At 29.2% G+C, this 57,671-nt stretch carries 56 protein-coding genes (2 of these 56 only partly in view); 30 read left to right on the forward strand and 26 right to left on the reverse strand.

The features are described 5' to 3' along the window. From ACTT9L_RS06335 to atpC, 13 genes are all read left to right on the forward strand, one after another. On the forward strand, window positions 1–1,187 hold the 3' portion of the coding sequence (locus tag ACTT9L_RS06335; RefSeq protein WP_440928463.1) for a CoA-acylating methylmalonate-semialdehyde dehydrogenase. It extends 307 nt beyond the left edge of the window; 1,187 of the gene's 1,494 nt are visible here — the last part of the coding sequence; the start codon falls outside the window, past its left edge; it ends in the stop codon at window positions 1,185–1,187. A 9-nt stretch (window positions 1,188–1,196) separates the two neighbouring features. Further along, complete coding sequence (mdh, locus tag ACTT9L_RS06340) at window positions 1,197–2,159, forward strand: malate dehydrogenase (RefSeq protein WP_440928464.1); 963 nt, start codon at window positions 1,197–1,199, stop codon at window positions 2,157–2,159. A 2-nt stretch (window positions 2,160–2,161) separates the two neighbouring features. Then, window positions 2,162–3,322, forward strand: coding sequence for an ADP-forming succinate--CoA ligase subunit beta (gene sucC / locus ACTT9L_RS06345; RefSeq protein ID WP_440928465.1), 1,161 nt, complete (start codon window positions 2,162–2,164; stop codon window positions 3,320–3,322). 1 nt (window position 3,323) lies between these two features. After that, window positions 3,324–4,199: a succinate--CoA ligase subunit alpha gene (gene sucD, locus ACTT9L_RS06350; protein ID WP_440928466.1), complete on the forward strand. Its 876-nt coding sequence runs from the start codon at window positions 3,324–3,326 to the stop codon at window positions 4,197–4,199. 34 nt (window positions 4,200–4,233) lie between these two features. Then, a complete protein-coding gene (locus ACTT9L_RS06355) occupies window positions 4,234–7,152 on the forward strand; it encodes a 2-oxoglutarate dehydrogenase E1 component (RefSeq protein WP_440928467.1) in 2,919 nt (972 codons plus the stop codon). Between the two features lie 5 nt (window positions 7,153–7,157). Continuing rightward, the gene (gene odhB, locus ACTT9L_RS06360) at window positions 7,158–8,456 is read left to right on the forward strand and encodes a 2-oxoglutarate dehydrogenase complex dihydrolipoyllysine-residue succinyltransferase (RefSeq protein ID WP_440928468.1); all 1,299 of its coding nucleotides are present in this window, start codon (window positions 7,158–7,160) and stop codon (window positions 8,454–8,456) included. Next, on the forward strand, window positions 8,457–9,857 hold the full coding sequence (gene lpdA / locus ACTT9L_RS06365) for a dihydrolipoyl dehydrogenase (protein WP_440928469.1): 1,401 nt from the start codon (window positions 8,457–8,459) through the stop codon (window positions 9,855–9,857). A gap of 22 nt (window positions 9,858–9,879) precedes the next feature. Beyond that, window positions 9,880–11,835 (forward strand): replication restart helicase PriA, encoded by a 1,956-nt coding sequence (gene priA, locus ACTT9L_RS06370; protein WP_440928470.1) that lies wholly within the window; start codon window positions 9,880–9,882, stop codon window positions 11,833–11,835. 108 nt (window positions 11,836–11,943) lie between these two features. Next, entirely contained in the window at window positions 11,944–12,501 is a 558-nt protein-coding gene (gene atpH, locus ACTT9L_RS06375) for an ATP synthase F1 subunit delta (RefSeq protein ID WP_440928471.1), read from the forward strand. Continuing rightward, window positions 12,502–14,037 carry a F0F1 ATP synthase subunit alpha gene (atpA, locus tag ACTT9L_RS06380; RefSeq protein WP_440928472.1) on the forward strand — a complete coding sequence of 512 codons (1,536 nt, stop codon included), beginning with the start codon at window positions 12,502–12,504 and terminating at the stop codon, window positions 14,035–14,037. 6 nt (window positions 14,038–14,043) lie between these two features. Beyond that, the gene (locus tag ACTT9L_RS06385) at window positions 14,044–14,916 is read left to right on the forward strand and encodes a F0F1 ATP synthase subunit gamma (protein WP_440928473.1); all 873 of its coding nucleotides are present in this window, start codon (window positions 14,044–14,046) and stop codon (window positions 14,914–14,916) included. Window positions 14,917–14,918: 2 nt separating this feature from the next. Then, entirely contained in the window at window positions 14,919–16,337 is a 1,419-nt protein-coding gene (gene atpD, locus ACTT9L_RS06390; RefSeq protein ID WP_440928474.1) for a F0F1 ATP synthase subunit beta, read from the forward strand. After that, window positions 16,337–16,729 (forward strand): ATP synthase F1 subunit epsilon, encoded by a 393-nt coding sequence (gene atpC, locus ACTT9L_RS06395; protein WP_440928475.1) that lies wholly within the window; start codon window positions 16,337–16,339, stop codon window positions 16,727–16,729. Before atpD ends, atpC begins: the two co-directional genes overlap by 1 nt. Here atpC and ACTT9L_RS06400 read toward each other — a convergent pair. The 12 genes from ACTT9L_RS06400 to metX all read right to left on the reverse strand — a co-directional run bounded on the left by ACTT9L_RS06400 (window position 16,721) and on the right by metX (window position 25,752). Continuing rightward, complete coding sequence (locus ACTT9L_RS06400) at window positions 16,721–17,194, reverse strand: RNA pyrophosphohydrolase (RefSeq protein ID WP_075502547.1); 474 nt, start codon at window positions 17,192–17,194, stop codon at window positions 16,721–16,723. The genes atpC and ACTT9L_RS06400 overlap by 9 nt on opposite strands. Window position 17,195: 1 nt before the next feature. Continuing rightward, on the reverse strand, window positions 17,196–18,335 hold the full coding sequence (locus tag ACTT9L_RS06405; protein WP_440928476.1) for a S41 family peptidase: 1,140 nt from the start codon (window positions 18,333–18,335) through the stop codon (window positions 17,196–17,198). After that, window positions 18,332–18,682 (reverse strand): ribosome silencing factor, encoded by a 351-nt coding sequence (gene rsfS, locus ACTT9L_RS06410; RefSeq protein WP_075484663.1) that lies wholly within the window; start codon window positions 18,680–18,682, stop codon window positions 18,332–18,334. The genes ACTT9L_RS06405 and rsfS overlap by 4 nt, the downstream gene beginning before the upstream one ends. A 17-nt stretch (window positions 18,683–18,699) precedes the next feature. Next, a complete protein-coding gene (gene nadD, locus ACTT9L_RS06415) occupies window positions 18,700–19,227 on the reverse strand; it encodes a nicotinate (nicotinamide) nucleotide adenylyltransferase (protein ID WP_440928663.1) in 528 nt (175 codons plus the stop codon). Next, a complete protein-coding gene (locus ACTT9L_RS06420) occupies window positions 19,223–20,473 on the reverse strand; it encodes a glutamate-5-semialdehyde dehydrogenase (protein WP_440928477.1) in 1,251 nt (416 codons plus the stop codon). Before ACTT9L_RS06420 ends, nadD begins: the two co-directional genes overlap by 5 nt. Beyond that, window positions 20,474–21,580 carry a glutamate 5-kinase gene (proB, locus tag ACTT9L_RS06425; RefSeq protein WP_440928478.1) on the reverse strand — a complete coding sequence of 369 codons (1,107 nt, stop codon included), beginning with the start codon at window positions 21,578–21,580 and terminating at the stop codon, window positions 20,474–20,476. Next, window positions 21,570–22,553, reverse strand: coding sequence for an Obg family GTPase CgtA (gene cgtA / locus ACTT9L_RS06430; RefSeq protein ID WP_440928479.1), 984 nt, complete (start codon window positions 22,551–22,553; stop codon window positions 21,570–21,572). The genes proB and cgtA overlap by 11 nt, the downstream gene beginning before the upstream one ends. A 31-nt stretch (window positions 22,554–22,584) precedes the next feature. Beyond that, entirely contained in the window at window positions 22,585–22,839 is a 255-nt protein-coding gene (gene rpmA, locus ACTT9L_RS06435) for a 50S ribosomal protein L27 (protein ID WP_023854670.1), read from the reverse strand. A 14-nt stretch (window positions 22,840–22,853) separates the two neighbouring features. Beyond that, a complete protein-coding gene (gene rplU, locus ACTT9L_RS06440; protein ID WP_440928480.1) occupies window positions 22,854–23,252 on the reverse strand; it encodes a 50S ribosomal protein L21 in 399 nt (132 codons plus the stop codon). A 64-nt stretch (window positions 23,253–23,316) separates the two neighbouring features. Next, a complete protein-coding gene (gene gloB / locus ACTT9L_RS06445) occupies window positions 23,317–24,036 on the reverse strand; it encodes a hydroxyacylglutathione hydrolase (protein ID WP_440928481.1) in 720 nt (239 codons plus the stop codon). A gap of 1 nt (window position 24,037) precedes the next feature. Beyond that, window positions 24,038–24,634 carry a methionine biosynthesis protein MetW gene (gene metW / locus ACTT9L_RS06450; RefSeq protein ID WP_440928482.1) on the reverse strand — a complete coding sequence of 199 codons (597 nt, stop codon included), beginning with the start codon at window positions 24,632–24,634 and terminating at the stop codon, window positions 24,038–24,040. Between the two features lie 2 nt (window positions 24,635–24,636). Beyond that, a complete protein-coding gene (gene metX, locus ACTT9L_RS06455; RefSeq protein WP_440928483.1) occupies window positions 24,637–25,752 on the reverse strand; it encodes a homoserine O-acetyltransferase MetX in 1,116 nt (371 codons plus the stop codon). A 191-nt stretch (window positions 25,753–25,943) separates the two neighbouring features. Here metX and hisC point away from each other — a divergent pair, with 191 nt between their 5' ends. Both hisC and ACTT9L_RS06465 read left to right on the forward strand, forming a co-directional pair. After that, the gene (gene hisC, locus ACTT9L_RS06460) at window positions 25,944–27,029 is read left to right on the forward strand and encodes a histidinol-phosphate transaminase (protein WP_440928484.1); all 1,086 of its coding nucleotides are present in this window, start codon (window positions 25,944–25,946) and stop codon (window positions 27,027–27,029) included. Beyond that, window positions 27,026–27,922, forward strand: coding sequence for a prephenate dehydrogenase (locus ACTT9L_RS06465; RefSeq protein WP_440928485.1), 897 nt, complete (start codon window positions 27,026–27,028; stop codon window positions 27,920–27,922). Before hisC ends, ACTT9L_RS06465 begins: the two co-directional genes overlap by 4 nt. On the opposite strand, the gene ACTT9L_RS06470 is transcribed toward ACTT9L_RS06465, so the two are convergent. From ACTT9L_RS06470 to ACTT9L_RS06480, 3 genes are read right to left on the reverse strand one after another with little or no spacing between them, the layout of a single operon-like run. After that, on the reverse strand, window positions 27,919–28,665 hold the full coding sequence (locus ACTT9L_RS06470) for a C40 family peptidase (protein WP_440928486.1): 747 nt from the start codon (window positions 28,663–28,665) through the stop codon (window positions 27,919–27,921). The genes ACTT9L_RS06465 and ACTT9L_RS06470 overlap by 4 nt on opposite strands. After that, the gene (locus ACTT9L_RS06475; RefSeq protein WP_440928487.1) at window positions 28,655–30,031 is read right to left on the reverse strand and encodes an AmpG family muropeptide MFS transporter; all 1,377 of its coding nucleotides are present in this window, start codon (window positions 30,029–30,031) and stop codon (window positions 28,655–28,657) included. Before ACTT9L_RS06475 ends, ACTT9L_RS06470 begins: the two co-directional genes overlap by 11 nt. Window positions 30,032–30,033: 2 nt before the next feature. Continuing rightward, window positions 30,034–31,473, reverse strand: coding sequence for a TrkH family potassium uptake protein (locus tag ACTT9L_RS06480; protein ID WP_440928488.1), 1,440 nt, complete (start codon window positions 31,471–31,473; stop codon window positions 30,034–30,036). 91 nt (window positions 31,474–31,564) lie between these two features. On the opposite strand from ACTT9L_RS06480, the gene ACTT9L_RS06485 reads away from it, so the two are divergent. The 4 genes from ACTT9L_RS06485 to ACTT9L_RS06500 are packed head-to-tail and all read left to right on the forward strand — an operon-like array spanning window position 31,565 to window position 35,097. Then, window positions 31,565–33,127, forward strand: coding sequence for a lysine--tRNA ligase (locus ACTT9L_RS06485; RefSeq protein ID WP_440928489.1), 1,563 nt, complete (start codon window positions 31,565–31,567; stop codon window positions 33,125–33,127). Beyond that, window positions 33,127–34,179, forward strand: a complete 1,053-nt coding sequence (locus ACTT9L_RS06490; protein ID WP_440928490.1) for a quinone-dependent dihydroorotate dehydrogenase — start codon at window positions 33,127–33,129, stop codon at window positions 34,177–34,179. Before ACTT9L_RS06485 ends, ACTT9L_RS06490 begins: the two co-directional genes overlap by 1 nt. A 52-nt stretch (window positions 34,180–34,231) precedes the next feature. Further along, entirely contained in the window at window positions 34,232–34,543 is a 312-nt protein-coding gene (rpmB, locus tag ACTT9L_RS06495) for a 50S ribosomal protein L28 (protein ID WP_440928491.1), read from the forward strand. Then, entirely contained in the window at window positions 34,543–35,097 is a 555-nt protein-coding gene (locus tag ACTT9L_RS06500; RefSeq protein ID WP_440928492.1) for a queuosine precursor transporter, read from the forward strand. The genes rpmB and ACTT9L_RS06500 overlap by 1 nt, the downstream gene beginning before the upstream one ends. Here ACTT9L_RS06500 and speB read toward each other — a convergent pair. Genes speB through ACTT9L_RS06515 form a run of 3 tightly spaced genes read right to left on the reverse strand, consistent with a single transcriptional unit; the run spans window position 35,094 to window position 38,199 of the window. Beyond that, on the reverse strand, window positions 35,094–35,969 hold the full coding sequence (gene speB, locus ACTT9L_RS06505) for an agmatinase (RefSeq protein ID WP_440928493.1): 876 nt from the start codon (window positions 35,967–35,969) through the stop codon (window positions 35,094–35,096). The genes ACTT9L_RS06500 and speB overlap by 4 nt on opposite strands. A 2-nt stretch (window positions 35,970–35,971) precedes the next feature. Beyond that, a complete protein-coding gene (locus tag ACTT9L_RS06510; RefSeq protein WP_440928494.1) occupies window positions 35,972–37,015 on the reverse strand; it encodes a 1,9-bis(guanidino)-5-aza-nonane synthase in 1,044 nt (347 codons plus the stop codon). Next, complete coding sequence (locus tag ACTT9L_RS06515) at window positions 37,015–38,199, reverse strand: type III PLP-dependent enzyme (RefSeq protein ID WP_440928495.1); 1,185 nt, start codon at window positions 38,197–38,199, stop codon at window positions 37,015–37,017. Before ACTT9L_RS06515 ends, ACTT9L_RS06510 begins: the two co-directional genes overlap by 1 nt. A 168-nt stretch (window positions 38,200–38,367) precedes the next feature. On the opposite strand from ACTT9L_RS06515, the gene ACTT9L_RS06520 reads away from it, so the two are divergent. Continuing rightward, window positions 38,368–38,931 carry an ActR/PrrA/RegA family redox response regulator transcription factor gene (locus ACTT9L_RS06520; protein WP_440928496.1) on the forward strand — a complete coding sequence of 188 codons (564 nt, stop codon included), beginning with the start codon at window positions 38,368–38,370 and terminating at the stop codon, window positions 38,929–38,931. On the opposite strand, the gene ACTT9L_RS06525 is transcribed toward ACTT9L_RS06520, so the two are convergent. Continuing rightward, the gene (locus ACTT9L_RS06525) at window positions 38,924–39,475 is read right to left on the reverse strand and encodes a biotin transporter BioY (protein ID WP_440928497.1); all 552 of its coding nucleotides are present in this window, start codon (window positions 39,473–39,475) and stop codon (window positions 38,924–38,926) included. The two genes, ACTT9L_RS06520 and ACTT9L_RS06525, sit on opposite strands and share 8 nt — an antisense overlap. Before the next feature lie 114 nt (window positions 39,476–39,589). Here ACTT9L_RS06525 and polA point away from each other — a divergent pair, with 114 nt between their 5' ends. Genes polA through ACTT9L_RS06560 form a run of 7 tightly spaced genes read left to right on the forward strand, consistent with a single transcriptional unit; the run spans window position 39,590 to window position 48,080 of the window. Continuing rightward, a complete protein-coding gene (gene polA / locus ACTT9L_RS06530; protein WP_440928498.1) occupies window positions 39,590–42,364 on the forward strand; it encodes a DNA polymerase I in 2,775 nt (924 codons plus the stop codon). A gap of 50 nt (window positions 42,365–42,414) precedes the next feature. Then, entirely contained in the window at window positions 42,415–43,122 is a 708-nt protein-coding gene (locus ACTT9L_RS06535; RefSeq protein WP_075506477.1) for a response regulator transcription factor, read from the forward strand. Further along, the gene (locus tag ACTT9L_RS06540; protein ID WP_440928499.1) at window positions 43,122–44,663 is read left to right on the forward strand and encodes an ATP-binding protein; all 1,542 of its coding nucleotides are present in this window, start codon (window positions 43,122–43,124) and stop codon (window positions 44,661–44,663) included. Before ACTT9L_RS06535 ends, ACTT9L_RS06540 begins: the two co-directional genes overlap by 1 nt. Before the next feature lie 42 nt (window positions 44,664–44,705). Then, window positions 44,706–45,992 (forward strand): adenosylhomocysteinase, encoded by a 1,287-nt coding sequence (gene ahcY / locus ACTT9L_RS06545; protein WP_440928500.1) that lies wholly within the window; start codon window positions 44,706–44,708, stop codon window positions 45,990–45,992. Further along, on the forward strand, window positions 45,976–46,425 hold the full coding sequence (tsaE, locus tag ACTT9L_RS06550; protein WP_440928501.1) for a tRNA (adenosine(37)-N6)-threonylcarbamoyltransferase complex ATPase subunit type 1 TsaE: 450 nt from the start codon (window positions 45,976–45,978) through the stop codon (window positions 46,423–46,425). The genes ahcY and tsaE overlap by 17 nt, the downstream gene beginning before the upstream one ends. 16 nt (window positions 46,426–46,441) lie before the next feature. Then, on the forward strand, window positions 46,442–47,386 hold the full coding sequence (locus ACTT9L_RS06555; RefSeq protein ID WP_440928502.1) for a phosphotransferase: 945 nt from the start codon (window positions 46,442–46,444) through the stop codon (window positions 47,384–47,386). Between the two features lie 4 nt (window positions 47,387–47,390). Beyond that, window positions 47,391–48,080 (forward strand): sugar phosphate nucleotidyltransferase, encoded by a 690-nt coding sequence (locus ACTT9L_RS06560; protein WP_440928503.1) that lies wholly within the window; start codon window positions 47,391–47,393, stop codon window positions 48,078–48,080. Here the strand turns inward: ACTT9L_RS06560 and ACTT9L_RS06565 are convergent. Beyond that, a complete protein-coding gene (locus tag ACTT9L_RS06565) occupies window positions 48,058–48,765 on the reverse strand; it encodes a 2,3-bisphosphoglycerate-dependent phosphoglycerate mutase (RefSeq protein WP_440928504.1) in 708 nt (235 codons plus the stop codon). The genes ACTT9L_RS06560 and ACTT9L_RS06565 overlap by 23 nt on opposite strands. 434 nt (window positions 48,766–49,199) lie before the next feature. Between ACTT9L_RS06565 and ACTT9L_RS06570 the strand changes: the two genes are divergently transcribed. Next, window positions 49,200–49,799, forward strand: a complete 600-nt coding sequence (locus tag ACTT9L_RS06570; RefSeq protein ID WP_440928505.1) for a transglycosylase SLT domain-containing protein — start codon at window positions 49,200–49,202, stop codon at window positions 49,797–49,799. Here ACTT9L_RS06570 and ACTT9L_RS06575 read toward each other — a convergent pair. The 4 genes from ACTT9L_RS06575 to msrA are packed head-to-tail and all read right to left on the reverse strand — an operon-like array spanning window position 49,796 to window position 55,179. After that, entirely contained in the window at window positions 49,796–52,918 is a 3,123-nt protein-coding gene (locus tag ACTT9L_RS06575) for an efflux RND transporter permease subunit (protein WP_440928506.1), read from the reverse strand. The two genes, ACTT9L_RS06570 and ACTT9L_RS06575, sit on opposite strands and share 4 nt — an antisense overlap. A 4-nt stretch (window positions 52,919–52,922) precedes the next feature. Further along, window positions 52,923–53,918 (reverse strand): efflux RND transporter periplasmic adaptor subunit, encoded by a 996-nt coding sequence (locus tag ACTT9L_RS06580; RefSeq protein ID WP_440928507.1) that lies wholly within the window; start codon window positions 53,916–53,918, stop codon window positions 52,923–52,925. Between the two features lie 3 nt (window positions 53,919–53,921). Then, window positions 53,922–54,734, reverse strand: a complete 813-nt coding sequence (locus ACTT9L_RS06585) for a sulfurtransferase (protein WP_440928508.1) — start codon at window positions 54,732–54,734, stop codon at window positions 53,922–53,924. A 1-nt stretch (window position 54,735) separates the two neighbouring features. After that, a complete protein-coding gene (msrA, locus tag ACTT9L_RS06590; RefSeq protein WP_440928509.1) occupies window positions 54,736–55,179 on the reverse strand; it encodes a peptide-methionine (S)-S-oxide reductase MsrA in 444 nt (147 codons plus the stop codon). A 34-nt stretch (window positions 55,180–55,213) separates the two neighbouring features. On the opposite strand from msrA, the gene ACTT9L_RS06595 reads away from it, so the two are divergent. Together ACTT9L_RS06595 and ACTT9L_RS06600 are read left to right on the forward strand one after the other, a co-directional pair. Beyond that, window positions 55,214–56,095 carry a DMT family transporter gene (locus tag ACTT9L_RS06595; RefSeq protein ID WP_440928510.1) on the forward strand — a complete coding sequence of 294 codons (882 nt, stop codon included), beginning with the start codon at window positions 55,214–55,216 and terminating at the stop codon, window positions 56,093–56,095. Beyond that, window positions 56,088–56,723, forward strand: coding sequence for a DNA-3-methyladenine glycosylase family protein (locus ACTT9L_RS06600; protein ID WP_440928511.1), 636 nt, complete (start codon window positions 56,088–56,090; stop codon window positions 56,721–56,723). The genes ACTT9L_RS06595 and ACTT9L_RS06600 overlap by 8 nt, the downstream gene beginning before the upstream one ends. Before the next feature lie 8 nt (window positions 56,724–56,731). Here the strand turns inward: ACTT9L_RS06600 and ACTT9L_RS06605 are convergent, their stop codons facing one another. Together ACTT9L_RS06605 and ACTT9L_RS06610 are read right to left on the reverse strand one after the other, a co-directional pair. Continuing rightward, window positions 56,732–57,619 (reverse strand): hypothetical protein, encoded by an 888-nt coding sequence (locus ACTT9L_RS06605; protein WP_440928512.1) that lies wholly within the window; start codon window positions 57,617–57,619, stop codon window positions 56,732–56,734. A 22-nt stretch (window positions 57,620–57,641) separates the two neighbouring features. Then, a protein-coding gene (locus ACTT9L_RS06610) for a DUF1330 domain-containing protein (protein WP_440928513.1) crosses the window boundary here: on the reverse strand, window positions 57,642–57,671 show its 3' portion. It continues 258 nt past the right edge of the window; 30 of the gene's 288 nt are visible here — the last part of the coding sequence; its start codon lies off the right edge, out of view — the gene reads right to left on this strand; the stop codon is at window positions 57,642–57,644.

A 57,671-nucleotide genomic window follows, 5' to 3' on the forward strand; every position in this document is an offset into this window, starting at 1 on the left:
CCAGAGGACTTGAGGTGGTAGAATTTGCTTGTGGAATACCACATTTATTAAAAGGAGAGTTTTCAGAAAATGTTGGTACCAATGTTGATAGTTGGTCAATTAGACAACCATTAGGAGTTGTTGCAGGTATCACACCTTTCAATTTTCCTGCCATGGTACCAATGTGGATGTTTCCAATAGCAATAGCTTGTGGAAATACTTTTATTCTTAAACCATCAGAAAAAGATCCTTCTTGTGCAATAAGACTAGCAGAGCTTCTTTCTGAGGCTGGTCTTCCAGATGGTGTATTTAACGTAATAAATGGAGACAAAGAAGCTGTTGATGCAATTTTAGAAAATAAAGATATTAAAGCTGTTAGTTTTGTAGGATCTACTCCTATTGCAAAATATATATATGAAAATTCAGCTAAAAACGAAAAAAGAGTTCAAGCTTTAGGTGGAGCAAAAAACCATTTAGTTGTTATGCCAGATTGTGACTTAGATGGTGCAATAAATGGTCTAATGGGTGCTGCTTATGGTTCAGCTGGAGAAAGGTGTATGGCTCAATCAGTTGCGGTTGCGGTTGGAGACATCGGTGATGAGCTTGTATCAAGATTATCAAAAAAAGCTGAAGCTTTAAAAGTTGGTCCTGGAATGGATAAGGCATCAGAAATGGGACCTTTAGTTACAAAAGAACATTTAGAAAAAGTTACAAGTTACGTTGATTTAGGTGTCGAGGAAGGCGCAAAACTAGTGGTTGATGGTAGAGGTTTAAAACTCCAAGGCTATGAAAATGGTTTCTATATAGGTGGATGTTTATTTGATCATGTAAATAAAGATATGAGAATTTACAAAGAAGAAATATTTGGTCCAGTCTTATCAGTTGTTCGAGTAAAAACTTTTGAAGAAGCTGCAAAATTAATTAACGACCATGAGTACGGAAATGGAGTTAGTATTTATACAAGAGACGGTGATGCAGGCAGAACTTTTGCAAGTAAAATTCAAGTAGGTATGGTTGGTATTAACGTGCCGATCCCAGTTCCAATGGCATTTCATAGTTTTGGTGGTTGGAAAAGATCATTATTTGGAGATAGCGGAATGCATGGCATGGAAGGAATAAAATTTTATACTAAACTTAAAACTGTAACATCTAGATGGCCTTCAGGTGTCCGATCAAATCCGGAATTTGTTATGCCAACAATGAAATAAAGGAAATAAATGACAAAAATATCTTTAATTGGTGCAGGCCAAATAGGTGGAACTCTTGCACATTTAATAGGAATAAAAGAATTAGTGAATGAAGTGGTTTTATTTGATGTAGCTAGTGGTATTGCAAAAGGAAAAGCATTAGATATTGCACAATCTTCATCTGTAGATGGTTTCAATGTTAGGTTTTCAGGAACTGATAACTATGAGGACATAAAAGATTCAGATGTAATAATAATTACAGCAGGTGTTCCAAGAAAACCTGGAATGAGCCGAGACGATCTTCTTGGAATTAATTTAAAAATTATTAAACAAGTTGCTGAGGGGGTAAAGAAAAACGCTCCTAACGCTTTTGTGATCTGTATCACCAATCCTTTAGATGTTATGGTTATGGCATTTCAAAAATTTTCAGGTTTGCCATCAAATAAAGTTGTTGGTATGGCAGGTATTTTAGATAGTTCGAGATTTAAATTATTTTTATCATTAGAACTAAATGTGCCAGTAAGAGAAATTGAGGCAATGGTTATGGGTGGTCATGGTGACACCATGGTTCCTATGCCAAGATTTACTAAAATTTCAGGTAAACCATTGCTGGATTTTGTAAAGGATGGAAAGATTTCTTTAGAAAGAGTTGAGGAAATTAATCAAAGAACGCGAGATGGTGGTGCGGAAATAGTTAAATATTTAGAAAAAGGATCAGCCTTTTATGCACCAGCAGCTTCAGGTGTTCAAATGGCAGAAGCATATTTGAATGATCAGAAAAAATTATTACCCTGTGCTGTACAATTAAATGGAGAATATAGTGTGAAAAATGTTTATGCAGGAGTTCCCGTTGTCATTGGAAAAGATGGTGTAGAAAAAATTGAAGAGATTGATTTAGATGAAAATGAAAAAAAAGAATTTATGCATTCAATAGATGCTGTAAAAGCTTTATGGGAAGCTGCATCTAAAATAGATCCTGATTTATCTAAATAATAATGAATATTCACGAGCATCAAGCTAAACAAATATTAAAAAAATATGGAGCAGTAGTTCCCGAAGGAGTATTTGCGCTTAATGTTGATGAACTTATTCAAAAAGCAAAAGCACTCAAAACTGAGAAATATGTGCTTAAAGCACAAATCCATGCCGGAGGTAGAGGAAAAGCTGGTGGTGTAAAAATTTTAAACTCTATTGAGGAACTAACGGTAGCAGCTAAAGAATTACTTGGAAAAACACTAGTTACCCATCAAACTGGCCCTGAAGGTAGAGAGGTAAAAAGATTATACGTAGAAGAGTCATCAAATATAGATAAAGAATTTTACTTATCTTGTCTGGTTGATAGGGCAAGTTCTAAAATTGCATTTATATCAAGCGACCAAGGAGGAATGGACATTGAAGAAGTTGCAAGCAGTTCACCTGAAAAAATTATAACTACAAAAGTTGATATGGGTGATGAAATTTCTGAGTCAGATTGTAAAAAAATAATTAATATTTTTAATTTTAATGAAGACGCAAAAAAACAAGCAATAACATTAATTAAATCAATATATAAAATGTTTGTGAATACTGATGCAAACATGGTTGAAGTAAATCCATTAATTTTGACAAAAGAGAAAAAAATTGTTTGTTTAGATGCAAAAGTTAATTTCGACTCTAACGCTTTATTTAGGCATCCAGAAATTGTTGAATTAAGAGATTTAAATGAGGAAGATCCTACCGAGATAGAAGCTAGCAAGCATGATCTTGCATATATCAAGCTAGATGGAAGTATTGGCTGTATGGTAAATGGAGCAGGATTAGCGATGGCAACAATGGATATAATTAAATTGTATGGTAAAGAGCCAGCAAATTTTTTAGATGTAGGCGGTGGCGCATCCAAAGAAAAAGTATCTGCTGCATTAAAGATAATTCTCTCAGATAAAAATGTTAAAGGTATTTTAATTAATATTTTTGGAGGAATAATGAGATGTGATGTCCTTGCCCAAGGAGTAGTTGATGCAGCTAAAGAAATTAATATTAGTGTACCTTTAGTTGTAAGATTAGCAGGTACAAATTTCAAGGAGGGAAAAGAAATCCTTGATAATTCTGGATTAAAATTAATTTCTGCAGAAAATTTAGATGATGCTGCTAAGAAAATTGTTGAGGCGATAAAATAAAATGTCGGTTTTGGTAAATAAAAATACAAAAGTAATTTGTCAGGGATTTACTGGCTCACACGGAACATTTCATTCAGAGCAGGCTATAAAATATGGAACCAATCTTGTTGGTGGAGTTACGCCAAAGAAAGGTGGACAAAAACATTTAGACAGACCAGTATTTAATAGCGTTTTAGAGGCAAAAAATGAAGTAGGAGCAGATGCAACTATGATTTATGTACCTGCTAAATTTGCAGCAGCAGCGATCATTGAATCTATTGATGCATCAGTTGAACTTATTGTTTGTATAACAGAGGGAATTCCAATTCAGGATATGCTTAAGGTCAGACAAAAATTAAGTGGATCTAGTAGCAGATTAATTGGACCTAATTGTCCAGGAATAATCACACCAGATGAATGTAAAATTGGGATTATGCCGGGAAATATTCACAAAAGAGGTAGTGTTGGAATTGTATCAAGGTCAGGAACATTGACATATGAAGCAGTAGCCCAAACAACTGAAAATGGACTTGGTCAATCAACTTGTATTGGTATTGGTGGTGATCCTATTAATGGAACAAATTTTATAGATTGTTTAGATTTATTTTTAAATGATTCTGAAACAGAATCCATTTTAATGATAGGTGAAATTGGAGGAACAGCCGAAGAAGAAGCAGCTGAATTTATAAAAAAACATAAGATCAAAAAGCCAATTGTTGGATTTATAGCTGGAGTTACTGCTCCTCCAGGAAGGAGAATGGGGCATGCTGGTGCCATTATATCAGGTGGCAAGGGTGGAGCTGAAGATAAAATAAAAAAAATGGAAGAATGTGGTATTACAGTTGCTAAATCACCATCAATTATTGGAAAAACTTTATTTGATAAACTGTCTAATTGAAAAAAAATATTAGAGGGATATATTAAACAAAAAGATGTCTTCATCAAAAAATCTTGATTTCGAAAAAACTTCATTTTTAAACAAATCTAATAGTGCATTTATAGAAGAAATGTATTTAAAGTTTGTAAATAAAGATGCTGATCTTCCAGAAAGTTGGGCAAATTATTTTGAGGGAATTGGTGAAGAATTAAATGTTATAGCAAAAGAAATTAATGGTCCATCATGGGGACCTACTAAAAAAAAGATTGATATTGATGAATTACAAAAAAAAATAGAAGAACAAGATAAAAATGATTTTAATAATGTCAAATTAGACACTTCAGAAAAATTTAATTTTCAATTACTTGCTGACTCAAATAAAGATTCTATTAGTGCTGTAGCATTAATTAGAGCATATAGACTAAGAGGACATTTGTTAGCGGATCTTGATCCTTTAGAAATGAGAGAGTCAGAATATCTAGATGAGCTTCATCCAGATTTTTACGGTTTTAAAAAAGAAAATTACGATAAGAAAATTTTTCTAAACGGTGTAATCAATCGTAAATATGCAAATATAAGAGAAATACTTAAGTTTATGAAGAAAACCTACTGTGGAAAAATAGGTTATGAGTTCATGCATATTTCAAACCCAGATGAAAGAAAGTGGTTTAGGGACAGGATAGAGCAAGATAAAAATGCACTTCAATTTACAAAAAATGGTAAAGAGGCAATTTTAAATAAATTGGTACAGGCAGAAGGATTTGAAAAATTTTTAGCTACAAAGTATGTGGGAACAAAAAGATTTGGTTTAGATGGTGGCGAAAGTTTAATACCTGCTCTTGAACAAATAATAAAAATTGGTGGTCAAAATAATATAAAAGAAGTTAAAATAGGTATGTCTCATAGAGGTAGGCTTAACGTTTTGGCAAACGTTTTACAAAAATCTTACAAAAAAATTTTTAATGAGTTTGCTGGTGAGTTTAGTACTGATGCTGAAGATAGTGCTGGAGATGTAAAATATCATCTTGGAGCGTCGTCTGATAGAGAATTTGATGGAAATTCAGTACATGTCAGTTTAACAGATAATCCTTCTCATTTAGAAGCTGTTAACCCAGTTGTTTTAGGTCAAACAAGAGCCAAACAATTTTTTCATAAAGACCGTGAAAGAAATAAAGTTATACCTATTCTCATTCATGGGGATGCAGCCTTTGCTGGTCAAGGAGTTGTAGCAGAATGTTTTGCAATGTCTGGACTACCAGGACATAACACTGGAGGAACAATTCATATTATTGTTAATAACCAGATAGGATTTACTACTAGTCCAAGATTTGCGAGGTCTTCACCTTATCCATCTGATGTTGCAAAAATGGTAGAGGCTCCAATTCTTCATGTTAATGGTGATGATCCAGAAGCAGTTGTTTATGCAACTAGAATAGCAACTGAATTTCGATTAAAATTTAATAGAGACGTTGTTGTAGATTTAATTTGTTATAGAAGATTTGGACATAATGAGGGAGATGAGCCTTCATTTACTCAACCTTTAATGTATAAAAAAATTAGATCTCACCCCAGTGTTTACAAAATTTATGGAAATAAATTAGTAAACGAAAAATCTATAACTGAAGAATCACTAAATCAAAATGTTAAATCATTTAAAGATTTACTTGATGAACAATACAAAAGTGCAAAAGATTATAAACCTAAAATAGAATGGTTTGAGGGAACATGGTCAAGATATAAACCTGAAAAAGGTAAAGATAAGAGGGGTATAACAGGTTTCGATGAAAATAGATTAAAAATAATCTCAAGTAAAATAAATGATATTCCTGAGGAAAAAAATATTCATAAGACTATCTCTAAAATATTTAATGCCAGAAAAGAAAGTATCGAAAAAGGTACTGGAATTGATTGGTCTTCAGCTGAATCTTTAGCTTTTGGATCTTTGCTAGAGGAGGGATATCCAGTTAGGCTTGTAGGACAAGACTCTGGAAGAGGAACATTCAGTCAACGACATTCTGTTTTAAGAAATCAAATAGACAATTCTAGGTATATTCCATTGAATAATATTTCTAAAAATCAAAAGCAATTTGAAGTAGTAGATAGTTTTTTATCTGAACTTGCGGTTTTAGGTTTTGAATATGGTTATAGTCTAGTAGAGCCAAACACGCTTACTCTTTGGGAAGCACAATTCGGTGACTTTGCTAATGGAGCTCAAGTAGTAATTGATCAATTTATTGCATCTGGTGAGAGAAAATGGAATAGAGCATCTGGTATAGTAATGTTGTTACCCCACGGATATGAAGGACAAGGACCAGAACATTCTTCAGCAAGATTAGAAAGGTTTTTACAACTATGCTCAAACGATAATATGCAAGTAATGAACTGCACAACCCCAGCAAATTATTTTCATGCTTTAAGAAGACAAATGCATAGGAGTTTCAGAAAGCCACTAATAATAATGACACCAAAATCATTATTAAGAAATAAGTATTGTGTTTCAAATTTAGAAGATTTTAACAAAAAAAATACTTTCCATAGAGTATTGTGGGATCATGCTAGAGATCCTAAGTCTAAAGGATTTATTAAACTAAAACAAAGTTCTAAAATAAGAAAAGTAATACTTTGTTCTGGAAAAGTATATTTTGATTTGTTAGACGCCAGAGAAAAGCTTAAAAGAGATGATGTAGTGATGTATAGAATTGAACAATTGTATCCATTTCCAGCAAAAGCTTTGGTTGAGGAGTTAAAACCGTACTCTAAAAATGCTGAATTCTTTTGGTGTCAAGAAGAACCAAAAAATATGGGTGCTTGGTTTTCAGTTAGAGATTATATCCAATGGACATTAGACACTTTAAAGGCTAATAATAATAAAATTTCTTATATAGGAAGAAGCCCAGACGCAACTCCTGCAACAGGATATGCCAAAAGGCATAATTCTCAACAACAAGAAATAATTAACAAGGTATTTGATTAATTTTAATGAATGAAAAAATAGTAGTCCCAGTTCTTGGTGAAAGTATAACAGAAGCGACTGTTTCAAAATGGTTAAAAAACGCAGGTGATACAGTCGAAGCAGATGAGCCAATTGTAGAACTTGAGACAGACAAAGTAAACTTAGAAGTGCCATCTCCAATTTCTGGTGTGTTAACAGAGATAAATTCACAAGATGGATCAGTTGTTGAAGTAGGAGCATTATTAGGTTCTGTATCAGCAGAAAGTGGAAAGGTTAAATCTGCACCAAAAAACCAAAAAGAAATCAAGCAAGAGGAAATAGTTCCTTTAGAGAGCAATGTAATAAAATTAGATGCAAATAAAAAAGAACCAAAAGTATTTGAAGAAAAAGATATAGAAAAACCCAAAGATAAACCATTGGTTTTAACTGAGGAAGTAAAACCAGATGTTGCTCTAAACAGAAATATTAATCCAACCTTGTCTCCAGCAGTGAGAAAAATAGTAACTGAAAATAATATCGATATTAATTCAATTCAAGGTTCAGGAAAAGATGGGAGAGTTTTAAAAGGAGATTTAATAAGTTTGATGGGTGCAAATCCAAAACCATCTGAAAGAAAAATTCAATATGGTGAAGAAGAACGAATTAAGATGACTAGGTTGAGACAAACTATTGCAAAAAGATTAAAGCAAGCTCAAGAGAATGCCGCTCTTTTAACAACATTCAACGAGGTTGATATGAGCAGTGTGATGGAAATGAGGAAAGAAAATCAAGAGGATTTCCAATCTCGTTATGGGATAAAATTAGGATTTATGTCCTTCTTTGTAAAAGCATGTGTAGTTGCTTTAAAAAATTTCCCTGCAGTGAATGCTGAGATAGACGGAGATGAGATTATCTATAAAAACTATTACAATATTAGCTTTGCTGTCGGAACAGATAAAGGTTTGGTTGTTCCAGTTTTGAGAAATGCAGATGAGTTATCCTTTGCAGATATTGAAAAAAATATTAAAGAAATTTCAGAAAAAGCGCGAGATGGAAAGCTAACGATTGAAGATCTTCAGGGGGGAACATTTACAATAAGTAATGGAGGTGTGTATGGGTCTATGCTTTCAACCCCAATACTAAATTTACCTCAATCTGGAGTGTTGGGCATGCATAATATAGTGGAAAGACCTGTTGTTGTAGACGGTGAAATCAGAATAAGACCAATTATGTATTTAGCATTATCATATGATCACAGAATTATTGATGGAAAAGAATCTGTATCTTTCCTTAAAATGATTAAAGAAAACTTAGAAGACCCTAGAAGGTTGTTTTTAGATATTTAAATGTCAGAAAAATTTCAAGCTGTAGTTATTGGAGGTGGACCGGGTGGTTATGTGTGCGCAATCAGACTTGCTCAATTAGGATTAAAAACTGCATGTATAGAGTCTAGAGGGTCTTTGGGAGGTACTTGTTTAAATGTTGGTTGCATCCCATCAAAAAGCTTACTTAATCTGTCTGAAGAATTTCATAAAGTAAAAAGTTTAGCAAACAAAGGTATTGAAGTTGGCGAAGTAAAATTAAATTTAGACAAAATGATGAAAAGTAAAGATAAAGCTGTAACTGTTCTTACAAAAGGTGTTGAATTTCTTTTAAAAAAAAACAAAGTTACTTATTTTAAAGGACACGGAAGTTTTAAATCTAAAAATGAAATTTTAATAAAGGATGATAAAAATAAAGAAACCATCATCCAAACAGAAAAAACAGTTATTGCAACAGGATCAGTACCAGTTTCATTACCAGGAATAGAAATAGATGAGAAAACAATTGTCTCATCAACAGGTGCTCTAAAGTTAGAAAAGGTACCGAAGAGAATGGTTGTAGTAGGAGGAGGCTATATAGGATTGGAGATGGGGTCTGTATGGTCAAGACTTGGAGCAGAGGTACAAGTTGTTGAATTTTTAGATCATATTACACCTGGAATGGATAAAGAAATCTCTTCTGAATTTATGAAAATTTTAAAAAAACAGGGAATGAAATTTAATATGCAAAATAAAGTTGAAACAATTAAAAAAAATGCAGCTGGGGCAGTGATTTCAACAGTAGATAAAGATGGTAATAAAAATAATTTTGAGTGTGATGTTGTTTTGATTTCTGTTGGCAGAAAACCTAACACAGATGGTTTGAATTTAGAGTCTGTAGGAGTAGATCTTGACGAAAGAAATAGAATTAAAACTGATAAAATTTTTAAGACTAACGTTGAAAATATTTATGCAATAGGCGATGTAATTGTTGGTCCAATGCTTGCACATAAAGCTGAGGACGAAGGTATAGCAGTTGCAGAAAACATAGTTGGTCAATCTGGACATGTAAATTACGATACAATCCCAGGAGTAGTTTATACAACACCAGAAGTAGCATCAATCGGTAAAACTGAGGAACAATTAAAAGAATTAAATAAAAAATATAAAGTAGGGAAATTTTCGTTTATGGCTAATTCAAGAGCTAAGGCCATAGATGATGCGGAAGGTTTTGTTAAAATTTTAGCTGATGAGCAAACAGATAAAGTATTAGGTGCACATATAATTGGACCTCATGCAGGAGAATTAATTGCAGAGATCGGTGTTGCAATGGAATTTGGCGCAAGTGCAGAAGATATCGCCCGAACTTGTCATGCTCATCCAACGTTTTCTGAAGCAGTTAAAGAAGCTGCTTTATCAGTAGATAAAAGAGCAATACACTCTTAATTTTTTTTCATATTATAAAAATATGAAATATCCGATTCTTGTACCAAATATTTTTAATCATCCATTCACTTATGAAAGTAGTTTAAAACTTAAAGTTGGTGATTATGTAATGGTACCTTTTGGAAAATCAAAAATTACCGGTGTTGTTTGGGACGAATTTGAAAAAAATAATAATAAAAATTTTAAGACTAAAAATATAATCAAGAAATTAGACGTCACTCCGTTAAAAAAAAATACAATAAATTTTTTAAATTGGTTTGCAGATTATAATCTTATCCCAAAGGGTATGGCTTTAAAGTTAGTACTCTTAACTAGTAATGCGGTAGAGAACAAAGAAACTCAACTTTATCAAATATTTGATAGCGAAATTAAACAAAACTTAATCAAGCTATCTAGTGATCAAAATAAATCTCTAAAAAAAATGAACGCTTCAAATAAAAAATTTAGAGTTCATGTTTTACAAGGTACGACTGGATCAGGAAAAACTTTAGTTTATTTTGAAGCGTTAAAACCAATGATAAAGAAGGGTTTTCAAGGATTAATTTTATTGCCAGAAATAGGTCTAACTAGTCAGTTTGAACAAAAATTTTTAGAATATTTTGGTTTTAAACCTGCAGTTTGGCATTCAGGTATTTCAAAAAAAAAGAAAGAATTAATTTGGAGTGGAGTTTCTAATGGTAAAATAAAAATAATTATTGGTGCAAGATCTTCACTATTTTTACCATTTAAAAAATTAGGAATGATAATTGTTGATGAGGAACATGATCAGTCATTTAAACAAGATGAAGGTATAACCTATAATGCTCGTGATATGGCAATTTCCAGAGCATCTTTCGAAAATATTCCAATCAATTTGATTACCGCTGTCCCATCAATAGAAACTTTTGAAAATATTAAAAAAGGTAAATACGAGGTTTCTAGATTAAATGAAAGATATCAAAACGCAGCATTACCCAATTATGAAATTATTAATTTAAATAATACAAAACTTGAAAAACAATCATGGTTATCAAATAAAATTATTGAAAAAGTTAATTTACATTTGGAAAAAAAAGATCAAGTTTTGTTTTTTTTAAACAGAAGAGGTTTTTCTCCAAATGCTTTATGTAATAAGTGTTTTACAAGTTTTACATGTCCAAATTGTAGTATCAATTTAGTTTATCATAAAAATAAAAATAACCTATTGTGCCATTATTGCGGATATAAATCTGATCTTAAAAGGAACTGTACAAAAGAAGGCAATTGTGAATTTATTTTTAGTGGTCCTGGTGTTGAGAGAATTTCAGAAGAAGTAAAAAGAAAATTTCCTGGTAAAAAAATAGAGATCTTTTCAAGTGACACAATGAATAAAAAAGACTCTAAAGAAAAAATAGATAAAATTATTAAAAATGAAACGCATATTTTAGTTGGAACCCAATTAATTTCAAAAGGTTTTCATTTTCCAAGCTTAAATTGCATTGTAGTTGTTGATATTGATCTTTCATCTCAAGGACATGATTTAAGAGGTGCAGAAAAAAATTTACAGCTTTATCATCAACTTTCAGGACGTGCAGGAAGAACAGGAAAGCCAGCAACCGTATATTTTCAAACCTACGAAAATAATACTAAGATGATTTCAGAAATTACAAGTAAAAATCCAGATATTTTTTTAGAAAGGGAACTGGAGATAAGGAAAAAAAATAAACTACCACCATTTCAAAGATTTATTTCTTTAATATTAACAGGAGACAATGAAATTAAATTAGAGAAAGAAGCAATTAATTTTAAAAATTTTATTGAAAACAAAATAGAAGGAAAAATATTAGGGCCAGTGAATGCTCCATTGTTTAGATTAAAGAGAAAATTTAGGATTAGATTTTTAATTAGAGGCTTAAAATCCATGAAACTACAAAGTTCTCTTACAAAAATTATTCCAAAATATAAATTTTCTTCTGGAATAAAACTTTCAGTTGATGTTGACCCAATTAACTTCAATTAACCGCAAAAAAGAGGCCTTTTTTACGAATCCGCTACTTGAAGACATAAGGGTCATATGCTATTTAGGGCGTGATTTTTAAATAATCTTCAACATTATAGAGGAACCAAGTTGAGTAAAGACACCGGATTTTCAATAACTTCAGCTGAAAGGTACTCTCTTGCGCTTTTTGAACTTTCAGAGGAGAACAATCTTTTAAGTCAGATCGAAGATCAGTCTTCATCAATTCTTAATTTAATTGATCAAAGTGAAGATTTTTCTAATTTGATTAAAGATCCAACTACAAGCCAAGAAGATTTACTGAAAGTAATCAATACAATCTCTGAAAATAATAAATTTGAGTCTTTATTTAAAAATTTTTTAAGTTTTTTAATTCAAAAAAGACGTTTCTTTTTTATCGAGCGTATCCTTAAAAGTTTTATTGAAATTTGTTCAAGAAAAAGAGGTGAACTTAAGGCAGAATTAAAATCAGCAAAAGAATTATCTAATGAAGAAATTGTAAAAATTACAGAGGAGTTAACAAAAAATTTTAGCTCAAAAATAAAATTAAACTACAAACATGATAAAAGTTTAATAGGAGGTCTGGTAGTAAAAGTTGGAAGTACTATGGTCGATACCTCAATTAAAAATAAATTACAACAAATCGAAAATAGAATGGTAGAGGCATAAATGGAAATAAATCCTTCAGAAGTTACAAAAATATTAAAAGAACAAATTAAAAATTTTGGTGATAAAGCAGAAGTCACAGAAGTTGGTCAAGTTTTATCAGTTGGAGATGGTATTGCTAGGATTTATGGTTTGGATAATGTTCAAGCTGGTGAAATGGTAGAGTTTGCAGATGGTTCTAAAGGTATGGCTTTAAACTTAGAAAGTGAAAATGTTGGTGTCGTAATTTTTGGTGATGACAGAAATGTTAAAGAAGGGGATGTAGTAAAAAGAACTGGTAATATTGTTGATACTCCAGTTGGAAAAGAATTATTAGGAAGAGTAGTGGATGGTTTAGGAAATCCTATTGATGGAAAAGGACCATTAGATAAAGGAATTAAAAAAAGCAGGGTTGAAGTAAAAGCTCCTGGTATTATTCCACGACAATCAGTAAGTGAACCAATGCAGACTGGCCTTAAATCAATAGATAGTCTAGTTCCAATTGGAAGAGGTCAAAGGGAATTAATTATTGGTGATAGACAAACTGGTAAAACAGCAGTTGCAGTAGATGCAATCATTAATCAAAAAAAAATCAATGAATCTGGAGATGAAAAACAAAAACTCTATTGTATATACGTTGCAGTTGGACAAAAAAGATCAACAGTAAGACAAATTCAAAAAACATTAGAAGAAGCTGGAGCTATGGAGTACACAACAATCGTTGCTGCTACTGCATCTGACTCTGCTCCTTTACAATTCTTAGCACCATACACAGGTTGTGCTATGGGTGAGTATTTTAGAGATAATGGAATGCATGCGTTAATAATTTATGATGATTTGTCTAAACAAGCAGTTGCTTATAGACAAATGTCATTGCTATTAAGAAGACCCCCAGGACGTGAGGCTTATCCTGGAGATGTGTTTTATCTTCATAGTAGATTGCTTGAAAGAGCAGCAAAATTAAGCGATGAACATGGTGGTGGGTCACTTACTGCACTTCCAATTATTGAAACACAAGGTGGAGACGTATCCGCGTTTATTCCAACTAACGTTATTTCAATTACAGATGGACAAATTTTCCTTGAAACAGAACTATTTAACCAAGGTATAAGACCTGCAATTAACGTAGGATTATCAGTATCTAGGGTTGGTTCATCAGCTCAAACTAAAGCAATGAAAAAAGTTTCTGGTTCAATGAAACTAGAGTTAGCACAATACAGAGAAATGGCAGCTTTTGCTCAATTTGGATCTGATTTAGATGCATCTACCCAGCAACTTTTGAATAGAGGCTCTAAGTTAACTGAACTTTTAAAACAAAAACAATATTCACCAATGACTGTTGCAGAACAAGTTATTTCAGTATTTTGTGGAGTAAAAGGGTATCTGGATGATATTGATTTAAAAGACGTTGCTGAATTTGAGAGCAAGATTATTGAAAAATGTAAATCAGATAAGCCTGAAATTATTGAGTCAATTTTAACTTCAGGAAAACTTGAGGAAGATAAGGAAAAATTACTTGTTGAGGCAATCACTCAATTAAAAGGAAATTTTAAATCTTAATAATTTATGGCAAGTTTAGATGACCTAAAAAAAAGAATAGCTAGCGTAAAGTCTACACAGAAAATTACTAAGGCTATGAAAATGGTTGCAGCAGCTAAATTAAGAAGAGCTCAAGAAAGTGCTGAGAAGGGAAGGCCATATTCTGAAAAAATGAATAATGTTATTTTAAATTTATCAAATGGTATATCTGATAAAGAAAATGCACCAAAGTTATTGTCAGGTACTGGTCAGGAAAAAACTCATCTTTGTGTGGTGATGACTTCTGATAGAGGTTTATGTGGTGGATTTAATTCTAATATTATTAAAAAAGCTAAAAGTTATTTTGCAAAAATTTTAGATGAAGGTAAAGAACTTAAAATTATTACTGTAGGCTCAAAGGGAAATGATCAATTAAAAAGAGTTTATGGTGACAAAATAATTGAAAATATTTCTTTCAAAGAAACTAAAAATGCAAATTATTTCGATGCTGACAAAGTTGGGAAAATGGTAATTGAAAAATTTGAGGCAGGTGAATTTGATGTTTGTACAATTTTTTACAATCAATTTAAAAATGTAATCACTCAAATTCCTCAAGCACAGCAAATTATCCCTTTAAATAATGAGGGAGAAGAAAATAGTTCAGAAGAAAGTTACGAATTTGAACCAGATGAAGATGAAATTTTAAGCAATTTATTGCCAAAGAATATTTCTACGCAAATATTTAAAGCAATGTTAGAGAATTCAGCTAGCGAGCAAGGGTCTAGAATGAGCGCAATGGATAATGCAACCCGAAACGCAGGTGAAATGGTTGACAAACTTACTATCGAATATAATAGAAGTCGTCAGGCAGCAATTACAAAAGAACTAATAGAAATCATATCAGGAGCAGAAAGTTTATAATTATGAGCAAAGGAATAATCACACAAGTTATTGGAGCGGTAGTAGACGTGAAATTTGATGGTGAACTACCAGAAATTTTAACAGCATTGGAATGTAAAAACGGTGATAACAGACTAGTTTTAGAGGTAGCACAACACTTAGGTGAAACTACTGTTAGAACAATTGCTATGGATGCTACTGAAGGACTAAAAAGAGGTGATGAAGTTATTAATACTAATGCTCCTATTCAAGTTCCAGTTGGACCTGAAACACTTGGAAGAATTATAAATGTAATTGGGGAACCAATTGATGAAAGAGGCGAGGTTAAGACTAAAGAAAGTTGGCCAATTCATAGAGCTGCACCTGAATTTAATGACCAATCAACAGAAACTGAAATACTTGTAACAGGTATTAAAGTTATTGATTTGCTTGCACCTTATGCAAAAGGTGGAAAGATTGGATTATTTGGTGGAGCAGGAGTAGGAAAAACAGTTTTAATTATGGAACTAATTAATAACGTTGCAAAAGCTCATGGTGGTTTTTCAGTTTTCGCGGGAGTTGGAGAGAGAACTAGAGAAGGAAATGACCTTTATCATGAAATGATTGAGTCTGGAGTAATTAAAAAAGAGGGTGCTGGTTCAAAAGCGGCTCTAGTTTATGGACAGATGAATGAACCCCCTGGAGCAAGAGCAAGAGTTGCACTTACAGGGTTGACTGTAGCTGAATACTTCAGAGACCAGGAAGGTCAGGACGTACTTTTCTTCGTAGATAATATTTTTAGATTTACTCAAGCAGGATCAGAGGTTTCAGCTTTGTTAGGAAGAATTCCATCTGCTGTTGGATATCAACCGACATTAGCTACTGACATGGGTAACCTACAAGAAAGAATTACTACTACAAACAAAGGTTCAATTACGTCTGTACAAGCAATTTATGTACCTGCTGATGATTTAACTGACCCTGCTCCAGCGACATCATTTGCTCACTTAGATGCAACGACTGTACTTTCAAGACAAATTGCTGAAATTGGTATTTATCCAGCAGTAGATCCACTTGATTCTACATCAAGAATTTTAGATCCAAGAATTGTTGGAGATGAGCATTATAGAGTAGCAAGAGATGTTCAAAGAATTCTACAATCATATAAATCACTACAAGATATTATAGCTATTCTTGGTATGGATGAGTTATCCGAAGAAGATAAATTAGTTGTAGCAAGAGCTAGAAAAATCCAGAGATTTTTATCTCAACCATTCTTTGTTGCAGAAGTATTTACTGGTTCTCCAGGAAAACTTGTTGATCTTGACTCAACTATCAAAGGTTTTGATGCAATCTGTAAAGGTGAGTATGATCACTTACCTGAAGCTGCTTTTTATATGGTTGGAACAATTGAAGAAGCTATAGAAAAAGCTAAGAAAATGGAACAAGAAGCTGCTGCTTAATGAGCGAAGAGTTTAAAGTAGAAATAGTAAATCCTGAAAAATCTTTTTTAGTAAAAGATGATGTTTCAGAAGTTGTGGTTCCTGCTTTTGAAGGAGAGATGGGAATATTGAAGGATCATATTTCTATTATTTCCTTTTTGAAACCTGGGATAATTAAGATTTTATCAAAATCAGGTGATGAAAATTACTATGTTGAAGATGGAATTGTTGAGTTCAAAAATAACAATTTATCAATTTTAACAAGTACAATTTTTAATCTTGCTGATATGGATAAATCAAAGCAACGAGATTTGCTTAATCAGGCAGAAGAAGAGGCTAATAAAACCGATATTAACGATCAATCTAAATATTTAGCAGATCAAAAAGTTGAAGTTTTAAAAACTCTAAATTAGTTTTTTTACTTTTTCTTTAAGTTCTTTGTAAACATGATGTTTAAAATCAACCACAACATCAGTAATTAAATCTAAGTCAATCCACTTCCAATCTAAAAATTCTGGATTAGATGTGTTAATATTTATTTCATTATCATTTCCAATAAATCGCATTAAAAACCATTTTTGCTTCTGACCTTTGTATTTACCTTTCCAAATAATTCCTAGTAATCTATCAGGCAAATCATAGGTTAATGTACCATCTAATTCTTTTATAAGTTCTACACTCTTGATACTTGTTTCTTCCTCTAGTTCTCTAAATGCAGCTTTTAAATTATCCTCTCCCTCATCAACACCACCCTGAGGCATTTGCCAAAAATTTTTAGGATTATCTATTCTTTTTGCTACGAATACTTTATTTTGTTTATTTAGCAACACAATTCCGACCCCACTTCTCAGTGGTAAATCTTTAAAATTTTTATTCATATTATCCGTTAAGTAACTTAATAGCGTAGTTTAATTGGTTATCAGTATCAGTTTTTATTCTAAAATCATCACCTTCTTCATTTACTTCTATATCCGGTCTAACACCTACTTCAGAAATAGATTTTCCAGAAGGAAGATAATATTTTGCGACAGTTAATCTGATAGCTCCACGATTTTTTAAAGGAATAATTGATTGGACAGAACCTTTGCCAAAGCTATTTTCACCAATGATGATTGCTCTTTTGTGATCCTTTAAAGCTCCAGCAACAATTTCAGATGCAGATGCTGAACCATAGTTAATTAAAACCAACAATGTTTTTCCATCAGTAATATCACCTTTTTTTGCAAACCATTTTCTATTTTCAGATTTTTTTCTACTTTTTGTTGAGACTATCTCTCCATTTTCTAGAAAAAAATCTGAAATCTTTATTGCTTGAGATAAAAGACCTCCAGGATTATTTCTTAAATCTAAAATAAATGAATTTAAGTTTTTATCTTTTTTAAGTTTTTTAATTTGTTTTTCTATTTGATCACTACTGTTATCGTTAAATGAAGTAAGCCTGATGTATCCAATATTTTCATCTATAATTTCAGATTTTACAGATTGGACCTGAATAACTTCTCTTATGATATTAAATGTTAACGCTTTTCTTTCACCTCTTCGTCTTACCGTCAACTCTATTCCAGAACCTACAGGTCCTCTCATTAAATCAACAGCTTCACTTAATGATTTTCCTTGAACCTGAACATCATTTATTTTTACTATGTAATCACCAGCTTTTAATCCAGCTCTGGATGCAGGTGTATCATCTATTGGTGAAATTACTTTTACCACACCAGCCTCCATGCTAACTTCAATTCCTAGTCCGCCAAACTCACCGCTGGTTTCTGTTTGCATTTCATCAAAAATTTTAGGAGACATGTATGATGAATAAGGATCTAAGGACTGTAAAAGTCCATTGATAGCAGAATCCATACTTTCAGATTGATTGAACTCATCAACATATTCTTTATTAATTTTTTCTAGAACCTCACCGAAGAGATCAATTTTTTTATAAATATCAATTTCAGCTGAAATAACAGTTTTATTTAAGCAAAAAATAGAGAAAAAAACTAACAATAAAAATTTAATTTTTTTCATATCATCACTTTTTCTTTTGGAATTAGCTCTGACCAAATTTTCTCTAATTCATAAAACTTTCTTTTTTCTGGGTGAAAAATATGAACAATCAAATCAATCCCATCAACAAGTTTCCATTCTCCACTTTCTTTACCCTCAATTTTTGAGTCTTTTACACCGTTATTTTTAAGCTTTTCTAAAACTTGTTCTGATAAAGATTGAATATGTCTAGATGAAGTTCCACTTGCTATGATCATATAATCAGCCATAGAACTTTTATCTTTAAGATCAATAGTTACAATGTCTTGAGCTTTATTGAGATCTAGTGTGTTGATTACAATTTCTTTTAAGTCTGAAATTTTGTCCATTAATTGATTTTAGATTATCAAATTTTTCTTAATTGAGAAGATGAAATGTTGACTTTATTAAACTCAATAAACTCTAAATTGGTCTTGCTAAGTTGATTAAATGTCTTTGATTTTAAAGAATTTTTTTTATACCCATGTCTGTCAAAGACTAGAATATTACATTTTTGTGAAATTAATTTAAATTTATGCCATTTATGAAAATTAATAAGGTTGTCGGCGCCCATTAAAAAATATATTTCAATGCTTTTATCTTTTTTTAAATGATTGATTAAGTTTATAGTTTTATTTGATTTAATAATTTTTTCATAAAATTTAACCTTTATAAATGAATTTGTACCAATTATTTTTTTACAAAATTTAATTCTGTGAGAAACAGATGTCTTGCTCTCTATTTTAAATGGATTTTTTTTTGTAATTGCCCAAATAACTTTTTTGAGTTTAAATCTTTTTTTTGCTTCCTTAGAAATTGCTAAATGTCCTTTGTGAGCAGGATCAAACGATCCACCTAATATACCAATTTTTATTTTTGTGTTATTCAATTTAATTTCTTATTTTACCATTACTGGTGATTTCATATTTATATGAAATCAATTGATTTAAACCTACAGGACCTCTTGGTGGTAGTGTATTAGTAGAAATTCCAACTTCTCCACCAAATCCAAATTCACCGCCATCAGCAAATTGTGTTGAGGTATTATGCATTGCAATTGAGCTTTTAACATTTTTTAGGAAATATTTTGCTGTCTTTTTATTTTTTGTAATAATGGAGTCAGTGTGCATAGTTCCGTATTTGTTTATATGCTTAATTGCCTCTTCAGAATTTTTAACAACTTTAACAGATACAATTGATGATAAATATTCAGTTGACCAATCTTTTTCTTTTGCAGGATATACTTGACCATTGTAATAACTTTTGAAAATCTTATCGCCAATTATTTTACAACCACTATTTTCAAGTTCCTGCAAAATGGGATTACTAAATTTTTTTACTATATTTTTATGAATTAGAATAGTTTCAGTCGCACCACAAATACTTGTATTTCTTAATTTAGCGTTATAGACAACTTCTTTAGCCATTTTTAATTCTGCATCTTTATCTATATAAGTATGACAAAGCCCCTCTAAGTGCCCAATTATAGGTACTTCGGATAAATCTAAAACTTTTTTAACTAAATTTTTTCCACCACGAGGTATGATGACATCGATATATTTTTTCATCTTAGAAAGCATAATATCTACAAGTCTTCTTTGTTTTGAATCAATAAATTGAATAAAGTTTTCATCAACTTTATTTTTTTTAAGTGCTTTTCTAAACAATTTAGCTAAAGCTTTATTTGAATTTATAGCCTCAGAGCCTCCTTTCAAAATCACTACATTTCCAGATTTAAAACAAAGACTAGCAACATCTGAAGTTACATTTGGTCTACTTTCATAAATAACACCAATAACCCCAATTGGTATTGATACTTTTTTTATATTCAAACCATTTGGTCTTTTCCATTTGTCTAAAGTGTTGTCTATAGGGTCTCTTAATTTAGCTATTTTCAAAATAGAATTTATAATTCCATTTAATTTATCTTCATTTAAGTGAAGTCTTTTGATTAAGTTCTCTTTTAACCCTTTTTTTCTTGCGTAATTAATATCTTTTGAATTTTGATTAATAATAAATTTTTTTTCATTCTTAATTAATTTCGCGTAATCATTTAAGACTTTATTTTTTACTTCAGTTGTAACTTTATACTCACTAGCTTTTCGAGCTTTTTTTCCAATTAAATTCATATATTTAATCATTTAAATTTCCACCATATCATCTTTATGAATAACTTCTGATTTTGCAACATAGCCTAATAATTTTTCAATCTCATTAGAGTGATGCCCCATAATTTTAGTCACCTCAACAGAAGTAAAGGAACTTAAACCTCTAGCACATTCATTATTTTTTTTATCTAATACTTTAATATGATCACCTTTGTTAAATTTTCCTGAAACTTTTTTAATTCCTGCTGCCAACAAACTTTTTCCAGATTTTAATGCTTTTTTAGCACCATCATCAATTATTAAAGCTCCTTTAGGCGCTACAGAACTTATTATCCATTTTTTTCTAGCATCTAACTTTGAAATTTTTGGACTGAACCAGGTACAGTTATTTTTTTCAATTATTTTTGAAATAGGATTTGAATATAATCCATTTGCAATAACCATACTAGTACCTGCAAGCTGACATATTTTTGCTGCTTCAATTTTTGTATGCATACCACCACTTCCATATTCATTTACGCCTTTAATATAAATTTTTTTTAGATCTTTTTTTAGGTCATCAATCTTCTTTATTAGTTTAGCATCCTTAAAAATCTTAGGATTTTTTGTATACAAACCATCAACATCAGATAATAAAATTAAGGTATCTGCGTTTGTAATTTGCGCAACCCTAGATGCCAATCTATCATTATCTCCATATTTTATTTCACTCGTTGCAATAGTATCATTTTCATTTACTACAGGAATAAAACCAAGTTCAAAAAGATTATCAAAAGTTCGTTTCGCATTGAGAGATCTTCTTCTTTCCTCAGTATCTTCTAATGTAAGCAAAATCTGAGAAATATTTATTTTATATTTTGCGAAAGTTTGAGAAAATAAATTCATAAGCTCTATTTGACCAATAGACGCAATAGCTTGACTCTTATCTAATTTGATATTTTTTTTGTTATAATTCATTTTCTTGCATCCCAAAGCTATAGCACCAGAGCTAACAATAACTACTTTTTGATTTTTATCTCTTAATTTTTTAATATCTTTTGCAAAACTAGATAACCATTGTCTCCTAATTTTTTTATTTTGATCAACTAGGAGAGATGATCCAATTTTGACAACAATTATTTTGGAGTTTTTAAGATACATAAGACAAAAGTTTTGCTTTAATTTTTGATACAGATTTTTTTTCCAGAGTTGTCATTGTCATAATCTCACAATTTTTACCCTTTGAAAAATGATCTATAACTTCATTCACTGTTTTTTCATCAATCAAATCAATTTTATTGAGCACAATTAGTTCTTTTTTTTCTAATAACTTTGCACTGTAGCTTTTTAATTCATTTTTCACCTGATTATAAGACTCATTCAGATCTAAGTTGGTGACATCGATTAAGTGCAGTAAAGACTTACATCTCTCTATATGTTTTAAAAACTGTATCCCTAAGCCTATACCTTCGTGAGCTCCTTCAACTAAACCTGGAATATCTGCAATGGTAATCTCTTTATCATCGTAAGAAGCCACGCCAAGGTTTGGATTAATAGTTGTAAATTTGTAATTTGCAATTTTTGGATTTGCGTTTGTTAATGCTGCTAACAAACTTGATTTTCCTGCATTTGGCAATCCAATAATACCAATATCAGCAATTGTTTTTAATTGAAGCCATATTGTAAATTCTTCTCCAATAGTGCCTTTAGTAAATTTTCTTGGAGCTCTATTTGTAGAGCTTTTAAATCTTGTGTTTCCTAAACCTCCTTTTCCACCAGCGGCCGCAACATATTCTTCATCTTTTTTATTAAAATCGAAAAGAAGAGTTTTGTTATCTTCTTCAAATACCTGTGTCCCTAGAGGAACTTTTAAAATTAAATCTTCACCACCTTTCCCTGTTCGGTTTTGACCAGAACCATTTTCTCCACGTTCGGCTTTGTGATGTTGTTGATATCGATAATCAATAAGGGTATTTAAATTTTCTTCTGACTTTAAAATAATTGATCCACCTTTTCCACCATCCCCACCATCTGGTCCACCAAACTCAACATATTTCTCTCTTCTAAAACTAGGAGATCCATCTCCACCGTTTCCAGCTTTAATATAAATTTTAACTTGATCGAGAAATTTCATAATACAACATCTATTTTAATTGGTTGTACTATTAATTGGGCTTTACAGAAACGAAAGTTCTATCTGATTTAGATTTTTTGAAAACAACTTTCCCTTTAACAACTGAAAATATTGAATGATCTTTACCCATACCAACATTTTCACCTGGAAAAATCTTAGTTCCTCTTTGTCTAACAATTATGTTTCCAGGAATTACTGTTTCACCACCATACTTTTTTACACCAAGTCTTCTACCGGCACTATCTCGTCCGTTTCGTGATGATCCACCTGCTTTTTTTGTTGCCATAATTTACCTAATAACTATTTGCTTACTGCTTCCTTAACTTCTTCTTTTTTTGAAGTTTTAGAAATTTTTTCAGCTTCTGATAACACTTTACCATCTTTTGAAAAAATTTTGTTAATTCTTATCATAGAATATTGTTGTCTATGCCCATTTTTTCTTCTTGAATTTTGTCTTCTTCTTTTTTTAAAAATTAAAATAGTTCTATTTTTGCTATTTTTAATTAAATCAGCCTCTACTTTTGCGCCCTCAACATTTGGAGTTCCAATTTCAATTGATTTATCATCACCGTACGCCAGGATTTCATTAAACTCTATTTTAGTCTCAGGTTTAGAGTCTGGTAGTTTTTCAATCTTTAGAATTTCTCCAGATTTTACTTTATACTGTTTTCCACCTGATTTTATTACTGCGTATGACATAGTATGATTTAATTTAAAGTTACCGCAATATAGTTGTAGCTAGCCTTTAGTCAAGCCGAATTAATTAGAAATTATCCTTAAAATCTCTTAATTTTGAAAAGGTTTTAACATCTTTTGCTCTTAAAAATATATTACAATCCAATTCCTCTTTTAAAGTTGAGGGTATCGTAGGAATTCCATTTTCTCTTAATTTTTCTATTTTTTCGATTTTTTTTTGTAAATCTTTGTTTTCAGAATCATATTTTTTACAAAATTTTGCATTGTTAAGAGTATATTCATGACCACAATAAATTTTTGTGTCTTCTGGTAATAATTTAATTTTGTTTAAAGATTCAAACATTTCCTCATAAGAACCTTCGAATATTCTTCCACAACCAAGTGAGAAAAGTGTATCTCCAGTAAAAACTATTTTTTCTTTAAAAAAATTAAAACAAATATGGCCTGAAGTATGTCCAGGTATATGCATAATTTTAGCTTCAAAGTTTTCGGCTTTCCAGATTTGATTATCTTCTAACAATGTGTCTATCTCTGGTATTCTTTTCGAGTCTCCTTTAAAACCTACAACAGCTGATCCATATTTTTTTTTTAATTCTTGATTTCCTCCAATATGATCATAGTGATGATGAGTATTAAGAATGTATTTTAATTTTATATTTTTATTCTTTAGGAAATTTATTATTGGCTCAGCCTCACTGGGATCTACAATACACGCAGAATTGTTACTTTCGTCTATTATTAAATAGCTATAGTTATCTTGAAGACAAGGTATAATTTCAATACGCATTTTATTTTTCTATCAAAAATATACCAAGATCTGCAAATAAATTTTTAATGCCTAAATTACTCTGATTTATTGTTGATTTATTAAGATTGTTTAAAGCTAGTGATTTAAAAATCTTTATATCTTTTGATTTTACAAAATGAAAAAAATCTTTGATTGTGCACATGTGTAAATTTGGAGTGTTATACCATTCATCTGGTAATGTTTTTGTTATTGGCATTGTACCTTTAAATAATAAATGAAATCTTACTTTCCAGTATCCAAAATTTGGAATCGTAACTATTGCCTTTTTTCCAACTCTTAAAAGTTCATCTAAAACTAATTCAGGATTAAGAAAAGCTTGAAGGGTTTGACTTAAAACAACATAATCAAATGATTTGTCTGGAAACTGCTTTAAATCTTTTTCAGCATTTCCTTCAATTACAGTTAAACCTTTAGCAATACATTCTTGCACTTTTTCTTTTGAAATCTCTAATCCTCTTATATTTATGTTTTTATTATCCTTTAAAAATTTCATCAAAGTTCCATCAGCACAACCTACATCTAAGACTTTCTTATCTTTTTCAATTAAATCTGCTATTACCTGAAATTCATTTTTCATAATTAATTTTCTTCGTAAGATTTATCTAAAAAGTTTTTAAGTGCACTCAAGAAATCAGGAACGTTTAGTAAAAAGGAGTCGTGACCTTTATCTGATTCAATTTCTACAAATCCAACATCAGCTCCTATTGAGTTTAAAGCAATCACAATATCTTTGTTTTCTTGGGTTGGATAAAGCCAATCTGAAGTAAAAGAAATTATAAAAAATTTCGCATTTGTATTTATAAATGCTTCTGAAAGATTACCATTGAATTGCTTAGCTAAATCAAAATAATCCATAGCTCTTGTAATATAAAGATAACTATTTGCATCAAATCTATCTACGAAAACTGATCCCTGATATCTCAAATAACTTTCTATTTGAAAATCAGCGTCAAATCCAAATTTAAGATCTTCTCTTTCTTGTAACTTTCTTCCAAATTTTTCCTGCAAACCTTTTTTAGATAAATAAGTAATATGAGCTGCCATTCTAGCTACTGCCAATCCTTTTCCAGGATTAGTATCGTTTGATGTATAATTCCCATCTTTCCAGTTACTATCAGCTGTAATAGCTTGTCTACCTAGTTCGTTAAAAGCAATATTTTGAGCTGAATGACTAGATGTGGTTGCTATCGGTATCACTGTTTTGGATTTATCAGGAAAGTTGCTAATAAACTGAAGGACTTGCATGCCTCCCATGGAACCGCCAGTTATAGAAAACAGTTTATCAATTCCAAAATGATCAAGTAAATTATATTGAGCATTCACCATATCATTAATTGTAATAACGGGAAAATTTGTTCCAAAAATTTTTTGATCAGGATCTTTATGACTTGGTCCGTATGACCCCATACATCCACCAATTACGTTAGAGCAAATAACAAAATATTTATTCGTATCGATAGCTTTATCAGGACCTACTGCATAACTCCACCAACCTTCTTTTTTAGTTACAGGGTTTATTCCGGTTACAAATTGATCTCCTGTTAGAGCATGAAAAACTAATATTGCATTATCTTTTTTTGAATTAAGTGAACCATAAGTTTCATAGGATATCGGAAAATCTTTTATGGTCTTTCCACAGTCTAATTTTAGGGGTTTCTTTACAATTAAAGTTTTTATGTTTTTCTCAGTATTCATAGTTTTTGACTGTTTCGAATTGTGAGAAAAAAAACTATTTTAGCGGTTTTTTTTAAGCGCTCGCAATTCAGTTAAATCAGCGCATAATTTTTTTACTAGAACTTATTTATTATGTCAATTTTTTAAAAAATCCTCTTATTCTCTATAAAATTTTGTAATTTTATCTATAAAGAGCACATAAATTAAAAAAAATGATAACTCCAAATTTCAAAAAATTTAAAATTGAGGCTTATAAGCCTGGTAAATCAAAAGTTAAGAAACTTAAGAACGTAATTAAGCTTTCTGCAAATGAGTCTGCTTTAGGTATGAGCCCTAAAGCAAAGAAAATAATATCAAATAAAAATCTGAATTTAGATAAATATCCAGATGGAAAATCTCAAAATTTAAGAAAAGCAATATCTAAAGCTTATAAATGTAATTCTGAGAAAATTATTTGTGGAGCTGGTTCAGATGAAGTTATTCAAATGCTCTGTCAGTTGTTTTTGAACCCAAAAGATGAGGTTGTGGTACCAGAGTACAGTTTTTTAATGTACAGAATTTACTCAAAAATTGTAGGTGCAAAAGTTGTATTTGCAAAAGAAATTAATTTTAAAGTTTCAGTAAATGAAATTTTAAAAAAAATAACAAAAAAAACTAAAATTGTGTTTATAGCTAACCCAAATAATCCTACAGGAACTTACTTAACGAAAAAAGAAGTTTTAGAATTAAGAAAGAAATTAAATAAAAAAATTTTACTAGTTATAGATGATGCCTATGCAGAATATATGAAAAACAAAGATTATTCATCCGGGTTAGATTTGTTTAAAAATAAAGACAATGTTTTCATCCTTAGAACTTTTTCTAAAATGTTTGGATTAGCTTCTCTGAGAGTAGGTTGGGGATATGGACCAAAAAAAATAGTTGATGCGCTAAATGTTATAAAACCACCATTTAATGTAAATGGTATTGCTCAATTAGCTGCCACCGTGTCACTGAAGGATAAAGCTTTCATAAACAAATCGATTAGACATAATTTATTATATTCTGAAAAAATTAAGAAATTTCTTGAGACATATAATATTTTTTCAAATTCAGTTTCAGCAAATTTTTTATTACTTAATTTTGAAAAATGCAGATATTCAGCAAAATTTCTGTATGAAAAACTTAAAAATAAGGGAATTATTTTAAGATCAACAGAAGATGGTTATCATATCAAGAATAAATTAAGGTTAACTATTGGATCTAAAAAAGAAAACTTAAAATTTATGAGTGTTATTAAGCAAGTATTGAAAAAATGAAAAATATTTTAATTATTGGCTGTGGATTATTAGGTTCATCTTTATTAAGGCGTATTAGCAAAAAAAAGATAGCAAAAAAAATATTTATTTATGAAAAATCAAAATTAAATATTGCTAAGATAAAAAGATTAAAATTACCTGGAACAATTGTTAAATCATTAAAAGAAGGTACAAGTAATTCTGATTTAATCATCTTTTGTACACCAATGAGTGAATACAAAAATATTATTTTAAAAATTAATAAATTTATACCATCGAAAACATTGATTACAGATATTGGTTCTTCAAAAATTGAAACTTCTAAAATTATAAATAAATTTTTAAAGAAAGGTATTTATTGGATTCAAAGTCATCCAATAGCTGGATCAGAGGTCAGTGGACCAGAGCATGGTAAAGAAAATATGTTTACTGATAGATGGTGCATAATAATTAAAGAAAAAAATATTAAAAAAAATAATATAAATATTCTAACTAAGTTTTGGAAAAAAATTGGAGCAAAAGTAGTTGTTATGAGCGCTGAAAAACACGACAAAATTTTTTCTATTACTAGTCATTTACCACACTTAATTGCATATAATTTGGTAAAATCTGCACAAGATTTTGAGAAAAAACAAAATTATGAGCTTATCAAATATAGTGCTGGTGGATTACGAGATTTTTCTAGGATTGCAGCATCAAATGAAATCATGTGGAGAGATATTTTTTTTAACAATAAAAATAATATTTCAAAAGCGATTGATTTATTTATTAAAAATTTAAATCAATTTAAAAAAGATATTAATTCAAAAAATAATAAGTCTATAGTAAAGAAACTTATTCAGACTAAAAAAGTAAGGTCTAAAATCATCAAATTAAAACAAGATATAGACAAGCCTGATTTTGGAAGAAATTAATATTTTATTCTAGAAACTTTTTTTACCTTTAGTTTGGTAGTTTTTTCAATTCTATTAATTGTTTCTGTAATTGGCATAATAATTACTTTTCTTTCTGGACCATAAGCATGAATTAGTTGTTTAGAATTTAAACACATAGCAACATGACCTTTCCAAAAAATAATATCTCCTTTTTTAAATAGTTTTTCTTTTAAATTTTTTTTTGAATATTTGATTTGATCTTTTGTATCTCTTGGATAAAACGAATTATTATAACAATAAAATATTTGCAATAAAGCTGAACAATCAATACCTTTAAATGTTTTTCCACCCCAAACATATTTTGCATCGAGAAATTTTTTAAATATTTTTGTAAAATTATTTTCTTTATGGTTTATTTTTTTAATATCTACTTTTTTAATCCATTTGTTTTTTTCAATTTTTACGTAATATTTATTTTGTTTAAATACAGATAATTTGGATGCAAGTGGAAGCCAACTGTTAGTTCCAATTCCAGGTTTTTTATAAATTTTTGCTTTTAGTGAACTGACTTTATAAGTGGGGCTAAATTTTTCTATATATTTTGAATTTTTTATAAAACCCTTATAATTATCAAATAAAGTTTTAATTTTTATCCAATTTTTATTTTTTGCTAATATTTTAAATTTTTCACCATGTATAATTTGTGAAGTTACCTCAGATCTTTTCGAAGGATTTTTATAAATATTCGAAAAATTACCTATGAAATAAAAATTATTTTGCACCAATTTTAATTTTGTTTTTAATTAACCACAAACAAATTAATGATGGTATCACCATTATAGTCGTTAAAACAAAAAATGTTCCCCAATCTCCATTTAACCAGTCAACTAGAGCTCCTGAGGATGAAGCTAAAGTAGTACGACCAGCAGTACCAATTGAAGCAAGCAATGCATATTGTGTGGCTGTATAAGTTCTATCAACTAGTAATGATATAAATGCAACAAATGCTACAGTTGCAAAAGCTGCTGTGATATCATCAGCTATAACCGCAATTGCAAATAAAATTTCTGATTTTCCAGTCCATGCTAAAACTGCAAATAAAAGATTGGTTATAGCCATTAACCCACCAGCAAAGAACATAGTTTTAATTGTTCCAGCTCTCATGGCCATTACTCCACCCAACAAAGTAAATACAACTGTTGTTATCCAGCCAAGACCTTTTGAATAAATTGCAATTTGACCTTTGGAGAAACCAATTTCTTTATAAAAAACAATAGACATTCTTCCCATAAATGCCTCACCTATCTTAAATAAGAAAACAAATCCTAAAATTCCAGCTGCAATGGCAAAACCATTTTTTTTAAAAAAACTAATAATAGGTCCGCCTATAGTTCCAGTAATATAAGCTATAAAGTTTGTAATAATATTGCTAGATCCAAGTTTTCCTTCAATTAATTTGTCTGTTTCTCTCTGTTTTGCTTGTCTGCTTGTCTCTAAGGGTTCATGAACAAACATTAATCCAATATTCATTAAAATTATTAAAATACCTAAAATTAAAAAAGTTGCTTGCCAGTAGTCAGCTACCCCTAGGTTTTCAAAAAATTCTGCCGTAAATAAAGCAACAACTCCACCTAATTTATAACCTGTCCACCAACCGACAACAGCCATGGCTGCGCCCGCAGCCATTGATTTTCCTTCATTTTCATTTATCTGTTCAATTCTTAATGCATCCACAGTTATATCTTGGGTTGCTGAAGCGATAGCAATAATTAAACCTACAGTAATTAATAAAGCCAAATTTTCAGTTGGATTAATCACACTCCAAACAACAAGACTTAACAAAATTATTAATTGCATCAAAACTATCCATCCTCTTCTATGACCTAATTTTTTTGTTAGTATTGGAATTTGAATTCTATCTATAATGGGAGCCCACAAGTAATTGAAAGCGTATACTCCAAAAATTAAACCTGCCCATCCAATTGTTGATCTACTAAGACCCTCCTCTTTAAGCCAAAGACTTAAGCTGCTTGCAATTAATACCCATGGAAATCCACTTATTGCACCTAATAAAAGAATTCTTACCATACGAATATCTTTATAAACTGCAAGAGAATCAAGCCATAATTGGTTCTTTGTTTCAGACATAATTAATTTCTCCAAAAAGATGGTAAGAACAATACTAATATTGCAAACAACTCAAGTCTACCTAAAATCATACCTATAGTTAAAATCCATTTAGAAATATCAGGTAAAGCTGAAAAATCTCCATTAGGACCGATAATAGGGCCCAAACCTGGGCCAACATTTGATATTGATGTTGCTGCACCAGAGATAGCAGTTATAAAATCGAGACCTGTTAATGATAATAATGCAGCTAAAATAAAAAAAATAACAAAATAAAAATAAATAAATGAAATTATTGATGCAATAAATTTATCATCAACAGATCCTTGATCGTATTTAATTACAAATATTCCCTTAGGATATATAATTTTCTTTAATTGATTTGATATATATAAATATAGAATTTGAATTCTAAAAATTTTAACACCACAAGTAGTTGATCCAGCACAGCCTCCAATAAACATTAATGCAAGAAATATTGTTATAGGAAAACTTCCCCAACCATCAAATTCAGCATTTACATAACCTGTTCCAGTCAATATTGAAATTGTATTAAAAAAAATAGATCTTAAACTAAAGTTTCCATTATTATTAAATAATAAATAAATTGATAATATAATAATGCTTATAATTATTATTTTAATAAATGTTCTGATTTGAATATCGTTTAAAAATATTTTTTTATTACCACTAATAAATTTAATATATGCAATAAATGGAATACTTCCTAAAATTATAAAAATCATCGAAGATATTTCTATAAGAACACTGTCAAAATATCCGATAGATTGATTATAATTAGAAAATCCACCTGTAGCTATGGTAGTCATAGAATGAGTTAAACTATCAAATTTTCCCATTCCAAATACCCAATATGATAATGCACAAAGAGCAGTTAGGCCTGAATAAATATAAATAAGTCTTAAAGCTATTTCTTTTGATTTAGGAAGAATTTTTTCAGATGAGTCGTTGCTAGAAATTTTAAATAATTGCATACCACCAACATTCATTATAGGCATCAGGGTAATTGCCATAACAATTATACCAATACCTCCCAACCATTGAAGTATTGCTCTCCATAATAGAATACCTTTTGGTGTATTCTCTAAGTCAGAAATAATTGTTGATCCAGTTGTTGTAATACCAGACATACTTTCAAAAAAAGCATCAGTAATTGAAAGTTCAATAGTCGAAAATATAAATGGTAAAGAGCCAAAAATAGCAATACTTAACCATGACAAGGCAGTTAATAAAAATGCCTGTTGCAAATTTAATTTTTTGTCGTGGTCTAGATTTGAAAGAAAAAATAATGATCCAAAAATTATAGTAACAATAGATGCACCAAAAAATGATGAATCTATTTCTGAATAAATAAATTGAGCAATTATAGGGATGAACATTGAGATCCCTAAAATTATTTGCAAAATTCCTAGTGTAAAAAAAACAGTTTTATAATTAGACATTTTGAAAGAACATTATTTTATGGTAAATAAATTTCAACTCTATAAGAATTAATAAAATCGCCAATTTAAGATTTTTATAAAAGATATATTCGTGATTAAAAAAGAAATTTTGGACAAAACAAGTGCTTGGCCTTTCGTTGAAGCAAAAAAAATGCTTCGTGAGAGAAAATCATTTATTGATAAAAAAGGTAAAATTACACTTCAAACAGGATATGGCCCAAGTGGCCTTCCTCATATTGGAACATTTGGAGAAGTCGCAAGGACCTCAATGATGGTTAATGCTTTAAAGCAACTTACAGATTTACCAGCAGAGATAATTACTTTTTCTGATGATATGGATGGTTTAAGAAAAGTTCCTGATAATATTCCTAATCAGGAATTGCTAAATAAAAATCTACATAAACCATTAACACAAGTTCCAGATCCATTTGAAAAATTTGCAAGTTTTGGAGAACATAATAATGAAATGTTAAAAGATTTTTTAAATAGTTTTAATTTTAAATACAGCTTTAAAAGCTCAACATCTTTATACAAGGGTGGTTTTTTCAACCCAACTTTAAAAATTATTTTAGAAAATTATGATGGTATAATGAATATTATACTTCCAACTTTAGGTAAAGAACGTCAACAAACTTACTGTCCTTTTTTACCTATTTGTCCAGATACAGGTCATGTTCTCGAAATTCCAGTTATAGAAATTGATAAAAAAAATTCTAAAATAATTTTTGATAATAAGGGTAAAAAATTAGAATCTAGTATTTTGGATGGAAATTGTAAATTACAATGGAAAGTTGATTGGGCAATGAGATGGTATGCTCTTGATATAGATTTTGAAATGTATGGAAAAGACCTTATTGAGAGTGCAATTTTATCAACTAAAATTATAAATTTAATCGGTAAAAAACATCCATCTGGATTTGCTTATGAATTGTTTCTTGATGAAAAGGGTGAAAAAATTTCAAAATCTAAAGGAAATGGTATTACCATCGACCAGTGGTTAAAATATGCCTCACCTGAAAGCTTATCTTTATATATGTATCAAAATCCAAAAAGAGCTAAAAAACTTTATAATGAAATAGTGCCAAAAGCTGTGGATGAGTATCTTGATAATATTGAAAAATCAAAAAAACAAACAGAACAACAATTGGTAATGAATCCTGTTTGGCATGTTCATAATGGCAATATTCCAAAAGAAGAAATGATTATGTCTTTTTCTATGTTGTTGAATTTAGTTGAGACAAGCAATGCTGATAACAAAGATTTATTATGGAAGTTTGTTAAAAAATATAAATCTAACATTCATGAAAAAAACTTTCCAATTTTTGATGGACTAGTTGGTTATGCAATCAAGTATTTCAATGATGTCATTAAGGCTCAAAAAAAATATAAAAATCCATCTGAAAATGAAAAATTAGCTCTACAAGCCTTAGTTAAAACTTTAGAACAATGTAATGATCAGATGTCTCCTGAAGATATACAAACATTAATTTATTCAACAGGTAAAGAGAATGGGTATGCAGAAAACTTAAGAGATTGGTTTAAATTAATTTATGAAGTGGTATTTGGAGATGAAAATGGACCTAGAATGGGTTTTTTTATAAGTTTTTTTGGTGTTAACGAAACAAAAGAGTTGATAATTAATAAATTGAAATAATGTATTCTAATTTAAGATCATTAATATTTAAAATAGATCCTGAAAGAGCACATTTTTTAGCAATTCAATCACTCAAACTTAATTTAGTTTCAAATATATTTGATGAAAACAAAAATGATCCTATTTTAAAAACAAAAATATTTAATCAAAATCTTGATAATCCCATAGGTATTGCAGCAGGTTTCGATAAGAATGCCGAGGTATACAACCCCTTATTTAAGTTGGGTTTTGGATTTGTTGAAGTAGGTACGGTTACACCATTAAAACAATATGGGAATGAAAAACCAAGAGTGTTTAGATTGGTAGAAGATCAAGCATTAATTAATAGGTTAGGTTTTAATAACCATGGATCAGATACAATATTAAACAGAATAAAATCTAATAAAAAACTAGGTGTACTAGGTGTAAACGTAGGTCCAAACAAAAATTCTAATGACAGATTGGATGATTATCTAATTGGATTAGAAAAATTTTCTGAAGTTGCAGATTATATTACAATTAATATTTCTTCACCAAATACTGAAAATCTTAGAAATTTTCATGAAGAGAATAAATTGAAAGAGTTATTAAAATCTGTCTCAGAGAAAAAAAAACAATTAAAATCTGAAATTCCTGTAGCTGTAAAGATTTCACCAGATATAAGTGAAAATCAAATTGACTTAATTTCAGAAATACTTTTAGAAAATAAAATAAGCGCAATAATAATTTCAAATACTTCCGAAGCTTCTCGGGAAACACTTCAAAATATACAGAGACATCAAAAAGGAGGTTTATCAGGAAAACCTATTGAAAAAAAATCAAATCTTTTAATAAGTAAGTTCTACAATTTAATTAAAGGCAAAATTAAAATAATTGGAGTGGGCGGCGTTGACTCAGGTAAAGCAGCTTATGATAAGTTTTTATCAGGAGCAGATTATGTTCAGTTGTATACCGGCATGGTATTTCAAGGACCTAATATTGCTGTCATGATTAAAAAAGACTTAAAAGAATTACTAATAAGAGATGGTGTCAAAAATTTCACAGAAATTGTTGGAAATAAAACTGTTTCTTAAATGTATTAAACTTGACGCTTTCAATATCTCCGCTTATATAGGCAATATTATTATGTCAAAAAAATGCGAACTTACCGGTAAAATTCCAATGAAAGGTCATAATGTTAGTCATGCTAACAACAAGACTAAAAGAAGATTTTTACCTAACCTAAAAAAAGTAAAATTTACAAGTGAGCTTACTGGAAGAAGTTTAAAACTTACTGTAAGTAACTCAGGTGTAAGGTCAGTTGACAAAAAAGGGAGTTTTGATGAATTTTTAAAAACTGTAAAAAATAAAAATTTATCTCCTAGATTAAAAAAGTTAAAAAAAGTAGTTTTAATTAAATCCCCTTTTAAAAGGAAAACTGTAGCTAAATCAGCTTAATGAACAAATTATTTATCACCCTGTCAATAATGATGGGAGTTGTTGTACTATCTTCTAATTATTTAGTTCAGTTTCCAATCAACTATTTTGGATTAAATGAGATTTTAACTTATGGAGCTTTTAGTTACCCAATAGCTTTTTTAATAACAGATTTAGCAAATAGGTCGTATGGAAAATTATTAGCAAGGCAAATTGTATATTTGGGCTTTTTAATAGGAATTATATTTACATTGTTATTCTCAACTGATTTTGCAGATTTAATCTCGGTTAGAATTGCAATTGGATCAGGGGTTGCATTTATTACTGCTCAATTATTGGACATTCAAATTTTTGATCGATTAAGAAAAAAAGAGTGGTTTGTTGCACCACTTACTTCTTCTTTGATTGGATCAACAGTCGACACATTTTTATTTTTCTCAATATCATTTTATGCAACAGGGGTGCCTTGGGTTACTTTATCTCTTGGAGATTTAGCAGTAAAAATTTTAATTGCTATAATAATGTTGATACCATTCAGAATGTTATTGAAAATTATTAAACCAATTAAAGTTTAATATAAAAATTTATAAGATAAAATTTTATAAGCTAATTTCGCAACAAGAAAATTATAGGAATTAAATCCTTTAATTGGAGATAGTTCATTAATATCTGCACCAACAATTTTCGAGTTTTTAGCTGCAATTCTTATTATATCTAATGTTTCGTCCCATAAAAGTCCTCCTGGTTCAGGTGTACCAGTCGCAGGCATAATACTTGAATCTAGTCCATCTACATCGAATGTTAGATAAACAGTTTTGTTTTTAATCAGTTTTTTAAATTTAGACAAATTCCATTTTTTTTTATCTTTTGCCCAAAAAATATTTATTCTTGAAGAATTTCTTTTTAAATATGGTACTTCACTTTCTGAGATATTTCTTATCCCAAATGAAATTAAAGAAACATTTTTATAATCTAGACATCTTCTAATTGCTGAAGCATGTGAAAATTTTTCTCCATTATAGCTTTGACGTAAATCTGCATGGGCATCAAAATGCAAGAGGCAAATATTTTTATATTTTTTAGTAAAAGGAACAATACACCCAGGAGTTATTGAATGCTCTCCACCTAAAGTCATTGGGAAAAGCTTTTTATCTAAAATTTCTTTATTAATATTTGAAATTTTATTAAGTGCTTTTTTAATATTTTTATCAATTTTAAATGGTTTTAAAGTTTTAATACCTATTTTTTTATAAGGTTCACAATTAAGTTCTTCATCATATAGCTCAACTTGATGAGATGCTTTTATGATTTCTTTAGGTCCATTTCTTGTTCCTCCCCCATAACTGACTGTTTTTTCTAATCCAAATGGAACAATCACAGCTTTTTCTTTAAAGCTAAATTTATTATCAATTCCTAAAAACCCGTTTTTATTTGATAGATATTTCAATTTTATTCAAAAATTTTTGTAAAGTTTTTTCTTTCTCTGTTTTTCCACTCACCCTTATGATAAGCATCACTTGCTATCAATGGTAATACACTAGTTGCCTCTGCAAACACCATCTGTTCTTTTGTAATATCTACTTTTCCCCATGAACTTGCTTCTTTTAATGTGGAGCTGCTACATGCTCCATCTCTACTATCAGCAACAGTAATTTGAACAGCATATTTATGCATGTCTACATCTTTTCCTAATAGTTCAGCACAAATAACAGTATCTTGAATAAAGTTTTTAGGCACACCACCACCAATCATAAATAATCCAGAACCTTTAGATTTGATTTTAATTTCTGTTAGTTCTCTAAATTCTCTAACTGAGTCTATTGTCATATGTTTTTTTGGATTTTGTTCTTGATGCATAACTAACCCGAATCCTGCACTCGAATCAGTAAAAGCAGGGCAGAAAATAGGAACATTATTGTCAAAAGCGGTTTCAATTAAAGAGTCTTTTTTCTTTGAGTTATTTTTTAAATATTTTCCCATTTCATAAATGAACTCTCTTGAAGTATAGCTTCTCGCCTCTAGGTTATTTGCGATTTCACATATAATTTTATCACACATTTGAAGCTCTTCTTCATCTATGTAGGTATCGTAAATTCTATCTATGTAGTTGTCCCTCAGCTCAGTATCATCTTGAAATTGTGAACCTTGATAATGTTTAAAACCAAGAGCTTCAAAAAAATCCATATCTACTATAGAAGCACCTGTTGCAACAATTGCATCCACCATATTATATTTAACTAAATCTTTATAAATATTCATGCATCCAGCTGCCGAAGTAGAGCCTGCTAAGGTAAGGAAAATTGTACAATCTTTATCTTTAAGCATCTCGTTATAAATATTAGCAGCATTTGCTGTTTCTCTAGAAACAAATGACATTTTTTCCATTGAAGATATAATTTTTCTAGAGTCGAAAGAAGTTATATCGATGTGCTCAACAGGATTTTTTAAGAAATCTCTTTTACTGTTATGACCTGGATTTTTTTGACTCGACATTAAGCTACCATGTTAGCTTTATTAATGTCTTTATCATACATAGTCATTATTGGATTATCTTCAACTTCGTAAATTTCATTTGAGTAATAGCCATTAAACTTAGTTCTAAATGTCAATCCGTATGCCCCAAGTTGACCAAGTTCAATATAATCATTTTCTTTAATATTATTTGGAAGCAAAAAAGGACCTTTCATATAATCCATGCTATCACACGTTGGTCCAAAAAAATCAAAAGCAGTTAATTTTTTTGAAATTATTTTATTAGAATTTTCTTTAATCATTCTAGATGGAAATACAATATTTGGTGTACCTGCATCAAAAAGGGTTCCATAGGTACCATCATTTATATAAAGCTTTTGTTTTTTTCTTAAATTAACCCTTACAACTGTTGAACCACTTTCAGCAACTAAAGCTCTACCAGGTTCACAAATAATTTCTGGAAGTTTTTCAAGCTTTAAATTTTCTAAACTCTTATTTATTTCATTAAAATAATTATCTAAAGATTGTGGAATTAAGTCAGGATAGATTGTAGGAAAACCCCCACCCACATTAATATAATCTGGAAAAATTTTTGTCTTTTTAATAATATTTCCAATTTCACTAATACCTTTTGAATAAGAAATTGGATGCATACATTGTGAGCCAACATGAAAACTTAAACCAATCTTTTTAGCATGCTGTTTTACAAGTCTCAATAAACCTATTGATTCAGACGTTAACGCACCAAATTTTTTTGATAAATCAATTTCTGCATGTTCATTTGAAACAGCAACTCTTACAAATAATTCTAAATCTTTAGCGTTATTTGTACTTTCAATTATTTTAATTAGTTCATCTTTAGTATCTAAAGAAAAAGTTTTTACACCATAATTAAAATATGCCTCTTTAATACTTTCTCTACTCTTAACAGTATGCATATAAGAGCATTTAGCTGCATTACTAAAAGTTCTAATATTTTTAATCTCTTCAATTGATGCAACATCAAATTGTTCAACTCCACTTTCTATGATTGTTTTGATTATCTCAGGGTGTGGATTGGTTTTGACAGCATACAAAACTTTACCTGGAAATTTGTTTAAGAAAAATTTAACAGCAGATTTTATGGAATTTTTTCTTATACAGTAGACTGGTTTTTCAGGTTTCAGTTGACTTACTAATTCTTCAACTGATTTAAATTTTTGCATTTTAAATGCCTCCAAAAAAAATTTAATAAAAAAAAGTCTTTTATAAAAAAAACTTTAATATTTTTTGGCATATAAAGTAAACACCACTAAAGTAAAGCAAATAATTCAAGCCTGAAATGCGTAAAATTCATATATTGTAATATCTCGAAGAGACCCCATATAAAGGTCATGAAAGAGGAACCAAAATTACAGAATCTCAATAATTTTGAGAATAAGTCATTATTAATCGTCGATGATGACAATCCTTTTCGTGAGCGTTTAGCAAGAGCGATGGAAAAAAAAGGATTTGAGGTTTTTCAAGCTGAGAGTGTGCAAAAGGGGGTTGAATCTGTAAAGACTAAAAAACCTGGTTTTGCGGTTGTAGATTTAAGACTTGGAGATGGTAATGGACTTGAGGTTGTAAAAGAAATTCAGGCTTCAAATAGTGATAGTAGGATTATCATGCTAACTGGTTATGGAAATATTCCAACGGCAGTAGCTGCAATCAAAGAAGGTGCTATAGATTATTTAGCTAAACCTGCTGATGCAGAAGATGTTGAGAAAGCTTTATTGGCAGACCCATCAAAAAAAGCAGCTCCACCAGAAAACCCCATGTCAGCTGACAGAGTTAAGTGGGAACATATACACAGAGTTTTTGAGCTGTGTAACAGAAATGTTTCAGAAACGGCTAGAAGACTTAAAATGCATAGAAGAACTCTTCAAAGAATTCTTTCTAAAAGATCACCTAGATAAATTTTTTAATTTTAATTATTTGCTTAGTCAAAAGAGCTAAAATCAAGATTTTAAAAATTTCAGCTAATAGAAATGGTTTTGCACCTAAAGCAAAAATTGGCTTATCCCATCCAATCAATGTCCCAAGCCAAATTAGGCCTAAAATATAAATTGTTGAAGTTGCGATAATTAACTTAAATAAAACAACGAAAAAATTATCATCAATATTTATTTTAGAAGCTAAGTAACAAGCCGTTAAAAAACCAATTAGGTAACCCATTGTTGGTCCTGTAAAATAAATTAATCCAACACCTTTTTCAGGAGAATTTGAAAATACGGGAAGCCCTGCAATTCCTTCAATTAAATACAGACCAATTGTAGCTAGTGCAATTTTATGTCCTAAACTTATTCCTAAAAATAATACAACAAATGTTTGCATAGTCATAGGAACCGGATAGAAAGGAATTTTGATCTTTGCAGATATAGTTAGTGCTATTGAACCAAGAACAATAACAACCAGAGATTTAAATAGTTTAGCTTGTGAGAGATTTTTTGTTAATTCCATTGTTAAATAATACTCAAAATATAAAAAATAATCTACTTATAATTGTTATAGTAAATGAAAGTAAATTTTTTTATATACAGATTATATTATCATTATAATATTTAATATTACTTCATGAATAAAATTCAAAAATCAGATCATTTTTATTTGATTGATGGCTCTGGCTATATTTTTAGAGCTTATTATGCTTTGCCTCCATTGAGTAGAAAAAGTGATGGTCTTCCAACAGGTGCTGTAAGTGGTTTTTGCAGTATGTTATTTAAATTATTAGAAGATTCAAAATCCAATCAAAACTTGCAAAAACCAACACATTTTGCAGTAATATTCGACTCAGCAAGAAAAACTTTCAGAAATGAAATTTATAGTGATTATAAAGCTAATAGATCTGAGGCGCCTGACGATTTAGCTCCACAATTTGAATATATAAGAAAATCAGTCCTGGCATTTAATTTGCCATCTGTTGATCTTCCAAATTATGAAGCAGATGATTTAATTGCTACATATGTTGATCAAATTCTTAAAAAGGGTGCAAAGGTTACAATTGTTTCATCAGATAAAGATTTAATGCAGCTTTACAAAAAAGGGGTTCGAATTTTTGACCCTATGAAAAATAAATTTATAACTGATGATGATGTTGTAAAAAAATTTGGAGTAGATGCTTCAAAAGTTATTGATGTACAATCTTTAGCAGGAGATAGTAGTGATAATGTTCCTGGTGTTCCGGGGATAGGTGTTAAGACAGCCGCAGAGCTAATTAACAAATATGGCACTTTAGAAAACTTACTAAAATCTGCTCATGAGATTAAGCAAAATAAAAGAAGAGAAACATTAATTGAGAACAAGGATAAAGCATTAATAAGTAAAAAACTTGTAACACTAGATCACAACTCTCCTGTTGATAGGGAGTTAAGTGAATTTAAATTGCAAAATATAGATAAAGATAAATTATATAAATTTTTAAGAGAAATGGAATTTAATAGGTTGTTAAGCTCTGCAATTTCTGCTTATGGAGAACCTGAACTAGAAAGTAATAAGATTGAAACTCAAAATCTAGAAAAACAACAAACAGTTAATAACAAAAATTATTATTTAATTAATAGCTTAGATGAAATTGATAAATGGATAGAGGAGGCAGAAGAAGTTGGTGAAGTCGCTGTAGATACGGAAACCACTTCATTAGATCCTCACCAAGCAGATTTAGTAGGTATTTCTCTTTGCACTAAAATTGGAAAAGCATGCTACATACCAGTTGGTCATAAGTCACCCAAGTGTCTTAAAAAAGAAGCAGTTATTCAAAAATTAAAAAAAATATTAGAAGATCCTAGTATTAAAAAAATAGGTCAAAATATAAAGTTTGATTTTATCGTATTTTATAAGAATGGGATAACCTTATCATCAATGGAAGATACAATGCTGATGTCTTATGTCTTAGATGCTGGAAAAAATAGACATAATATGGATACTTTATCAGAAATTCATTTGGGACATAAAACTATTTCTTTTAAAGAGATGGTAGGCACAGGTAAGAAAGAAATTAATTTTAGCGAAGTAGAATTAGATAAAGCAAAAGATTACGCTGCTGAAGATGCTGATGTTACTTTTAGATTATACAAGAAATTTATCAAAAATTTAAAATCAGAAAAAATGATAAATATCTATGAAATTTTCGAAAAGCCATTAATTAAAATTCTTGCATTTATGGAAATAGAGGGAGTTGAAATTGATAGTAAGTTTTTAAAATCTCTTTCATCTAAATTTGAAAAAAAAATCCAAAAACTTGAAAAAGAAGTATTTAAAATTTCTAAAAAAGAATTCAATATCGCATCTCCAAAGCAATTAGGTGAAATAATTTATAATGACTTGAAAATAGCTGGTTTAAAGAAGACAAAAAAAGGAAGTTTTGCAACAAGTGCAAGTGTTTTAGAGGATTTAGCTTTTAAAGGTCATGAGTTTCCAAAATTAATTTTAGACTGGAGACAAGTTTCAAAATTAAAAAATACTTATTCAGATGCTTTACCTGAACATTTAAATCCAAATACAAAAAGAGTTCACACTTCGTTTTTGCTGGCAGCTACAACGACTGGAAGACTAGCATCTAGTGATCCCAACTTACAAAACATACCAATTAAATCAGAAGATGGAAAAGATATAAGAAAAGCTTTTACTGCAAAAAAAGGGCACCTATTAATTTCTGCGGATTACAATCAAATTGAGATGAGAATTTTAGCAGACCTAGCAGATGTAAAAGAACTGAAAAAAGCTTTTAAAAATAAAGAAGATATTCACTCTTTAACAGCTAGCCAAATATTTAATATTGATATCAAAAAAGTTAATCAAGATCATAGACGAAAGGCTAAGGCTATTAATTTTGGAATTATTTATGGGATTTCGCAATATGGATTAGCTAAGCAAATAAATGTTTCTAACTATGAAGCAGAGGAATTTTTGAATTCATATTTTGCAAAGTTCCCAGAAATTAAAGTTTATATGGATAATACAATTAAATTTTGTAGGAAAAGTGGATATGTTAACAATATTTTTGGACGAAGATCTCACTTTAATGGAATAAATGACAAAAACTTTAATGTCAGAAATTTTCAAGAACGTGCTGCAATTAATGCTCCTATTCAAGGTTCTGCTTCTGAAGTAATGAGATTAGCTATGATAAGGTTAGATAAGAAATTATCAGAGGAAAAATATTCTAATTCAAAAATGCTCTTGCAAATTCATGATGAATTAATTTTTGAGATTCCAAAAAAAGATGAAAAAGTAATGATTAAATTAATTGAGAAAGAAATGACCAGTGTAGCTCAGAGTGATTATCATTCTTTTTCAACTCCTTTAACAGTTGATATTAATGTTGGAGATAATTGGGGAATGTTACATTAAATTTATAACATTGCCCAAATTAGGACAATTTAGTATTTTTAAACTACTTTATGCAAAAACAAACAATAGCTTTAATAGATGACGATAGAAATATTTTAACAAGTTTGAGTATCGCATTGGAAAAAGAGGGTTTTAAAGTTCAAACATACATTGATGGTGAAAGTGCATTAATCGGTTTAACCAGAATGCCACCTGACTTAGCAGTCATAGATATAAAGATGCCTAAGATGGATGGAGAAGAATTACTAAAAAAACTTCGAAAAAAAACTTCCTTACCAGTAATTTTTTTAACATCTAAAGATGATGAAATTGATGAGTTGTTAGGTCTAAAACTGGGCGCAGATGATTTTGTAAAAAAATCAGGAGGTTTTTCCATTAAAGTCTTGATTGAAAGAATTAGAGTGCAATTAAGAAAAAAAGACTCAAATAATACTTTAGAGGAAAATAAAAGCCTGATATCTCATGGAAGATTAAAATTAGATCCATCACAACTCGAGTGTGAATGGAATGGAAAACAGCTGCCTGATAAATTGACGACGACTGAGTTTTTAATTGTTAAAGAATTAGCAAAGAGGCCCGGTATAATTAAAGAAAGAGCTCAGCTTATGGATATAGCTTACCGAGAGGATACAGATATTGAGGATAGAACTATTGATAGTCACGTAAAACGAATTAGAAAAAAATTTAAAAAAGTAGATCCTGATTTTTCAGCTATTGAAACTAGGTATGGTAGTGGATATAGATGGAATGTTAGCTAATGTTTAGTAAATACTTAAAAACTCTCTCTATATTAAAAAAATTTTTATTTATAAATTTTGTAATTTTTACAATTATTGGACTATTTACATTCATATATTTAAATAATATTCAGCCAAGTTTAATAAAAAAAAAATCTCAAAATCACACAAACATTATTAACAACACTATTGATAATATTTTAAGGCTGGATGTAAAATTCCAGTCTGACGATATTAGAAGATTTTTATTTTCTACGAGGTTTATTTTTCAAAATTTAGATAGAGTAATATTTTTTGATGATCAGCTTAACCTTATTGGAGACACTGATACTTTAGATCTTGATCCAAGATCATTCTCTACAAGACTTGATAAAATTGAATTTGAAAGTTTAGATAATGAGGAAATAGAAAAAACTATTGAGGAAAAAAATATAAAAATTGATGAAAAAAAACCTGTTTCATTCAAGGATATATTAAAAAATTATTCTGGTTCTGAAAATTTAGGAGCACCTTACACATTTACGCAAGAAGATTTTAATCAATTTAATGTAACAACAATCAAGAATGTAACAAAGAATGAAATTAACCTTGGATATGTAGCTATTACGGAAAATGCAAATGAAATAAAAACAGCCATAGATGAGAGAAAAGCATTTGTAATAAGAACAGCTATATCTGTAGGATTTGTAATATTAATATTTTCTTTTGTGTTAAGTAGATACTTTATTAAACCAATACAAAATCTTGTTGGATATACAATTCGTATTAAAGAGAAGAGTCAAATTAAACCAGGTATTGAAAATCTTAAAAAAAGAAATGACGAATTGGGACTTTTATCAAATTCTTTAGAGGATATGACAAATGAGCTTCAAAATAGAGTTACGCATGCAGAAAATTTTTCTACAGATTTAGTTCATGAAATTAGAAATCCATTAGCATCTTTAAAAAGTGCATCAGAAATTTTACAAGACACAAATGATAACGAACAAAGAAATAGATTATTGAATATACTTAGTCATGACGTTCAAAGAATAGAAAGATTAATTACTGATTATTCACAAATGTTAAAGGATGAAGTTGCTTTAAGTAAAGAAAAAATGAAAAAAATTGATATTGAACCTATCATTCAATCTGTTGTTGATGATTATAATAATATTCATCAAGTGAAAAGAAGAATTAAAATTGAATATAAAAATGATGGAAAAGATAAATATTTAATAAATGGTATAGAAAATAGAATTGAACAAATAATTGCAAATTTATTAGATAATTCAATATCATTTAGTAAAGATGGTGCTAATGTTTTTGTTAATGTTTCTATTAATGGAAAAAATCAAATATCAATCAAAATTCTTGATGAAGGACAAGGGTTTAAAGAAAAAGACACATCAAGAATATTTAAAAGATTTTATAGTAATAGACCTGAAAAATTTGGAGAACATTCGGGCTTAGGTTTAAATATAGTAAAAAACTTGGTTGAACTCCATGATGGTGAAATTGTAGCATCTAATCGTATTGATAAAGAAGGAGCAATGATAGAGATAAGATTTCCCAATGTTTAATCATTTCTTGATAAATAAATACTTAGCTGTATAAAGCTTGCCATGGAAGATTATAAAGTAAAAGACATTGCCCAAGCTGAATTTGGTAGAAAAGAAATATCAATAGCTGAAAGTGAAATGCCTGGTTTAATGGCTTTAAGAGAAGAGTATTCTAAAGATAAACCATTAAAGGGTGCAAGGATTATAGGATGTCTTCATATGACAATTCAAACAGCTGTACTAATCGAAACTTTAGTTGCATTAGGTGCTGAAGTTCGCTGGTCTTCTTGTAATATTTTCTCAACTCAAGATCATGCAGCTGCTGCAATTGTAAAGGCCGGAATCCCTGTTTATGCCTGGAAAGGTGAAACAGAAGAGGAATATTTATGGTGTATTAAACAAACTATAGTTGGAAAACCTGACTGGAAACCTAACATGTTATTAGATGACGGTGGAGATTTGACAGCTATCATGCATAACGAGTATCAGGATTTAATGAAAGATATTAAGGGTGTTTCAGAAGAGACTACCACTGGAATTAAAGCACTAAATAAAATGGAAAAAGATAAATCCCTTTTGGTTCCAGCAATAAACGTGAATGATTCTGTCACAAAATCAAAATTTGATAATTTATATGGATGTAGAGAAAGCTTAGTAGACGGGATAAGAAGAGCCACTGATGTAATGATGTCTGGAAAAATTGCAATTGTTGCTGGTTTTGGAGACGTTGGAAAAGGAAGTGCTGCATCTTTAAGACAAAGTGGTGCTAGAGTTTTAATTACTGAGGCAGATCCAATTTGTGCTCTTCAAGCTGCAATGGAAGGTTATGAAGTGGTATTAATGGAGGAGGCTATAAGTAGAGCGGATATAGTTGTAACAGCTACAGGTAACAAAGATATTGTTACCGCAGACCATATGAGAGATATGAAGGATAGAGCCATCTTATGTAATATTGGTCATTTTGATAATGAAATACAAGTTGAAGCTCTTAAGAATTATAAGTGGACTGAAGTAAAACCTCAAGTACATGAAATAGAGTTGCCTAGTGGTAAAAGAATTATTCTTTTAGCTGAAGGAAGATTAGTTAATCTTGGTTGTGCAACTGGACATCCAAGTTTTGTAATGAGTGCATCATTTACTAATCAAGTAATTGCTCAAATAGAACTTTGGCATAATCATAAAAATTATGAAAATAAAGTTTATGTACTTCCAAAACATTTAGATGAAAAAGTAGCAACTTTGCATTTAAAAAAAGTTGGGGCAAAACTAACAAAATTATCAAAAGAGCAAGCAGATTATATAAGCGTTGGAACAGAGGGTCCTTTCAAACCAGATGCCTATCGCTATTAAAGATAGCACAATCAATATCACTTCTGAGAAGTTAACTAAAGAATTAGCTAAAGAATTTACAAAATACATTAAAGGTGGTGAATTTGTTTTTTTATATGGAGAGATGGGCGTTGGTAAAACAACCTTTGTTAAATGTTTTATAAATGAGTATCAAAAAAAAAATAATTTAACACAAACAGAAATTACAAGCCCTACTTTTAGTTTATTAAATGAGTATCAGGTGAAAGATATAAGAATTAAACATTATGATTTATTTAGAATTAATAGGAAAGAAGATATCAATAATTTAGACATTTTTGAAAAAGATAATAAATTAATAACACTTATAGAATGGCCACAATTGATTGCTGATAAACAAGATATAAAATTTATAACTTTAACATTTAATTATTTAAATGATTTAAATGATAGAACTGTAGATATAAAAGTTTAAATTAAAATCTATTTTGATGAAAAGCTTAGCAAAATTGAAAAAAATAAAAGGTGACGCGTCTTTTAGAGAATTTTATAGAAATAGAGAAAATAAATCTATTATTGTAATATCCAAGAAAGAAAAGTTAAAAAATCTTTTAATTTATGATGCGATAAATAAAATTTTAATTAAAAATAAAATTTTAGCACCAAATCTATTAAGTGAAAATTACATTAATAATTATATAGAAATAAATGACTTTGGAGATCAAACTTTATTTCAAATTTTAAAAAATAAAAAGAATGATAAATATGTCATTTTTAAAAAGATAATAAAAATTTTAAATCAAATTCAATTAATAAAAGATAAAAAAGTAAAAAATTTTAAAAATAAATTATATAAAGTTCAAGAATATAATAACAAAATTTTGTTTGATGAAACTAAACTTTTTTGTGACTGGTATGCACCAAAGAAATTGTCTAAATCCAAAAGTACTCAATTTAAAAAAAAATTTATATTAGAGATAAAAAAATTATTATCAAAATTAAATTATAAAAATGTTACATTTGTTCATAGAGATTTTCATGTTTCAAATTTGATGTATTACAATAAAAAAATTGCAGTAATAGATAGTCAAGATGCATTAATTGGCAATAGAGCTTATGATTTAGCATCCTTAATTGATGACGTAAGATTAAAAACATCTAATGAATTAAAAGACAAAGTATTTAAGTTTTATATTAAAACAAATAAAAAAATTGATTTGAAAAAATTTAAAAAGGATTTTGAAATATTATCTGTTTTAAGGAATTTAAAAATAATTGGTATATTTATGCGTTTAGCTACAAGAGATAATAAAAAAAAATATCTTAAATTAATTCCCTACGCCTGGGAAATGATTAATCAAAGATTTAAAGAGCAAAATGAATTAAATAATTTGATGTTGCTATTAAAAAACAATTTCCCAAAATTTATAAGGTAGAGTTGTGAGAATAAATACAGCTTTAATTTTATGTGCAGGTTTTGGTAAGAGATTAAATCCAATTACTTTAAATACTCCTAAGCCCTTATTAGAGATTAAAGATGTAAGTATGTTGGAGAGATGCATTAATTTAATCGAAAAACTAGGTATTCAAAAAATCTTGATAAATACTTTTTATTTAAAGGATCAATTTTCAGTTTTTTTAAACAATAAAAATTTTAATTTGGATATCAAAATAATTGAGGATGGTGAGCATATTTTAGATACAGGGGGAGGTATTCAAAATATGATTAAAAGCTCTAATGAAAAGGATTTTATAATTTTTAATCCAGATACAATCTGGAGTAATGACTATAAAGATGAGATATTAAAAATGAAAAAAATGTATTTTTCTGAAAAATTAGAAAACATTCTTCTCTTAGTAAATAAAAAATTAAGTTTTGATAAAAAATTAAAAGGAGATTTCAATTTAAAAAATAATTTAATTAACAAACAGGCTGAAAAAGAATTTATTTATATTGGGTGTCAAATAATAAATAAAAAATTATTTATTAAAGAGAAAATAGTAAATTACTCAATTTTGGAAATTTGGAATAGTTTATTGGATCAAAAAAAGTTATTTGGTTATGAGAGCCAAAAAGATTTTTATCATTTAACTGATCTGGATATATTTAAAAAACTAAAAGATCTTTAGCTCTTTCTTGATCAAGGTATTTGCAATTAGAAATTTTGCTGTTTTCTAATTCAATTAAAAGTGGGTTCCCTGTTGGAATTTCAAGTTTAGAGATATCATTGTCATTTAAATTGAACAAATATTTGCAAAGAGCTCTAATGGAATTTCCATGAGCAGAAATTAAAATATTTTCATTTGATTTCTGTTTTATCTCGTTAGTATAAAATTTTATTACTCTTTCATATGTATCTTTTAGTGACTCAGTATCAGGAATTTTTTCAAGGGGAATTTTTTTGTATGTTTCAATATTTAGCGGGTGATATGGATTTTTTTTATCTAAAGGGTCGGGTCTAAGATCCCAAGAACGTCTAAATTGATGAACTTTTTCTTCTCCAAGTTTTTTTTTCATCTCATCTTTATTTAACCCTGTCAGAGCTCCATAATGTCTCTCGTTTAATTCCCATGCACTCTTTACTTCTTTAAAATCTTTTAATTCTTCCTGTATAATTTTTAAAGTGTTTTTAGCCCTTAATTGAAAAGAGGAGTAATATACATTAATTTCAATTTTCTCTTGTTTTATTAATTTACCAGCTTTTTTTGCCTCTGATTTTCCATTTTCTGTCAGGTCTACATCAACCCATCCTGTGAATCGTTTTTCAAGATTCCAAATGCTTTGCCCATGCCTAACTAAAATTAAATAACTCATTTGTTTATCTTTTAGATCAATTTGATAAATAAAACTATATCATTAATGAATAATTTTTTTTCAAAATATAAATTTATTTTTTATTTTTGCAATTTTATTTTAATTTTTTTATACCTATATCCAGGGAGTATTTTAGGTTGGTTATTTTATAATAATCTTAGCCAACAACCTCAAATTACTTCAAATTTTTATTTTTCAAATTTAAAAATTTCAACTAATCATGTTTATGCTTTTTTGGTTTTCTCAATAATTGGTTTTTTTAGTTATAAAAAATTAAGTCAATTAAAATTATTGAGTATTTATTTAATATTTTTGTCTATAACACTTGAGATTTTACATTTATTCATTCCTCAGAGAACATTTCAATTTTCAGATTTATTTGGAAATTTATTGGGTGTATTAATAATATTAATCTTATTTTATTTTTTAAAAAAATGAAAATTATACAACTTAATTTTTTATTTTTAATAATATTATTTATTTCAGCTTGTTCATCGGTTCCTAAAAATACAGCAAGCAGTTGTTCAATATTTGAAGAAAGGTATTTTTGGTATAAACATGCGAAAAAAACTGAAAAAAAATGGGGTACTCCTATTTATTTGCAGCTTGCAATTATAAAAATGGAATCCAGTTTTAATAGGTTTGCAAAACCTCCTAGGCAGAAACTGTTTAAAGTAGTACCTTACAAGAGACCATCAAGCTCTTTTGGGTATTCGCAGGCTGTAAGAGGAACATGGAAACAGTATAAGGAAGAAACTGGAAACAAATTTGCAACAAGGTCAAGATTTAAAGATAGTGTGGATTTTATTGGTTGGTATACAAATAAAACTGAAAAAATTTTAAAAATTTCAAATAAAGATGCTTTTAATCAGTATATTGCTTATCATGAAGGCTGGGGCAAATATAAAAATTATAAAAATAATAAAAAAGTAATTAATTTAGCCAAAAGAGTGGAAAAACAATCAAATATTTATAAGCAACAATTATCAGAATGTAAAAATTCTTTATCTACTTCAAAATATATTATTTTTTAATTTAGCTGTTTTTTTAATTCTATATCAACAGCATCAATTCGCTTGGTATTTTTTGCAAGAGCTAAATACATTGTTGGAGTTACATATAAAGTAAAGAAGGTTGAAATAATCATTCCTCCTAAAATTGTAGAACCCACAGCTAATCTAGAGCCTTCACCTGCACCTGGGCCAATATTTCCGATAACTAATGGAAGCATTGCTATCATTGTACTAAGTGAGGTCATTATGATTGGTCGAATTCTAAGTTGGCAAGCTTTAATTATAGCGTCCTGAATTTTAACACCAGTAGTTCTTATCTGGTTTGTGTAGTCTACAATCAAAATACTATTCTTTGTGGATATACCAATTAGTATTATTAAAGCGATTTGAGAAAAAATATTTACTGAACTATTTAAAAATAAAATAAATACTAATCCACCAAATACAGCTAGTGGAACTGTTAAAATAATAATAAATGGATGAACAAAAGAGTTAAATGTTGCTGCCATTACTAAATAGGCAGTTAACAAAGCAAGAGCAAAAATTAAGTATATTTCATTTGTTGTTTCTTTTAACTCTTCAGATTTTCCTTTCCAAGTGATTTGATTTTGAGGAGCAACTCTAAACATGACATCTTCCAGGTATTTTATAGCCTCTGTTAGAGTATAATCTTCTGCAAGCGCAGCAGAAATTGTAACTGCTCTTTGACGATTGTATCTTGGAAGCGCTTCAGCAGTGCCTTTCTCTTTAAACTCAACTAAACTTGCAACAGATACAAGTTTACCAGTTGTTTCAGATCTAACAAAAATTTTTGACAACCCATCTTTATCTCTTCTATCTGCTAAATATTGTTGTAAAATAATTGGGTATTCTCTTCCTTCTTTACTAAAAGTTGTTACTCTTTTTCCTCCATAAAGAGTTTCTAGAGTTCTACCTATGTTTTCAGTAGAAACTCCCAAATCATTTGCTCTGTTTTTATTAGTGATTAATTTAACCTCAGGTTTATTTTTTGTATAATCACTTTCAATTCTAGACATATTTCTATTTTTTCTTAATTCTCTTAAGACACTATTTTGAATTTCTTCTAATTCTTGGTAGCTAGATCCATATATCACCATTTGAACGGGCTTATTGTAACTAGATACTCTTATTGATTGTGGAGAAATTGGAAAAGCAAAAGTTTCAGGCACAGAAACCACTTGTCCAATTGCTTCTCTTAATATTGTTTGACTACCTTTTTCTCTATTTTTCCATTCATCAAGTAATGCAATAATTATAAAGCTGTTATAAGACGTTGCAGATCTTCCAAAACCAGGAACTCTCATGATTAGTCTTGCATATGGACTGTCTTCTGCCTGCAATAATCTTAATATTCTTCCTTCAATTATTTGCGCTTTTTCCTGGGTATATTCAAATGAACTGCCTTCATCAGTTGACCCAATAATTAAATAAGCACCTCTATCTTCAATTGGTATTAATTCTTTTTTAGAAAAACTAAACAAATAAGCTGAAGCAGCTATAATTAAAATTATAAATATTGAAATAGTTTTTTGTTTATTCACCCAATATTTAAGAGAGTTTACATAAAATCCTGTAAAAGATTTAAATCCATTATTGAATTTTTTTACAAAGAAATTAATTTTTTCTTTTTTGTTTAAAAATTTACTTCCTAGCATTGGAGATAATGTTAATGCCACAAAAGAAGATACAACAATTGAAAAAGATAAGGCTATTGCTGTTTCTTTAAACAAAGTTCCTGATATTCCTTTAATAAAAATTAAAGGTAAAAATACTGCTACAAGAATTAAAGTCGTTGCAATAATTGCAAATGTAATTTGTTTAGAACCTTTGTAAGCAGCTACTAAAGGTGTTTCTCCATTTTCAATTCTTGTATAGATCGCGTCAGTCATGATTACAGAGTCATCAGTGATTATACCAATTGCTAGAATAAAACTTAGTAATACAAAAATATTAATTGATAGATCAAATATATATAACCCAAGAAATGATCCAATAAGACTAACTGGTAAAGCAACCGCAGGAACTATTACAGCTTTTAGGTTACCTAAAAAAAGATAAATAATTAAAACAACTAATACGAATGCAATTACTAAACTTTTATATACCTCTTCAATTGCCGCACCAATGTAGGTCGCTCTGTTAAATGCTATCTCTAACTTTAATCCATCAGGTAAGGATTTGTTAAGTTCTTTAATTTTAGTTTTTATTTGTTTAGAAAGTTCTACCGTTGATGCACCACTTTTTGCATAAATTCCAATTCCTACAGTTTTTAAATTTACTGCATTTTTTCTTTGTGCTTTAAATAAAGTTTTTTCTGAAACAGGTCCAAACTCTATATTAGCCACATCAGATAAAATAATAACTTTTTCTTTATTTTTCTTAAGTGGCAATTGTTTAATAGTGTCAATATTAGAATAGGATTTATCAATGTTTAAAGTTAAGTCTTTGTTATTAGCTTCTAAGGTTCCAGCTGGAAGATTTATATTCTCATTTCTAAGAGCTCTTTCAACTTCTTGAATTGTAAGATCGTTTGCAGCTAATTTTATTGGATCTATCCAAACTCTAACACTAAGCTCTCTTAATCCACCAACTAAAATTCGGCCTACGTTTGGTACACTTGAAAATGCATCTATTAGATATCTTTCAGCATAATCACCAAGATCTAGATCATTCCAGGTTGGGGATGATAATCCTACCCACATTGTAGTTGTAAAACCTGCTGCTTGTTTTAAAATTTGAGGAGGGTTTGACTCACTTGGTAAATTGTCAACAACTCTTGCAACCCTTTCTCTAATATCATTAGCAGCATCATCTAAATCAATGTCTGTGTTGAATTGAATGTTAATTCTACTTCTTCCATTAAGAGAACTTGAGTCAATATTTTTGATACCCTCAGCTCCACCAATTACGTCCTCTAATTTTTGAGTTATTTCTTCATCAACAATTTCGGCTGAAGCAGATTTATAATCAGTTTGAACTTGAACTACCGGAGGTTGTATACCATCAGGAAGTTCTCTTACTGGCAATTCTAAAAAGACAAAAATACCAAAAATAATTAATATTAAAGACATTACCCAAGCAACAACAGGTCGTTTAATACTAACTTCAGTTATATACATTTAATTATTTTTTCTCTTTATCTGATTTTTTAAAAATATTTTTTAACCAATCAAATTTACCTTTTTTTTCTTCAGCTTTTTTTGATTTATCTTTTTTACCCCAGTTAGAATTTCCTTGTTTTTTTTTAGCTCCTTTCTCAATAGGTCTGATTGTTAAATTTGGTCTTACTTTTTTTGTTCCTTCTGCAACAATTTTATCTCCATTATTTAATCCATCTAATATTTCTACAAAGCCTAAATATCTATCACCAATGGTTACCTTTGTTTTCATTACTTTATTTTTTTCATCTACTTTATAAATAAAAACATTTTCACCCTCGACAATTGTACTAGTGTCAGGAGCACTTAAGCCATTTCTTACATCATATTTAATTGATATTTCTAAAAATGAGCCAGGTAATATTTCACCTGATACATTATCCATCTTAATTCTTGTTGCCAAAGCTCTTGTATCTTCACTTATCCTGCTAGCAAAAGAGTCTACTTCACCTTTATAAATTTTATTTTTATATCCAGAAAATTTAATATCAACTGGCAGACCAACCTTAATAAATGGTACAAAAATTTCAGGTATGTCTACATCACAATATATTGAGCTAGTATCTTCAAGATTAATTAATATTGAAGATTTTGAAACCTCTATATCTTCTGAAAATTCTCTTTTTCCAATAACACCATCAAATTGAGCAATAACTTTTCGATTTTTAAGCTCAGCAATTACATCTCCTTTTTTTACTTTTTGATTAAACTTTATAGGTTTTAATATTTCATATTTTTCAATTTTAAATGATTGTGTTTGAATTGGAGTTGCGGTCCCGTATGTACTAACAACATTTTCAAAAACTCTCTTTTTAGTAGTAGTTATTATTATTCCAGGAGGTGGTCTTTTACTAAATTTTTTTTTGAAATGATTACCTATCATTGTTCTTCCAATGATCACTGTTGCAATTATTAAGAAAAATATGATTACTATACTTGTTATTTTTGTAGATGTTTTCATAAGTTAATTTTTTCCGTATTCAGCCCAAGAACCATCGTAAATTGTCGGCATATATTTAGCATTTATTAAAGAATAAGCTAGTGCCAATACACTTGCAGTCACTCCAGAACCACATGAAAATACTAGATTTTTATCATGCTCAAATTTAAAGGACTTAAATTTTTCCATTATTTTATCTTTACTAACGAAAGTATGGTCTTCGTTTACTAATTCAGAAAAGGGTAGGCAAAAAGAATTTTTTATTGAACCACTTCTAAGACCTTTCCTTGGTTCAGCAACTTTGCCTTCAAATCTTTCTCTACTTCTTGCATCAACAACATTAAATTTACCTGTATCAATATTTTCATCTATTTGTTTTTTATTTTTAACAAGTTCTTTATTTTCTTTACATTTATACTTAGATGTTTGAGTGATCACTTTTTTGTTATCTGTCGATTTATTTTCTTTTTTCCATTTTTTTAATCCACCATTCAGAACATGGACTAGCTTAGGGTCATGTCCATAATAAATTAAATTGTACCAACATCTACAAGAACTAATAACATCAGAGTTATCGTAAACAACTATTCGATCATTATTTTCTATACCCATATTGCTAATTATTTTTTCCCAAGATTTAGTATCGGTAAGCATATGTGGTAAATCAGTATCTAATTTGGAATTTTTATCTAAATCAAAAAAAATAGCATTTGGAATATGTTCCTTTGTATATTCCTCAAAACCGTTTCTTTGAGTTTGAGGCATATGCCATGAGCAATCAATAATTTTTACTTTATCAATATTATTTTCTAACCAACTTGTATCAACTAAAGACATTTTATCTTTTTTCTAAATATCTTTGATGATACTCTTCAGCAGGGCAATAATTTTTAACTGAAGATATTTTTGTTACAACTTTTCCTGTTAATTTGATGTTTTCTTTTTCTATCATTTTTTCAGCAATAATTTTTTGCTGATCATTTAAATAAAATATTTCACTTCTATATTGGGTTCCAAAATCTGGTCCTTGAGAATTTAAGGTTGTTGGATCATGAAATTCAAAAAAATATTCAAGAATTTTTTCGTAGGATATTACCTTAGGATCAAAATCTAATTTTACTACTTCTGCATGATTTGTTGTCCCTGTGCACACTTCTTTGTAATTTGTTTCAGCATTATGACCTCCACAATAACCTACTTCTGTTTTTATAACTCCATCAAGTTGACTAAACTTAATTTCTGGTCCCCAAAAACATCCTAATCCTAAAATTGCTATTTCCATTGATAATTAACTTAATTAATTTAAAGTTAATCATATGCTATCAAAAAATCAATTAGGCTTTTTTTACATGTTCATATCAGTATGTGCATTTTCACTTATGGATGTGATTGTTAAATGGTCTGATGATTATCCTGTTGGACAAGTACTATTTTTCAGAGGATTTTGTGGAATAATTCCTATTTTATTTCTTATTCCTAAAGATAGATATTTAGATTTTTATAAAACAACTAGACCCTTTCTTCATTTTAAAAGATGTTTAGCAGGATTAATTGCTTTAGTTTCTATATTTGTAGCATTAAGAAATTTACCTTTAGCAACAGTTGTAAGTATTTCTTTTGCTGCACCAATATTCATAACAATATTTTCAATTTTTTTATTAAAAGAAAAAGTTGGTATTTATCGATGGTTAGCGGTCTTAGTTGGATTTGTTGGTATAATTTTCATAACTGAACCAGGTTTTAGCTCTTTAAATTTATATTATATTTATCCAATAATTTTTTGCCTAGGTCTATCTTACGTTGCTATTGCTATAAGAAAATTATCATCAACAGAGCCTGCTTGGTTAATTAGTTTTTTCTTTTCATTCTCTATAATGCTTCTAAGTTTTTTATCTTTTTATCAGGGATGGGTCTTGCCAAGTTTACTAGATTTATTATTGTTATCCATGGTTGGCATATTAGGTGGTCTTGCTAATTTATGGCTATCACAATCTTATAAATATTCAGAAGTCAGTTTGGTTTCTCCTTTAAAATATCTTGGATTAGTCTTTGCTATAATATTTGGATATTTTATTTGGAACGAAATACCAACTTTTAAAACTTTATTAGGTGCCTTATTAGTTATAGTTTCATCTATTATTATATTTAGGAGAGAGATGTATTTGAAAAAGAAGTTATCTGTTTCACGACATGAGTAAAATCCCATCATATTGGAATAAAGCAAAAAAATATTTATCTAAAAAAGACAAAACTATGTCTTCTTTGATTAAAAAATATAAATCCCCTTCAGAGATAGTACTTACTTCAAGAAAAAATATTTTTTTTTCCCTATGTAAAAGTATAATCGGACAACAAATTAGCGTTGCTGCTGCTAATTCAGTTTTTTTAAAATTTAAAAAAAAATGTAAAAATAAAATAAATGCAAAAACGGTTAGCAAATTATCTACTATTCAACTCAAAAGCTGCGGTCTAAGCAGACAGAAAGTAAAAGGAATAAAAAGTTTAGCCCAAAAAATATTAAGTAAAGAGTTTAATCCAAGACTCATTTCAAAAATGTCTGATGAGGATGCAATTATTTATCTTTCTCAATTAAGACAAATTGGAAGATGGTCAGCAGAAATGATTTTATTATTTACTTATAATCGACCTAATATTTGGCCTATACAAGATATAGGTCTTTTAAGAGCAATATCCAAAAATTTTAAAAAAAAATACTTACCACCAGAAAGATATGTTAAATATTTAAATAGAAAATTTTCACCTTATTGTTCAGTTGCTACTTGGTATTTATGGAGAAGTATAGACCCAGAACCTATTCAGTACTAAATTTTATATCAATCAATCCAGTTTTTATATCTTTCTAAGTTATCAATTAAAAATTTTGGTAAATTTTCTATAGGATATTTTTCTAATTTGTTTCCACCCAATTTATTTTGTCTTTGATCTACCGATAAATTATATACTGCAATTTTGTCTTTTATAATTTGATCTATTTGATTAGTTGTTAGTGGGTTATTATCAAATTCAATATGATGAAGATATGACTCTAGTTTATGTTTAATTCCTTCAGCTGTTTTTATATTAGTAAAATGCCATCCACCATTTTGGATTATCTTGCAATCAATAAATTTCTTTTCAGAAAAAAGTATATCTATTCTATAGAAAGGGTATTTGCGATCTTTTATGTTTCTTAACCACTGGGGATTTTTAAAATATTTCTTTCTACAACCCTTAGTTCCCTTCCATGATAAGTTAGGTAATTTTAAATTAAATTTGTAATAAAGCATATCTTGTTCAAATAAAAAAATTTTTTGACTTATTTGACTAAAATCCAAATTATTTAAGTTTGGTATTTCGTCTACATCTGAAATTAATACAACATCTTCACTTTCGGCATCTTTCAAACCACTTGTAATAAAATTTCTTTGCCCATTCTCTCTAAAAATTGCATTCATAATTAGTTTTCTTGATTTCTCTTGTTCTGTATCTTTTGTATTAATATACTCTAAATTATCTGGGACTTGATCATAAATAAGATAAATAATTTTATCTTTAAATTTCTCAAACTTATTTTGATTAAATTTTAATTCTCTCTTTTCTCCACGATGAGTATATGTACTTTCTACGATTACAAAATAATCAACATGTTTGTTTAAAATATTTAGCCTAAGATCTAAGATCATCTCTTCATCAAAATACATAAAACAATCAAATATCTTCATACTCTTTTTTTATTTTTGAATATTACATTCCCTCAAAAATTATGTGTTCTCT

The sequence above is a fragment of the Candidatus Pelagibacter sp. genome, assembly GCF_052049675.1.
In the GTDB taxonomy this organism is placed as follows: domain Bacteria; phylum Pseudomonadota; class Alphaproteobacteria; order Pelagibacterales; family Pelagibacteraceae; genus Pelagibacter.

What these genes read in the sequence shown, in the direction of transcription:
- priA (WP_440928470.1), top strand. Translation starts at nt 9,880, where the DNA reads ATGAAATATCCGATTCTTGTACCAAATATTTTTAATCATCCATTCACT.
- rplU (WP_440928480.1), bottom strand. Translation starts at nt 23,252, where the DNA reads ATGTCATACGCAGTAATAAAATCAGGTGGAAAACAGTATAAAGTAAAA.
- tsaE (WP_440928501.1), top strand. Translation starts at nt 45,976, where the DNA reads ATGCCTATCGCTATTAAAGATAGCACAATCAATATCACTTCTGAGAAG.
- ACTT9L_RS06490 (WP_440928490.1), top strand. Translation starts at nt 33,127, where the DNA reads ATGTATTCTAATTTAAGATCATTAATATTTAAAATAGATCCTGAAAGA.
- ACTT9L_RS06580 (WP_440928507.1), bottom strand. Translation starts at nt 53,918, where the DNA reads ATGAAAACATCTACAAAAATAACAAGTATAGTAATCATATTTTTCTTA.
- ACTT9L_RS06520 (WP_440928496.1), top strand. Translation starts at nt 38,368, where the DNA reads ATGAAAGAGGAACCAAAATTACAGAATCTCAATAATTTTGAGAATAAG.
- sucD (WP_440928466.1), top strand. Translation starts at nt 3,324, where the DNA reads ATGTCGGTTTTGGTAAATAAAAATACAAAAGTAATTTGTCAGGGATTT.
- polA (WP_440928498.1), top strand. Translation starts at nt 39,590, where the DNA reads ATGAATAAAATTCAAAAATCAGATCATTTTTATTTGATTGATGGCTCT.
- ACTT9L_RS06515 (WP_440928495.1), bottom strand. Translation starts at nt 38,199, where the DNA reads ATGCAAAAATTTAAATCAGTTGAAGAATTAGTAAGTCAACTGAAACCT.
- ACTT9L_RS06570 (WP_440928505.1), top strand. Translation starts at nt 49,200, where the DNA reads ATGAAAATTATACAACTTAATTTTTTATTTTTAATAATATTATTTATT.
- hisC (WP_440928484.1), top strand. Translation starts at nt 25,944, where the DNA reads ATGATAACTCCAAATTTCAAAAAATTTAAAATTGAGGCTTATAAGCCT.
- ACTT9L_RS06555 (WP_440928502.1), top strand. Translation starts at nt 46,442, where the DNA reads ATGAAAAGCTTAGCAAAATTGAAAAAAATAAAAGGTGACGCGTCTTTT.
- ACTT9L_RS06510 (WP_440928494.1), bottom strand. Translation starts at nt 37,015, where the DNA reads ATGTCGAGTCAAAAAAATCCAGGTCATAACAGTAAAAGAGATTTCTTA.
- metX (WP_440928483.1), bottom strand. Translation starts at nt 25,752, where the DNA reads ATGAATACTGAGAAAAACATAAAAACTTTAATTGTAAAGAAACCCCTA.
- ACTT9L_RS06475 (WP_440928487.1), bottom strand. Translation starts at nt 30,031, where the DNA reads ATGTCTGAAACAAAGAACCAATTATGGCTTGATTCTCTTGCAGTTTAT.
- ACTT9L_RS06465 (WP_440928485.1), top strand. Translation starts at nt 27,026, where the DNA reads ATGAAAAATATTTTAATTATTGGCTGTGGATTATTAGGTTCATCTTTA.
- atpA (WP_440928472.1), top strand. Translation starts at nt 12,502, where the DNA reads ATGGAAATAAATCCTTCAGAAGTTACAAAAATATTAAAAGAACAAATT.
- metW (WP_440928482.1), bottom strand. Translation starts at nt 24,634, where the DNA reads ATGAAAAATGAATTTCAGGTAATAGCAGATTTAATTGAAAAAGATAAG.
- ACTT9L_RS06595 (WP_440928510.1), top strand. Translation starts at nt 55,214, where the DNA reads ATGCTATCAAAAAATCAATTAGGCTTTTTTTACATGTTCATATCAGTA.
- proB (WP_440928478.1), bottom strand. Translation starts at nt 21,580, where the DNA reads ATGTATCTTAAAAACTCCAAAATAATTGTTGTCAAAATTGGATCATCT.
- ACTT9L_RS06420 (WP_440928477.1), bottom strand. Translation starts at nt 20,473, where the DNA reads ATGATTAAATATATGAATTTAATTGGAAAAAAAGCTCGAAAAGCTAGT.
- ACTT9L_RS06400 (WP_075502547.1), bottom strand. Translation starts at nt 17,194, where the DNA reads ATGAATAAAAATTTTAAAGATTTACCACTGAGAAGTGGGGTCGGAATT.
- ACTT9L_RS06480 (WP_440928488.1), bottom strand. Translation starts at nt 31,473, where the DNA reads ATGTCTAATTATAAAACTGTTTTTTTTACACTAGGAATTTTGCAAATA.
- msrA (WP_440928509.1), bottom strand. Translation starts at nt 55,179, where the DNA reads ATGGAAATAGCAATTTTAGGATTAGGATGTTTTTGGGGACCAGAAATT.
- ACTT9L_RS06575 (WP_440928506.1), bottom strand. Translation starts at nt 52,918, where the DNA reads ATGTATATAACTGAAGTTAGTATTAAACGACCTGTTGTTGCTTGGGTA.
- sucC (WP_440928465.1), top strand. Translation starts at nt 2,162, where the DNA reads ATGAATATTCACGAGCATCAAGCTAAACAAATATTAAAAAAATATGGA.
- rpmA (WP_023854670.1), bottom strand. Translation starts at nt 22,839, where the DNA reads ATGGCAACAAAAAAAGCAGGTGGATCATCACGAAACGGACGAGATAGT.
- ACTT9L_RS06585 (WP_440928508.1), bottom strand. Translation starts at nt 54,734, where the DNA reads ATGTCTTTAGTTGATACAAGTTGGTTAGAAAATAATATTGATAAAGTA.
- ahcY (WP_440928500.1), top strand. Translation starts at nt 44,706, where the DNA reads ATGGAAGATTATAAAGTAAAAGACATTGCCCAAGCTGAATTTGGTAGA.
- ACTT9L_RS06385 (WP_440928473.1), top strand. Translation starts at nt 14,044, where the DNA reads ATGGCAAGTTTAGATGACCTAAAAAAAAGAATAGCTAGCGTAAAGTCT.
- ACTT9L_RS06405 (WP_440928476.1), bottom strand. Translation starts at nt 18,335, where the DNA reads ATGAAAAAAATTAAATTTTTATTGTTAGTTTTTTTCTCTATTTTTTGC.
- ACTT9L_RS06500 (WP_440928492.1), top strand. Translation starts at nt 34,543, where the DNA reads ATGAACAAATTATTTATCACCCTGTCAATAATGATGGGAGTTGTTGTA.
- atpD (WP_440928474.1), top strand. Translation starts at nt 14,919, where the DNA reads ATGAGCAAAGGAATAATCACACAAGTTATTGGAGCGGTAGTAGACGTG.
- rpmB (WP_440928491.1), top strand. Translation starts at nt 34,232, where the DNA reads ATGTCAAAAAAATGCGAACTTACCGGTAAAATTCCAATGAAAGGTCAT.
- gloB (WP_440928481.1), bottom strand. Translation starts at nt 24,036, where the DNA reads ATGCGTATTGAAATTATACCTTGTCTTCAAGATAACTATAGCTATTTA.
- ACTT9L_RS06355 (WP_440928467.1), top strand. Translation starts at nt 4,234, where the DNA reads ATGTCTTCATCAAAAAATCTTGATTTCGAAAAAACTTCATTTTTAAAC.
- odhB (WP_440928468.1), top strand. Translation starts at nt 7,158, where the DNA reads ATGAATGAAAAAATAGTAGTCCCAGTTCTTGGTGAAAGTATAACAGAA.
- ACTT9L_RS06535 (WP_075506477.1), top strand. Translation starts at nt 42,415, where the DNA reads ATGCAAAAACAAACAATAGCTTTAATAGATGACGATAGAAATATTTTA.
- ACTT9L_RS06540 (WP_440928499.1), top strand. Translation starts at nt 43,122, where the DNA reads ATGTTTAGTAAATACTTAAAAACTCTCTCTATATTAAAAAAATTTTTA.
- atpC (WP_440928475.1), top strand. Translation starts at nt 16,337, where the DNA reads ATGAGCGAAGAGTTTAAAGTAGAAATAGTAAATCCTGAAAAATCTTTT.
- lpdA (WP_440928469.1), top strand. Translation starts at nt 8,457, where the DNA reads ATGTCAGAAAAATTTCAAGCTGTAGTTATTGGAGGTGGACCGGGTGGT.
- mdh (WP_440928464.1), top strand. Translation starts at nt 1,197, where the DNA reads ATGACAAAAATATCTTTAATTGGTGCAGGCCAAATAGGTGGAACTCTT.
- rsfS (WP_075484663.1), bottom strand. Translation starts at nt 18,682, where the DNA reads ATGGACAAAATTTCAGACTTAAAAGAAATTGTAATCAACACACTAGAT.
- ACTT9L_RS06605 (WP_440928512.1), bottom strand. Translation starts at nt 57,619, where the DNA reads ATGAAGATATTTGATTGTTTTATGTATTTTGATGAAGAGATGATCTTA.
- cgtA (WP_440928479.1), bottom strand. Translation starts at nt 22,553, where the DNA reads ATGAAATTTCTCGATCAAGTTAAAATTTATATTAAAGCTGGAAACGGT.
- ACTT9L_RS06565 (WP_440928504.1), bottom strand. Translation starts at nt 48,765, where the DNA reads ATGAGTTATTTAATTTTAGTTAGGCATGGGCAAAGCATTTGGAATCTT.
- ACTT9L_RS06525 (WP_440928497.1), bottom strand. Translation starts at nt 39,475, where the DNA reads ATGGAATTAACAAAAAATCTCTCACAAGCTAAACTATTTAAATCTCTG.
- ACTT9L_RS06600 (WP_440928511.1), top strand. Translation starts at nt 56,088, where the DNA reads ATGAGTAAAATCCCATCATATTGGAATAAAGCAAAAAAATATTTATCT.